We start from the raw sequence: 56330 nt of genomic DNA on the forward strand, positions 1-56330 counted from the left end.
ACGCCCCGCACGCACCGGCTCTTTTGTGGCGATCCCCCTCCACCATGCTTCGCATGGTCCCCCTCCCCGTGCCGGGGAGGATCGGTTTCAATCGTCGGCGGCCGGCACATAGACGCGCGCGGCTTCGGACAGCTTCTCGATCGCTTCGGCGATATGCGCTTCCTCGATTACCAGCGGCGGCAGGATGCGCACGACATTCTCGCCCGCCGCGACCGTCAGCAGCCCGTGATGGTCGCGGCAATGCGCCACGAAGCGGCGGCTGTCGCTCTTGAGCTTGAGGCCCAGCATCAGCCCCATGCCGCGCACGCCCTCGAACAGATGGTCGTGATTGGGGATCATCTGCTCGAGCCCCTGCCGCAGCCGGTCGCCCATCGCCTTCACATGATCGAGAAAGCCCTCGTCGAGCATCACGTCGAGCACCGCGCTCCCCGCTGCCATCGCCAGCGGATTGCCGCCATAGGTGCTGCCGTGCGTGCCGAAGATCATGCCCCGCGCCGCATCGGCGGTGGCAAGGCAGGCGCCCAGCGGAAAGCCGCCACCGATGCCCTTCGCCGCCGCGACGATATCGGGCACCACGCCATATTGCTCGTGCGCGAAGAGCGTGCCGGTGCGGCCATAGCCGCACTGCACCTCGTCGAGCACCAGGAGCAGGCCATGCTCGTCGCATGCCTTGCGGAGGCCTTGCAGGAATTCGGGCGTCGCGGCGCGGATGCCGCCCTCGCCCTGGATCGGCTCGACGAGGAAGCCCGCCGTCTCGCCGTCGATCAGCGCAAGCGCGCTGTCGAGGTCGTTGAAGGTCGCATAGGCGAAGCCGGGCAGCAGCGGCTCGAAGCCGTCGCGCATCTTTTCCTGATTGGTCGCCGAGATCGCACCCAGCGTGCGGCCGTGGAACGCCATGTTGAACGTGATGAGCCTGTGGCGCTCGGGCTGGCCGTTGGCGAAATGATAGCGCCGCGCCGTCTTGATCGCGCATTCCACCGCCTCGGCACCCGAATTGGTGAAGAACACCGTGTCGGCGAAGCTGTTGGCGACGATGCGCTCGGCCAGCGCCTCGCCCTGCGGGCTGCCATAGAGGTTGGAGACGTGCATCAGCGTCGCCGCCTGATCGGCGATCGCACGCGTAAGGTGCGGGTGGCCATGTCCCAGACAGTTGACCGCGATGCCACTGGCGAAATCGAGATAGCGCTCGCCATTCTCGCCGATCAGATAGCATCCCTCGCCGCGCACCGGGCGCACCTCGCACCGCGGATAGACGGGCATGAGCGCGGGCATCGACATCGGCGGAACTCCTGAAACGGGCGGAAACAAACTCCGGGAAATGGCAAAGGGCGGCTCGCAGGCCGCCCCGTGCCGCTTCCTACGCGCGGCGGCGGCGGGGGGTCAAGCACCGCCGATTGACAGGCCCGCCCGCTGCGGCATAGCCATGCGATGCACTCGCTTCGCCGCACCGCCGCCGCCCTCGCGCTCCTCGCGCTTCCCGCTCCTGCGACCATGGCGCAGCAGGCGCCGCCCGCTGCCGCCGGCGTAGCGCCGATCGCCTATACCGAACGGACGCTGGCGAACGGCCTCAGGGTCTATGCCATCCGCGATACCGGCACGCCCAATGTCGCGGTGCAGGTCTGGTACGATGTCGGCGGACGCGACGATCCGCGCGACCGATCGGGCTTCGCGCATCTGTTCGAGCATCTGATGTTCAAGGCGACGCGCAACCTCGCCGACGAGCAGATCGACCGGCTGACCGAGGATGTGGGCGGTACCAACAACGCATCGACCGGCCCCGACTTCACCAACTATTTCGAGGTCGTGCCCGCCAACCATCTCGAGCGCATCCTGTTCGCCGAGGCCGACCGGATGGCGAGCCTCGTCGTCGATCCCAAGGTGTTCGCTTCCGAGCGCGACGTGGTGAAGGAGGAACTGCGCAGCGCCATCGCCGCGCCCTATGGCAAGCTGTTCTCGATCCACCGGCCGATCGCCAGCTATAACGTCGATCCCTATGCCCGCCCGACGATCGGCAGCATTGCCGATCTAGACGCCGCGACGATCGACGAGGTACGCGCCTTCCACGCCACCTATTACCGGCCCGACAATGCCGTGCTGGTGGTGGCGGGCAATTTCGATCCGGCGCAGCTCGACCGGTGGGTGGACCGCTATTTCGGCGCCGTCGCCCGCCCCGCCCGCCCCATCCCCCGCGTAACCGCGCGTGAACCCGAACCGACGCGTGCGCGGGCCTTCACGGTATACGAGCCCAACACGCCGCTACCTGCGGTGATGACCAGCTATCCGCTGCCGCCCGCCTCGCATCCCGATGCCGCAGCGCTGACGATGCTCGACGCCATCCTTTCGGGCGGGCGCAATTCGCGCCTCTATCGCAGCCTCGTCTATCGCGACCGGCTGGCGCAGGATGCATCGAGCTTCCTCGATCTGCGCCGCGGCACCGGCCTGCTCAGCGTCTATGCGATCGCTGCCGGCGGGCGCGAGGGCGCGGAGAACGAAGCCGCGATCGCGCGCGAGGTAGCGGCGCTGCGCGAAACGCCCGTGACCGACGCCGAACTCGCCGAAGCGCGCAACGAATTGCTGACCGACGCGATCGAGGCACGCGAGACTGCCGAGGGCAAGGCGTTCGCGCTGGGCGAAGCGGCACTCGTGCAGGGCGATCCGCGTGCGGCCGATACGCGCATCGCCGCGCTCGCTGCCGTCACCGCCGCCGACGTGCAGCGCGTCGCGCGCCGCTATCTCACGCCCGCGCGCGCCACGACGATCCGCTATGAATCCGCCGAGGCAGCCGGCGGCAAGGCCGGCGACACGATCGCGCTTGCAGCCGGCGTGCAGGCCGCGCCGCTCGCCACGCCGCCGGGCATCCGGCAGCATGCGCGCGCATCCGATGCCGAACACGTGGCCGTGCCCGCGCCCGCCGCGCCGATCGCCACCGCGCTGCCGCAGCCGATCGAACAGCGCCTGCCAAACGGCATGCGGCTGCTGGTGGTCGAACGCCGCGAACTGCCGCTCGTCACGGCGTCGGTGGTGGTCGAGGGCGGCGGCGCGCTCGACGCGGCCGAGCGCGCGGGGCTTGCCAGCATGACCGCCGGACTCCTGACACGCGGCACGACGACGCGCAGCGCCACCGAAATTGCCGAAGCGGTCGAATCGCTTGGCGGCAGCATCGCGAGCGGGGCCGGGTGGGACGGCGCTACGCTCAGCGTGACGGTGAAGTCCGATCAGGTCGACCCCGCGTTCGCGATCCTCGCCGATGTCGCGCGCAACCCCGCCTTTGCCGACGATGAGATCGACCGCGCGCGCACCGAAGCAACAGACGCCGTGGCGTTGCAGCTCGACAATCCGGGTGCACTCGCGCGCCTCGCGGCGCAGCGCGCAGTGTTTGGCGCCAGCCCCTATGGCCACCGGCTGGGCGGCACGCCCGCGAGCTTGAAGGCAATCACGCGCGACGAGATCGCCGCGGCCTATGCCGCGAGCTGGCGGCCCGAGCGCGCCACGCTGATCGTCGCGGGCGACATCGATGCGGCGCGTGCGCGCGCGCTGGCCGAGCAGCTGTTCGGCGACTGGCGCGCTCCCGCCGCGCCCGCCGCCGCCGCACCGGCGATCGCACAGGCGCCGGCCATCGCGCCGCGTGTCATCGTCATCGACCTGCCCGATGCACCGCAGGCCGGCGTCGTCGTCGCGCGGCCCGGCATCGCGCGCGCCGATCCCGATTTCCATGCCGCCAGCGTCGCCAACGCCACGCTCGGCGGCGACTTCAGCTCGCGGCTCAGCCAGGAGATTCGCATCCGTCGTGGGCTGGCCTATGGCGCTGGCAGCCAGCTCGACGCGCGGCGCGGCGTCGGGCCGCTCACCGCAAGCACGCAAACCAAGAACGAAAGCGTGCCCGAGGTGATCGAGATCATCGTCGCCGAGATGCGCAGACTGGGTGCCGAGCCCGTGGCGGCGGCCGAACTCGCATCGCGCAAGGCAGTGCTCACCGGCGGCTTCGGGCGCGCGACCGAGACGGTGAGCGGCCTTGCCGATTCGCTCGGCGGGCATGTGCTCGATGGTGCGGCGATCGGCGAATGGCCGCGTTTCGTTAGCGGTATCGAAGGTGTCGATGCGGCGGCGGTGCAGCGCGCGGCGGCGCGGCTCATCGATCCGACGGCAGCGAGCATCGTCGTCGTCGGCGACGCCGATCGCTTCATCGAGGCGCTGCGTGCCCGCTATCCGCAGGTCGAGCGGATCGACCGCGATGCGCTCGACCTCGACAGCGCGAAGTTGCACCAGGCCCGGTAGGTCAAATCCTGCGTTAACCAAACAGCGTATCTGCCCGGGACAGCACGATTCTTCCCCCTGCCGGCAAGCGGTGAATCGGGGTATTGGCCGCGCGATGCACAGGCTACGCCTTCAAATCCTCGCAGCGGGCGCGACGCTGATCGCGCTGGCGGGCTTCGCCGCACACGCCGCGATCGAGCCGCGCGTACCCTTCGACGTCGCGCGAGAAGCCGCGCCGAACGTGCCTGCTTCGCTCGCCACCGACTTCGACGCCGCGCCGGCACAGGGAACGACGGGCAGTGTTGCCCTGCCGGCGATGCCCGAGGGCTCCGACGCGCCGCTGCCGATGCCGGCGGCGTTCGATCGATCGACGGTGCCCGCCGCACCGCCGTTCCGCCTGCGCGGCAGCTATGTCGACCAGTCGCGCGCGCTCCAGTGCCTGACCACCGCCATCTATTACGAGGCGGCCAGCGAGCCCGAGGACGGTCAGCGCGCCGTCGCGCAGGTGGTGCTCAACCGCGTACGGCACCGCGCCTTTCCCGCGACGGTGTGCGGCGTCGTCTTCCAGGGGTCGGATCGCAAGGGCTGCCAGTTCAGCTTCGCGTGTGACGGAGCGATGGCGCGGCGGCCGATGCAATCGGCATGGAACCGTGCGCAGCGCGTGGCGGCGGCGGCGCTCAACGGCGACGTGTTCGCCCCCGTCGGCTTCGCGACCCATTATCACACCTATGCGGTCACGCCGTCGTGGAACCGCAGCCTGGTGATGACCGGCGTGCACGGCGCGCATTTCTTTCACCGCTGGAAAGGCTGGTGGGGCACCGCAGCGGCTTTTGCCGACCGCCATATGGGCAACGAGCCCTTGCCGGGGCCGCTCGCGCCCGCGCAGCCGCCGGCCGCCGGCACGCCGCCGATCGAGCCGACGGCGCTGCCGCAAGTGACGCTTGCCGCCACCGCCCCGCAGCCGCGCGCGCCCGTACCGCCGGCTGCGGTACAGCCTGCTTATGCCGACGCCGGCACGCCGCTCGCGGTAGCGACCGCCGTGAGCGAAGAAAGCCAGATCCTCGATCGCTGGAAAGACGCGGGCAAGCCGATCCGTTGATCTTCGAGGTCGCTACGCGATGCGCCCCCGCCGGGCTGGATCGGCGGGGGCGCTCGCCGCATCAGCGGCGAACCTGGCGATCGTTCTTCTGGACGCGCACACGCTGCGACAGCAGGTCGAAGCGCCGGTCGAGATCGCGACGCTCAGCCTGGTTGAGTCCGCCGCCGGTGCGGCGATAGCGCGCCTCCAGCCCGGCAAGCTGATTTAACTGCGTGCGCAGCCGTACCGCTTCCGGGCGCGTCAATGCACCATTGCGCATGCCCTGCGTGATCCGCGCCTCAATGCGCGCCTGACGCTGGTTGATGCTCTGCCAATTCTGCGCACTGGCGGTAGCGGGCAGCGCGGCGATCGCGACGGCAAGGCCGGCAAGACCGATCGAAAGCTTCTTCATCTCGTGTCTCCTCGTGGCGACCCGCGGCGGGTCGATGCCCTATCTGGGACCGGCGTGTCGCAAGCCTTTGTCGACAGCAGCGCAGAACTATGTCGAATTGTCGCGATCCGCGTGCAGCGTCGGGGATCGGCCGATCGGAACCCTCGCGCGCCGCTCGCGTTGCATCGCCGGCGGCGAAGCTCCGTAACCAGAAGGGGCGTGATGCCGTACCAGCCTTGACCGATCCGGCCGCGCGTTATCACCAGCCGCTAGGTGCGCCGCGTCGCACGATCGGCAGCTTCGACGTGCTTGCGCTCACCATCGGCATCGTCATCGGCGCCGGCATCTTTCGTACGCCCGCGCTGGTGGCGGGCGCGGCGCCGAGCGAGGCCGCGCTGATCGCGATCTGGGCATTGGGTGGCCTGCTCTCGATCGTCGGCGCGCTCTGCTATGCCGAACTGGCCGCCGCCTTCCCCAATGTGGGCGGCGACTATCATTTTCTTGGCCGCGCCTATGGCGAGCGCGTCGCATTTCTCTACGCCTGGGCGCGCCTTGCGGTGATCCAGACGGGTTCGCTGGCGCTGCTCGCCTATATCTGCGCCGACTATCTCCAGACGATCGTACCGCTGGGTGCGCTTGGCAGCACCTGGTGGGCGGCGGTCGCGGTGATCCTGATATCGGCGATCAACTGGCTGGGCGTACGCGAGGGCGTAGCCGCGCAGCGCTGGCTGACGATCGCCGAAGTCGCCGGCCTGTGCCTGCTCGTCGTCGCGGGCTTCATGGTGGCGCCCGCCGGCGACGTGCCGCGCCCCGTGGGCGACGGCGAGGGTGCGCTGGGGCTGATGCTGGTCTTCGTGCTGCTCACCTATGGCGGCTGGAGCGAAGCGGTGTACGTGTCGGCCGAGATGAAGGACGCGCCGCGCCGGATCGCGCCGATCATGGCGGCGGGGCTCGGCATCGTCACTCTGCTCTATATCCTCGCCAATCTCGCTTTCCTCAACGCGCTGGGGTTGGGCGGCATGGCCGCTGCCGATGCCGTCGCCGCCGAGGTAGCGCGCCTTGCCTTCGGCGATGCCGGTGCGGCGATCATCGCGTTGGCTGTCGCGATCGCAGCGCTCACCTCGGCCAATGCGACCGCAATCACCGGCGCACGCACGACCTGCGCGATCGGCCGGCGCTTTCCAGCACTCGGCTGGCTCGGCCGCTGGGATGAACGCCGCGACACGCCGGGTAACGCGCTGATCGCGCAAGGCATCGTCGCACTCTTGCTGGTCGGCGCAGGCGCCTTCGCGCTCGACGGCTTCCGGCTGATCGTCGACTATACCGCGCCGGTATTCTGGCTGTTCCTGCTGCTGGTGGGCATCGCGCTGTTCGTGCTGCGCATCCGCCTGCCCGATCTCGATCGTCCCTATCGCGTACCGCTCTATCCCGTTCTGCCGGCAATCTTCTGCGCCACCACTGCCTATCTGCTCTGGTCGAGCCTAGCCTATACCGGCTGGGGCGCGCTTGCGGGATGCGGCGTGCTTGCGGTGGGCGGCGTGCTGCTGCTGTTCCTCAAACCCCTGCCCGACGATCCCGACCACCCACTGGAGGAGATGTTGCGATGAAATTGCTGCTAGCCGCCACCGCCGCGCTGATGGGCGCGACCAGCCTGGGCGCCGCGCGGCCGCAGACCGCGCCAGCGCCGCAGACGCCCACGCTGCGCACGCCCGACGTGATCTTCGTTCCCACCCCGCCCGAAGTCGTCGATGCGATGCTCGACATCGCCGAGGTGAAAGATGGCGACGTGCTCTACGATCTCGGCTCGGGCGACGGGCGCATCCCCATCGCCGCGGTCAAGCGCGCCAAGGTCAAGGCCACCGGCATCGACATCGACCCCGAGCGCATCGCCGAGGCGAAGGCGAATGCGCAACAGCAGGGCGTCGCCGATCGCGTGACCTTCAGGAATGCCGACCTGTTCGCCGAGGACTTCTCCGACGCCACGGTCATCACGCTCTATCTGCTCGAATCGCTAAACGAGAAGCTCAAGCCCAAACTGCTGGCGCTGAAGCCCGGTACGCGCATCGTCAGCCACGCCTTCACCATGGGCGACTGGGAGCCCGAGGAGACGCGCGAGATTGATGGCCGCCGCATCTATTTCTGGCGGGTGCCCGCGCGCGACTGAAGGCTACGCTGCCAGCAGCCGCTCGGCCTGCGCGCGTGCCTCGGGCGTCACTTCGGCGCCGGAGAGCATCCGCGCGATCTCCTCGCGGCGCTCACCGGCGTCTAGCGCCGCGACGCCGGTGCGCGTCACCACCCCATCATGCCGCTTGGCGATGCGGTAATGGCGTGCGCCGCGCGCCGCCACCTGCGGGCTGTGCGTGACGACGAGCACCTGCTTGGCGCCGGCAAGCCGCGCCAGCCGCTCGCCGATCGCGCTCGCCACCGCGCCGCCGACGCCGCGATCGATCTCGTCGAACACCATCGTCCCCGCCCCGCCCTCATCGGCGAGCGCGACCTTGAGCGCGAGGATGAAGCGCGAGAGCTCGCCGCCGCTGGCGATCTTGACGAGCGGTGCGAACGGCGCGCCGGGGTTGGTCGATACCTCGAACTCCACACGGTCGCGCCCGGCTGCACCCCATTGGGCCTCGTCGAGCGGCGCGACGACGGTACGCAGCCGCGCCGCATCGAGCTTGAGCGGGCTCAGCTCGGCCGCCACCGCCTTGTCGAGCCGGGCAGCCGCAGCACTGCGTGCTGCAGACAGCTCGGCGGCAGCCTCGGCATAGGCACCGGCGGTGCGTGCCGTCTCAGCCTCAAGCGCGGCGATCCCGGCTTCGCCCCCCGTCAACAGCGCAAGCCGCGACGACAGCTCGTCGGCAAGCGCCGCCAAATCATCGGGCTGGACGCGATGCTTGCGTGCCAGCGCGCGCAGGTCGAACAACCGCGCTTCGTCGGCCTCGAGCGCGGCAGGATCATAGGCCAGCGCCTCGGCCGCGACATCGACCTGATCCTGCGCGGCGCCCGCCTCGACAATCGCGCGGTCGATCGCGGCCAGCGCTTCGCCGAGTGCCGCGTGATCGTCTGCAACGCGATCGAGGATGCGCGCCGCCTGCCGCAATCGCGACAGCGCGCCATCCGATCCGTCGAGCAGTTCGGCTATGCCTGCCATCTCGCCCGCCAGCCGTTCGCCGCGCTGCATCGTCGCGCGTCGCTCGGCGAGCACGGCCTCCTCGCCGGGCTCGGGCGCGAACGCCGCGAGTTCGGCCACCGCATGTTCGAGCCACTCACGGTCGCGCTCGGCATCCTGCTGCTCCGCACGCGCGGCTTCCAGTCGCGCTTGCGCAGCACGCCATGTACGATGCGCATCGGCGACGGCTGTGATGTCCAGCCGGCCGAACCCGTCGAGCAGGTCACGATGCCCGCGTGGGTTCAGCAGACCGCGATCGTCATGCTGGCCGTGGATTTCGACCAGATGCGGCGCGAGTTCACGCAGCAGCCCGGCCGACACCGCCGCGTCGTTGACGAAGGCGCGGCTGCCGCCATCGGCCTTGACGATGCGGCGCAGGATCAGCGGCTCGCCCGTTTCTACCTCGAGCGCATTGTCGGCGAGCAGCGCTGCCAGTGCGCCGGCGGAAGCGGGACCGTCGAAACTGGCGGTGACGACGGCCTGCTGCGCGCCATGCCGCACCAGCCCGCTGTCGCCACGTGCGCCAAGCACCAGCCCTAGCGCGTCGAGCAGGATCGACTTGCCGGCACCCGTCTCGCCGGTCAGCACGCCGAGCCCGGCGGTGAAATCGAGGTCGAGCGCCTCGATCAGCACCACGTCACGGATCGAGAGCGCCGTCAGCATGGCCGCGCCGCGCGCGCCATCGGCGCTCAACTGGTCGTGGCTTGCGCGGTCTGCGCGGGCATCGGCGGGTTCTCGTTCACCAGCTCGTAGGCACGTTCATACCATTCGGTGCCGGGATAGTTGGCGCCGAGTACCGCGGCCGACTTCTTCGCTTCTTCGCGCAGACCGAGATTGAGATAGGCCTCGACGAGGCGCATCAGCGCTTCGGGCGCATGCGTCGTCGTCTGATATTCCTCGATGACCTTGCGATAGCGCATCGATGCCGACAGCCATTGACCGCGCCGGCCGTAGAAGCGGCCGATCTCCATGTCCTTGCCCGCCAGATGGTCGCGCACCAGGTCCATCTTCAGCCGCGCGTCGGCGGCATAGCGCGTCTCGGGATAGCGCCGCGCAAGTTCGCCCAGCGCGTCCATCGCCTGGCTGGTGATGCGCTGGTCGCGCGTCACGTCGGTGATCTGCTCGTAATAGCCGAGCGCGATCAGATAATAGGCATAGGGCGCATCGCGATTGCCCGGATGCACCGCGAGGAAGCGCTGCGCCGACTGGATTGATTCGGCATAGTCCTTGTTCAGATAATAGCTGAACGAGCCCATCAGCTGCGCGCGGCGCGCCCAGATCGAATAGGGATGCTGGCGCTCGACCTCGTCGAACAGCGCGGCTGCCTGCTTGTACTGCCCGCGATCGAGCCGTGTCTTGGCCGCGGTGTAGAGCGTGCCGACGTCGCGCGCGACATAGGGGGTATCGACCTGGGCCGAATTGTTCGCGCAACCGGCAAGGCCGGCGGCGCCGAGCAGCGCCGCGCCGAACGCGAGCGGGCGGGACATGGGGATACGCATCGCGCCTCTCTACCCGAGCGAACGGGGGGCGAACAATCGCTTTTTGCAGTTGGCCGGGCACGATGCGCGCGATGGCGCGTTTGCGCGGCATCCAACCCTTTTCCCGATGCGGAGATGCCCCTTGCCCGCCACCAAGCTTGCCATGCACCGTGTCGAGAAGCCTTGGGGCCGCCACACGCTGTGGCCCGGCTTTGCCGATCCGACGCCCGATGGCGAGCCGATCGGCGAGATCTGGTATCAGCAGCCCGGCGACACGACGCCCGATCTGCTGGTCAAATATCTGTTCACCAGCGAGAAGCTGTCGGTGCAGGTCCACCCCAATGACGAGCAGGCGCAGGCGCGCGGGCTGCCGCGCGGCAAGGACGAATGCTGGCTGATCCTCGATGCCGAACCCGATTCAACGATCGCGCTCGGCACGCGTGAGCCCGTTGACCGCGAGAAGCTGCGTGCCGCCGCGCTCGACGGATCGATCGTCGATCTGCTCGACTGGAAGCCGGTGAAGGCGGGCGACTTCTTCTATTCGGGCTCGAACACCATCCACGCCATCGGCGCCGGCATCACGCTGATCGAGGTGCAGCAGAACTCCGAGACGACCTACCGCCTGTTCGATTACGGCCGCCCGCGCGAACTGCACCTCGACGACGGCATCGCGGTGAGCGATCCGGTGCCGTACCAGCCTCATCCTCTTCCCGGCCAAGTCGCGCCGGGGCGCACGATATTGGTCGAGGGGCCGAAATTCGTGCTCGAACGCTGGCAGGGCGGCGACCGGCATGTCGAGGTGCCCGGCGGCGGCAATGGCTGGCTGGTGCCCGTGCGAGGATCGGGCGAGGCCGACGGCGTCGGGTGGCAGGCCGGCGACTGCATCGTGATCGACGGCGAAGCGATACTCACCGCGTCCGACGACGCCGATCTCCTGTTCGCCTATCCGGGAGAAACGCGCGCCGATGTCTGACACTGCCATGAACGTGAAGTAGTTTGCAGTTCACGCAACCGCGTGCCCGCATCGTCGTTCTGTCCGGGTCCTCAACGACGAAGGATTTGGTGATGCGTACTACCGTTCTTGCAGCACTTGCCGCTGCCGTTGCGCTGCCCGCCGTACCGGCCATGGCGCAGACGCCGGGTCAGGCGAACCGCGAATATAATCGCGAGGTCCGCGAAGCCCAGCGCGAGTACGACCGCGACCTGCGTCGCGCCGATTCGCGCCGCGACGTGCGCGAGGCGCGCCGCGAATATCGCGAGGATGTGCGCGACGCGCGGCAGGACCGCCGCGAGGATCTGCGCGATTGGCGCCGCTATCGCGATTACGACTATAACCGCCTGCCGCCGGGCCAGCAGCGTTATTATGCCGATAATTTCTATCGCGACGGCCGCTATTATCAGCCGCGCCGGCTGGGCCGCAACGATCGCATCTATGTCGGTCAGAACGGGCGCTATTACTGCCGCCGCAACGACGGGACGACGGGCCTCATCATCGGCGGGCTTGCCGGCGGCGTGCTGGGCAACGTGCTGGCGCCGGGCGGATCGGGCCTGATCGGCACGCTGATCGGCGCGGGCGGTGGCGGCCTGCTCGGCCGGTCGATCGATCGCGGCCAGGTACAGTGCCGCTGATCTGACGGCTTGATGCCAACCCAAGCGGCCCGGCGAGCGATCGCCGGGCCGTTTTGCGTATCAGAAGATGCCGCCGCCCAGGAACAGGCGGAAGCCCGCGAACACCATCAGGATGAGGTTGAAGTTGCGCCCGCTAGTGCGGTCGGACAGTGCGCCGAGCCCCGCGCCCAAGAGCAGGAACAGCAGCACGATCCACAACGACCAGCCCAGAAGCGGGATGGTGCCGATAATGAGGAAGGGGATGGTCGAAAGACCGACAAGGATCGACAGGATGTTCATGGCTTCTCCGTGCTAGCAATGTAATACACCGCCTGTCGTCACGCAAGCGGGAGCCAAAGCTCGTTGCGGCGTAGCGGTGCGGGTATGAACGGGGCGTCGTAATAGGCATGTTCGGCAGCGCCCGCCGCGCGGTGCCCGTTGGCGTCGAGCCAGCCTCGCAGCTCGGCTTCGCGTGCCGCGAGCATCGCATCGTCGGGCGCGCCCGGAAACCGGATCGCCGCGATCCGCCGCGCCGGCAGCGTCTCGATCGCGATGCCGTGCTCGGGTGCGGGCAGCGTCTAGGCGCTTTCGCCACGCGGTATGAAGAAGCGCGTGCGCCACCCCGCCTCGCCCGCACCGTCGGACAGCACCGGCGCGGTCATCGCGATCCGCTCGCCCATGCGCGACCGTGCGAAGATATAGTCGGCCAGCCGCTCGAACCCCTTCGACAGCGCGGTCTGGCGCAGTCCCGACTGCACCGTCTGCGCCACCAGCGCGGCGGGATAGTCGCGCACCTCGACCGCGCCGTCGCGCTGGATGAGCGTGTGGCGCGGCTGCTCGCTGCGATTGAACCACCAGGCGGCGACGCCCGCCGCCGCCACTGCCGCCACGGCGCCACCGCCGATCCACCGCGCCCGCTTGTCCATCTGCCGCTCCCGTCGTTGCGCAATCCGAACGAGAGCCGCGCAACGCGGTTCCGCCCGGAAGGCCCGCGTTGACGGACAATTTACCGTGATGCGCCAAGCAGCTTCGTCAAACAGGAGCTTGTTCCCGATGGCCTCCGCCCCCCGCCCGCGCTATCTGCTGGCAATATCGTTGCTGCTTGCCGGCTGCGCCGACCAGCCCGTGGCAGACGAGCTTGCCGGCCTCGACGCCGCGCTCATCGCCGGTGCCGACGCGAATGCCGCCGATCCCGCCGCGATGGCGGCACTCAACGACCCGATCATGGTCGATCCCTATCTGTCGACGCGGTCGAACGCCGATGCGCTGCGTCCGCCGACACTGCCCTATACCGGCGCGGTGCCGCATCCCGGCATCGCGGGCATCGAGGGCGATCTCGAAAGCGCCGGTCCGCCGGCGGCGATCGAGCAGGCCGGCGCGGCCCGCCCCGACGCGATCACCTTTGCCGCGCTTGCCGGCGCGCTGCCCGGCGGCGCCGGCCCGTGCGCGGCGCGGCTCGCCTATTCGGCCGCCTATGCCAATCGCCTGCCCGCTGGGCTTGCCCTCCCCGCCCCCGCACGCGTCATCGAGGCGGCGGGCGTCGATGACGCCGGCTGCGCGCTGCGTGCCGTTGGCTTCTACATCGCGCAGCCCGCCGATCGCGTGGCGGGCTGGTATGCCGCTCGGACCAAGGGTGCGGGCTACACCGTCGAGCACCGCCGCGACGGTGATACGCAGGTGCTGAACGGTGCGCGCGCGCGCGACGATGCGGCCTATGCGCTGTTCCTCACGCCGCGCGCCGATGGCGGCACCGACGTCGAGATGGTGGCGCGAAACGGCGCCTGACGCGGCGACGGTTTCCAAGGCCGCGCATCCGCGCTAGGCGCGGGCAATGTCCTTCCTGTTCGTCATGGCGGGCGGCGCGATCGGCGCCGCGGCGCGATACGCCGTCAACCTCGCGGCGCTCGCCTGGTTCGGCGCGGGCTATCCCTGGGCGACGTTGCTCGTCAACGTCGCCGGCGGGCTGGCGATGGGCGTGCTCGCGGGGCTGCTAGCGTGCGTGGGCGCCGGCGGCGAGACGCTGCGACTCTTCATCGGCGTCGGCGTGCTTGGCGGATTCACGACCTTCTCGGCCTTTTCGCTCGAACTCGTGACGCTGGCCGAGCGCGGCTTGTGGATCGCGGCGGCGGGCTATGCGCTGGCATCGGTACTCGGTGCCGCGCTCGCGCTCGCGGCGGGTCTCGCGCTTGCCCGGAGTGTCGCATGACGGCGCCCAAGCCCGCCGGCCGCGATCCCGCAGGGGACGTCCGCCAGTTCACCGTCGATGCCGAGGATGACGGCATCCGGCTCGACCGCTGGTGCAAGCGCCATCTGCCCGATACCAGCTTCAACATCGTCTCGCGCTGGGCGCGGACCGGGCAGATGCGCGTCGACGGCAAGCGCGCGCTGCCGGGCGATCGCGTCGAGGCCGGGCAGCAGATCCGCGTACCGCCCGCCGACTCGGCGCTCCCGGCCTCGACGCGCCCGCGCGCCGAGCGTGCGCCGCTCAGCGATGCGCAGATCGCCTATGCGCAGGCGATGGTCATCCATCGCGATGCGCAGGCGATCGTCCTCAACAAGCCGCCCGGTCTCGCCACGCAGGGTGGTACGGCCACCAGGGAGCATGTCGACGGGCTGCTCGATGCGCTGTCGTTCGATCGCGACGACCGGCCCAAGCTCGTCCACCGGCTCGACAAGGATACGTCGGGCGCGCTGCTCATCGCGCGCAGCCCGCGCGCGGCGGCGTTCTTCTCGCGGCATTTCTCGGGCCGCTCGGCGCGCAAGGTCTATTGGGCGCTGGTGGTTGGCGTGCCCGACATCGCCGACGGGCTCATCGACCTGCCACTTGCCAAGCAGCCCGGATCGGGCGGCGAGAAGATGCATGTCGACGAGGAGAAGGGACAGCCCGCGCGCAGCCGCTACCGTGTGATCGAACGCGCGGGCAACCGCGCCGCCTGGGTCGAGCTGCAACCGCAGACGGGCCGCACGCATCAGCTGCGCGTGCACATGGCCGCGATCGGCCACCCGATCGTCGGCGACGGCAAATATGGCGGGCAGGAAGCGTTCCTGACCGGCGGCATCAGCCGCAAGATGCACCTGCACGCGCGCCGCATCCGCATCGACCATCCCGATGGCGGCAAGCTCGACGTGACGGCCGAACTGCCGGCGCACATCGCCGAATCGATCGAGATGCTGGGGTTCGACATCGCCAAGGGCGACATGCCGTTCGATGCAGGCCCGCCGCCCGCCACGCGCGAGCAGAAGAAGGCCAAGGCGCGCGCACACGCCAAACAGTTCCGCAAGGAGCGGCGCGGCGAACGGCGCGGACGCGGCGAGAAATGACGACGCGGCTGGCGGTGTTCGACTGCGACGGCACGCTGGTCGACAGCCAGGCCAATATCTGCCTTGCGATGGAGCATTGCTTCGATGCGCATCGCCTGCCCCCGCCCGATCGCCATGCGATCCGCCGGATCGTGGGCTTGAGCCTCGTCGAGGCGGTCGCGCGGCTGCATCCGCTGGGCGAGGCGCGGCAGCACGAGGCGATGGCGCAGGACTACAAGCTCGCCTTCCAGAAGCTGCGCGGCAATGGCGGGCTGGCCGACGAGCCGCTGTTCGATGGCATCGTCGACGTGCTCGACGCATTCGAGGATGCCGGCTGGCAGCTCGGCGTGGCGACGGGCAAGTCCGATCGCGGCCTGGCGATGATCCTCGCGCATCACCGCATCGATCGCCGCTTCGTGACGTTGCAGACCGCCGACCGCCACCCTTCCAAGCCGCATCCCGCGATGCTCGAAGCCGCGATCGCCAAGGGGGGCGCCAAGCCCGCGACGACGCTGATGATCGGCGACACGAGCTTCGACATGGCGATGGGCGTCGCGGCGGGTGCGCGGCCGATCGGCGTCGGCTGGGGCTATCATCCGCCGGCCGAACTGCATGCCGCCGGCGCCGCGAGCGTCGCGATGGACGCGCGCGAACTGGCGCGCCACGCCGCACTGGTGTAGCGCTCAGGCATGACACCGCCGCGCGACCCGGCCATGGCCCGCTATTTCCTGATCGTCGCCGCGCGGATGCTGCCCGTGGCGGGCGCGCTGTTCGGGCTGGTGATCCTGGGCCGCGCGGTCGCGCTCGCCGATCGCATCCTCGGCGTCGCGATCGTCGTGGCGGCGCTGGCGGTGATGGCGACACTGCCGCGCGCGCTGGCGCGCCGCTGGCGTACGCCCCCGGCACCATGAAGCGGTTCTGGCGCGAGGTAGCCGTCGCACACGATGCCGGCGGCTGGGGCATCACGCTCGATGCGCGGCCGGTGCGCACGCCCGGCCGCGCCGCGCTCGCGATTCCGACGCAATCGCTCGCCGAGGCGATCGCCAGCGAATGGCGCGAGGTCGGCGACACGATCGATCCGCGCGCGATGCCGCTCACCGGCCTCGCCAACGCAGCGATTGACCGGATCGCGCCCGACGGCGCAGGCTTTGCCGCCGGGCTCGCGCGCTATGCCGAGAGCGATCTGCTCTGCTATCGCGCGGTCGATCCGCCGCCGCTGGTCGCGCGGCAGGCAGCCGCATGGCAGCCGCTGCTCGACTGGGCGCAGGCGCGCTACGACGTGCATTTCGCGGTGACCGCAGGCGTGCTGCCCGTGGCGCAGCCCCCCACGACAATCGCGCGACTGGGCGAGGCGATCGCCGCGCAACCGCCCTTCGCGCTGGCGCCGCTCTCGATCGTGACCACGCTTGCGGGCTCGCTCGTGATCGCGCTGGCGCTCGCCGAGCAGGCATTTCCTGCCGATGTCCTCTGTGGCGCGGCAACGCTCGACGAGACGTGGCAGGCCGAACTTTGGGGCGATGATTCCGAAGCCGCCGCCTCGCGTGCGGTCCGCACGCGCGAATATGCCGACGCGGTGCGGTTTCTCGAGGCCTTGCGCGACGCCTGAAGCGCAGCAAGCAAAAGGGGGCCGGCATTTCTGCCAGCCCCCATGTCGCCTTCGAGCATATCGCCGGCCTTTCGGCACGACGCACGCATCGGCGGCGGCAGCACCTGCCGGGTTCGTCGCGATGCTTGCGCATCGCAACCTCGCCGGTGGTGGTTCGGTCGCCGTGGCCGGGTGAGCATATCGAAGCGCGAACGCCTCGCCATGCCACGCACCGGTCGCAGCGGCCTGTCCGCACGATACCGCAGCGGTATCCTACGGTTCGGACCAACCCTCCACACGCAGGTCTGGGCCCAAAGGCTCCCTACCCCCGTATGGGCGGCTCGATCCGGCGATCACGATCCTGCGACCGTCATCGCCTTTTGTGCCGCTATCCGCCGCTTCCCAAGCATCGCGTCGAAACGCGATCCTCGTTCGCCGGGTTCGGCGCCACCCGATCGTCAGCTTGCGGTTTCCCGAAGGCACCAGCGTGCTGCCGATCGTGCAAGCGGTTCGGATCCTTGCGGTTTCCCGGTCGTCACCGTTCCGTCTGCCCCATGAGAATGACACGCACGCCGAGTCGCTCCAAGCGTCGATCGCGCGCTCGGGCCTGTGGATAACGTGGATTGCGGGGACGAATCGGCGGCTGCCGGTCGATCCGCTCGGATAGCCGCGTCGCCACCATCTGCCAACCCTGTCGTTTCGTTCATGCAACCTCACCGCCGAGGCTGCGTTAATTGATCGAGTTTAGGGAAAGCCAAGGAGTGTATCATGCGTATCCTGATTATTGCCGCCGCCGCCGGTCTTGCGATGCCCGTCGCCATGGCGGTGCCTGCCACCAAGGTCGAGGCGAAGGCGGCCTATGGCGCGGCGGCCTCGCTCGATCAGCGGCGTGACCGGCGCTATCGCGAGTGGCGCGGCCGCGACGGTCGCCGCTATTGCCGCAAGCCCGACGGCACGACCGGCCTTGTCGTCGGCGGCGTCGCGGGTGCGCTCGTCGGCCGCACGATCGACACGCGCGGCGACCGTACGCTCGGCACGGTGCTGGGCGCCGCGGGCGGCGCAGTGGCCGGTCGCGCGATTGAGCGCGGCGGCAGCCGCTGCCGCTAAAAGCAGCAGCGATTTCGGAAATAGGGCGGGCGGCGACGTCCGCCCTTTTTCGTGGCCGCTGACGCACCGTTAAGCCACGCGCGATAGGGTTAGGTCCGTGCTACGCGTGCTCACCCTCTCGACATTGTTCCCCGATGCGACCCGCCCCAATTTCGGCGTATTCGTCGAGCGGCAGGCGCAGGCGCTTGCCGCGCGCGACGGTGTCGCGGTCCGCGTCGTGGCGCCGCTCGGCATCGCGCCCTTTCCGCTGTCGCTGCACCCGCGATATCGCGCGCTCGCGCGGCTACCGATGCGCGAGCAGCGCAACGGCCTTGAAGTTCTTCGGCCACGCTTTCGCAATCTGCCGGGGCTGGCGGGGCGCCTCCATGCCGCGATGCTCGCGCGTGCGCTCTATCCGGTACTGCGCGACCTGCGTGGCGACTTCGCCTTCGACGTCATCGACGCATCGTTCTTCTTTCCCGACGGCCCTGCCGCGATCGCGCTCGGCGAGCGCTTCGGCGTGCCCGTGTCGATCAAGGCGCGCGGCGCCGATGTGCATCATTGGGGCCGTGCGCCTGCCACCGCCGGGCAGGTCACACGCGCCGCCCGACGCGCCGATGGACTGCTCGCGGTCAGCGCAGCGATGGCGGACGATGTCGCCGCGCTTGGCGTGCCACGCGAGCGCGTGCGCGTGCATCACACCGGCGTCGACCAGACTCGCTTCACGCTCGCCGATCGCGACGCGGCGAAAGCGGTGCTCGGCTTCGCGGGACCGCTCGTCGTCGCGGTCGGCGCGCTCATCGCGCGCAAGGGGCATGACGTGCTGATCGAGGCGATCGCGCAATTGCCCGGCGTCACGCTCGCGATCGCCGGCCACGGTCCCGAGCGCGGGGCGCTCGAGGCACTGGCCCGCCGCCTGGGCATAAGCGAGCGCGTGCGCCTGCTGGGCAGCGTCGCGCATGCCGATCTGCCCCCGCTCTATGCTGCCGCCGACGTGTCGGCGCTCGCCTCGTCATCCGAAGGGCTTGCCAATGCCTGGGTCGAGGCACTGGCCTGTGGCACGCCGATCGTCATTACCGATGCGGGCGGCGCCGCCGAGGTGATCGACCGCCCCGAAGCCGGCCGCATCGTCGCGCGCGACGCCGCCGCCTTCGCGCGAGGCATCGGCGAGATGCTGGCGCTCGCACCCGATCGGGCACGTGTACGCGAAGCCGCGGCGCGCTTCACCTGGGAGCGCAATGCCGAGGCGTTGCACGCGCACCTCGCCGCGCTGGTCGCCACGCGCGAACTATAGCGCGGCGGCGGCGGCGCAGAAGCGGTCGATATCGCGCTCGTCATGATAGAGGCCAAGCCCGATGCGCAGTACGTCGCCGCGCACGTCGGTCACGATATCCTGCATCAGCAAAGCTGCCTGCCAGTCGGCCGCGCGCGGGCTGGCGAGCGCGATGAAGCGGTTGCTGTGCCCCTCGCCCGGCGGATTGCGAAGCTCGGCATCGCCGAGCGGCGTCCGCTCGATCCCGGCAAGCAGTTGCGCGACGAGCGGCGCGACATGCGCGCTGATGCGCGCGGTCGACAGCCCCTCGCGCGCCAGCATGTCGCGCACCGCGACGAAGCGGTAGAGCCCGGCAGGATCGAAGGTCGCACCCATGAAGCGCCGGGCATCGACGTGGTGCGCGACGGGCGCAGGCAAGGGCGGATCGGCATCGGTGGCGAACCACCCCGTCACCACCGGCTCGGGCGCGAAGCCCGGCGGCGCGTGCAGCAGCGCCACCCCCTCGCCCGCCATCGCATATTTGTACCCGCCGGCCGTGTAGAAGGCGCGATCGGCGATGGCCGACCAGTCGGTCTCGACCGCCATGAACGCGTGATAGCCGTCGACGAGCAGCCATGGCCCTTCGGGGCGCGCGAGCGCCGCCAGCGGCTCGATCGCCCTGCACGCGCGCCCGCTCGCATAGCCCACCTGACTGACGACGATCAGGTCATGCTCGCCGACGCGCGCGCGCGCCACAAGTGCCTCGGCATCGTCGAACGCCACACGCTCGATCACGGCGTGCCCGGCCTCCTCCCAACGCCGCGCCTGCCGCTCGAAGCTCGCGAACTCGCCATCGGTCGCGAGGATGCGCAACGGGCGACGCGGGAGTGCCGAGGCGATGCGCAGCAGAAAGTCATGCGTATTACCGGCAAAGCAGATGCTCGCGGCATCGGGCAGGCGCAGTTCGTGCGCGACATGCGCCTGCGCGGCGGGCCATATCTCGTCGAGCACGCGCCGCCATTTGGCGCCGCCCCACCGCGCGGCATCGTCCCACGCCGCCTGATGACCGAGAAAGCTCGCATCGGGCCACAGCCCGTGGCCGTGCGCGACCATGTTCAGCCGCTCGGGCGCGGCGGCCAGCGATCGCTGGAACAGATGCTTGTAGCTCGTCACCCGCGCGTTCTGCCGCGTGCCGCCGGTGCGCGCAACGATACCAACGGCGGATCAGGAAGCCGCCACGAACGGCGGCGCCTCGGGCGGCACCGCGGCGTTGCGCCAGCGCGCGACGGGCACCGTTTCGATACTGCCGTCAGCCAGCCGCCGTCGCTGGATCAGCGCCGCGCCCGACTGCACCGTATTGCCGATCGCCGCACGCGTGCGCACCCAGAAGGTGTCGGAGGAAAAGCGCGTGCCCGGCGGGACGCTCAGGTTGAGCTCGCCGAGCGTTTCGGACGTGATCGCGCCCTCGCGCTCGCGGATCGCGAGCAGCTGGTCGGCCACGGACTCGTCGCGAAACAGGAAGGCGAGCATCTCGCGCGGCGCGGCGTTCAAATTGATCTGCGTCGTGCCGGGTAGCGCCGTCACCAGCGCCTGTACGCGATCGGCCACCTCGGGCTCGATCCCCGCCAGCCGGATCGGGCGCAGGTCGGTGATCGGCCCGAAGCCGCGGACATAGGCGATGGCGGCGAGCGTCTGCTCCTCGTCGAACCCCGCCTCGCGCGCGATCGCGGCGAACTGGATGACGGGCGCCGCCTCGCCGGTACGCAGGTTGTTGATGTTGAACCGCCCCTCGGCATCGGCGATCACGAGGTCGAAGCTGCCGCCCTCGATCGCGATGCCGCTTTCAGCCAGCGCCGCCCATGGCTCGCCGCGATGATCGGTGTCGGGTGCCTCGGCGGCATCGCGGCGCAGCGCCACCACCGCCGAGACCTCGCCGCCGCGCACGATCGCCAGCGCGCGCGCCGCCTCGCGCATTCGCAGGCTCGACCCGAGCGCCAGCTCCTCGCGGTTGACCATCAGCAGCACCATCGCGCTGGCGATGGCGACGAACAGCAGCACGTTGACGAGGATCATGCCCTGCTCGCGGGCCGGAACTTCGCTGCGGCTCACGGTCCGCCGACCGCGCCTGCGGGAAGTGCCACCACCCGGCGCAGCACGCCGCGCCCCTCGATATCGGCCTGCATCTCGATCGCGTCGGGCCAGTCCTCGGCGGCTTCGGCATCGAGCGGCCACGCGCCTGCCCAATTGCCGCCCTGCGCGAAGCGGAATCGCAACGCGCGCACATCGGGGATCACCTGCTGCGCCGCACCGCCCAGCCGCCGGACCAGCGCGCCATCGGCAAGCGTGTAACGCAGTTCGACCGGCGGCCCGCCGAAACCCGGTGCGACGCGCGTGAACACCAGCTCGCTGCCGTCGCTCACCACGCGCCCGCGCGCGATCTGCTCGACGTCGCTCGAGAACACGAATGCGCCGCGCTGCACCGCCGCCAGCGCATCGAGCCGCGTGGCGGTGCGCGTCTGCACGCCGATGATTGAATCAACGAGACCGAGCCCCGCCACCGCGATCAGCGCGAACAGCGCGAGCGAGATCATCAGCTCGATCAGCGTGAAACCGGCTTCGCGCTCGCGGCGCGGCGGGACGAAAGGGTTCATGCGCGCAGAGGCGCAGAGGACGCAGAGTATTTGAGAAAGCGCTTCGCGCCCTCTGCGCCTCTGCGCGAAAATCTTCACCCCGCGCGCCCGCTCAGGCACCGCGGCTCATCGCCACCTTGCGATAGCCGTCGGGCCCGGCGACGACGATCGCCATGTCGCGCGCGACGCTGCCGTCCTCACGGAAGCGCAAAGGGCCGGTGGCGCCGGGCCATTCGGGTTCGGCGAGCAGGCCCGCGCGGCTCAGCGCATCGCGCTCGCGCAGCGCGACGGTGATGGCGGCGGCATCGTGCGCCAGCGCCGCGATCGCGCCCGGTGCGCCGCCCATCCGCCCTTCATAGGCGCTGGCGAAGGTGCCGAACGCCTCGGGATCGGGGCTGGCAAGCCAGCTTCCCGCGAGCGTCTCGAGTGCCTGCGGACGGTGGTCGAGCGCCTGCACCGTGCCCAGCAGCTGAATCCCCGAGTCGCGCAGGTTGCGCGCCGCCGCCAGCATCGTCTCGCCACCGCCGGGGATCATCACCGCATCGGGCGCCTCGCCCGCGGCGGGCAGCGGCTGCCCCGCCGCCACGTCGATGCGGCGCACCTCGAGATTGAGCTCGCCCTGCAACTGCTCGGCGGCGATGCCCGCAGCGACCGCCCACGGCGCGCCATCGCCCACCACCGCCACGCGGCGGACGCCGCGCGAGCGCGCATAGCGCAGCACCGCGCCCGTCACCTGCCGCGCGGTAACGCCCATCACAAAGGCACCCGTGCCGCGCGCCAGCGGATCGTTCGAGAAGGATAGCACCGGTACGCGGCCGGCAACCGCGTTCGCGACCGCAGCCGTCTCGCTCGACAAGAGCGGACCCAGAATCATCGCGCACCCGCGCTTCACCGCGTGCGACGCCGCCTGCGCCGCGCCGGCGGGCGTGCCGCCGGTATCGATCGCGAGCAGCCGCTCGGGCGTCGTTTCGGCGAGCATCGCCGCGCGCTGCATGCTAAGCCCCAGCGCGGCGTGTGTGCCCGTCAACGGCACCAGCAGCGCCACCGGCCGTTTATCGGCCTTCTTCGCCGCAAACAGGGGAGACGCGGCCCATGTCGCCGACGATACGACGAGGGTGGATCGCAGAAACGACAATGCAGCCCGCCGGTTCATCGGCGCCACTCCCTGATCCCAAGCTACAGGCACGCAGGCGTCTTATCGTGTTCGCGGGGGTGGGGATAGCCGCCTATGTGCTGGCGATGCTGGCGACGATGCCGGTCGGCGTGTTCCTCAAGAACCGGCCCTGGCGCACGGGCGTGGCGGGCACGGTGTGGAACGGCGAGGTCGGCGTGGCGGGCGGCAGCGTCGTCGCGTGGCAATGGGCGCCGCTGCGCTCGATCGCCAATCTGGGCTTCGCGGTCGACTGGACGGCGAAGGGCCCCGATACCGACCTTGGCGGCCAAGCGATCCTGTGGCCGGGCGGCGCAAGGCTCGACAATGTGAGCGGATCGGCCGATTCGTCGCTGCTCGCGGCACTCGCCCCCAATCTGCCCTTCCGCTGCGACGTGACGATGCAGGTCGAGCTGCCGCGCCTCGTGCTCGGCGCATCGCCGATGGCGGCAGGCAATGTGACGATCGATCCGGGCAGTTGCGCCGCCGTCACCGCCGCCGGTCCGGGCCTCGCGACGCCCGGCGCGCCCGTGCCCACGCCCGCGATGATCCTCGTCGCCGAGCATATCGGCACCGAAAGCCGCATCCGCCTTGCGCCAATGGGGCAGCGCCGCCGCACGCTCATCGACGCCGCGCTCGCCGAGGATGGCGGCTACCGCGTGACGCTGACGCAGGATGGCGCGGCGATGCTGCCGTTCACTGGACTGCCCGCCGGCGTGACGGTGGAAAGCGAACTATAGGCGCGGTTCAGCGGAAATTGTCGGCATAGGCCTGGAGCTTGAGCTTGCGCTCGGGCGCCGGGATCACATGCGCCTCGATGCCTTCGCGCTCGGCATAGGCAAGGGCTGCTTCGGCGCTCGGAAACTCGAGCTTCACCTGCTGGCGCGTGTCGCCCGAGCCGGCCCAGCCCGTGAGCGGATCGGCGCGCTTGGCCTCGACGGGCTCGAACTCGAGCACCCAGTTCTGCGTGTTGGCACGGCCCGAGGACATGGCGTTCTTGGGGCGGCGATAGATGCGTGCGGTCGGCATGGCTCGCTCCTTATCGCGATTGCCCGCGCCGCGCATCCGCCTTTTTGGTGCGCAGCGTGGGATCGGCGGCGGCGGGATTGTCGGGCCAGGGGTGGCGCGGATAGCGACCGCGCATCTCCCGCGCCACTGCGGCCCAGCTGCCCGCCCAGAAGCCGGGCAGATCGCGCGTCGTCTGGATCGGGCGGCCCGCCGGCGAGGTGAGGCTCAGCACCAGCGGCACTCGCGCCGTGCCGATCCGCGGATGCTCGGTCACCCCGTAAAGCGCCTGCACGCGCAGCTCGACGCGCGGACCGCCTTCGGCGCCATAATCGATCGCGTGGCTCGATCCGGCGGGCGATTCGAAGCGTGCCGGGGCCAACCGGTCGATCTCGCGCATCGCGTCCCAGCCGAGCAGGCCGCGCAGTGCATCGACGAGCGAAGCGGGCGAAATCGCCTCCAGCCGGCGTCGACCAGCAAGCAACGGCGGCAGCCATTCGTCGATCCGCGCGAGCAGCGTCGCATCGTCAAGCGCGTGGCCCGCGAATGCCGCGCGCGCGCGCAGTGCCGCGGCACCTTCGTCCCATGGCAGGAGATCGAGCCCGTGCGTGCGCAGGCCATCGAGCAGCGCCGCCTCGATCTCGGCGGCCGAGGCGTCCGGATCGGCACCGCCCGAAAGCCGGATCGCCCCCAGTCGCCGCGTGCGTTCGGCGATGACGCCGCCCGTCGCGCGATCGAAGCAAACTTCGCGCCGCACTTCGATGCGATCCGCGAACAGCGCTTCGACATCGGCGGCGTCGATCGCGGCCGCCGACAGGATGCGCGCGCCCGCTGCCGATCCTTGCGTTTCAGCGACCGCAAGCCATTCGGACCCCGCCAGGCTCGATGCCGGGTCGAGGCGAAAGCCGCGCCCGCCTGCGGATGCCCAATGCTCGCCCATCGCATCGCGCCGCCGCGCCACCCGATCGGGGAAGGCGAGCGCGATGCAGCGCGCCTCACGATGCGATGCGCCGCCATCATGCGCATCGCCACCGCGCGATCCCACCAGCTGCGCCCAGCGACGTGCCAGCGCGCGCGCGGCCTCGGCGCGCTTGCCGCGCTCGGCACGCCACCGCCGTCGCCGCACCTCGAGATCAACGTCGTTGCCGCCCAGCCCGCGCTCGCCAAGCAGCACGGCTATCTCGGCGGCGACCTCGGCAAACCCCAGGCCCGCGGCGCGCAGCAGCATGTGCGCGAGGCGCGGCGGCAGCGGCAGATCGGCGATGGCGCGGCCGTGCGGCGTGGGACGATCATCGCCGTCGATCGCGCACAGCGCCGCCAGCCGCCGCCGCGCTTCGTCCACGGCTGCGGCAGGCGGCGGGTCGAGCCAGCGCAGTGCGCGCGGATCGGCGACGCCCCAGATCGCGCAGGCAAGCACCAGCGCCGACAGATCGGCCTCGGCGATTTCGGGTGGGTCGAAGCGCGGCAGGCCGGCGGTGGCGGCAGCCTCCCACAGCCGATAGGCGGCACCCGGCCCCTGCCGCGCGGCGCGGCCGGCACGCTGCGTTGCTGCGGCCTGGCTGACGCGCTCGGTCACCAGCCGCGTCATGCCCGCCGCGCGGTCGTAGCGCGGCCGGCGCGCCAGCCCGCTGTCGACGACGATGCGGATGCCGTCGAGCGTCAGCGAAGTCTCGGCGATGGCGGTAGCGAGCACCAGCTTGCGCGCGCCATCGGGCTCGGGCGCGATGGCCGCGCGCTGCGCCGCTGGATCGAGGCTGCCATGCAAGCGGTGCAACACGATGCCCGGGCCAGGATCGCCCAACCGTTCGGCGACGCGTTCGATCTCGGCGACGCCGGGCAGGAAGGCGAGCACCCCTCCCTCGCGTTCGCGCAGCGCCTGGCGCACGGCACGCGCCATGGCATCCTCGATCCGCGCGGCATCGCGACCGAGATGGACGAGCTCGAGTGGGTGGCTGCGGCCTTCGCTCTCGATCACCGGCGCGTCGCCCATCAGCGCGGCGAAGCGCGTCCCATCGAGCGTGGCCGACATCGCGACGAGGCGCAGGTGGGGCCGTAGCGCCGCCTGCGCATCGAGCGCGAGCGCAAGGCCGAAATCGCTGTCGAGGCTGCGTTCGTGCACCTCGTCGAACAGGATCGCCGACACGCCGGCGAGCTCGGGATCGGCCTGAATGCGCGCGACGAAAATGCCCTCGGTCATCACCGTCACGCGCGTCGCCGCCGAGCGGCGACTGTCCATGCGCGTGGCATAGCCGAAGGTCCGGCCAACCGGCTCGCCGGCGAGTGCCGCCATGCGTTCGGCGGCGGCGCGCGCGGCGATGCGGCGCGGCGACAGCAGCAGTATCTCGCCGGTGCACCACGGCTCGCCGAGCAGCGCGGGCGCGACCGCAGTCGTCTTGCCCGCGCCCGGCGGCGCGACCAGCACCGCGCCGGCACGCGCGCGCAACGCGTCGAGCAGCGCGGGCAGTACCGCGTGGATCGGCAAACCGTTCATCGCACTCGCGCTAGCCGCACGGGAGCCAAGGCACAATTCGTGCGTATCGGCTCGGCGCAACGATGGAGAACGATATGGCAAAGGCACTGGCAAGCCTCGCGATCAGCCCGACCGGCGACGGCTATCTGCTGATGATCGAGGACGAGGACGGCGAGACGATCGAGCTGACAGCAACGTTCGAGCAGCTCGACCTGATCGCCGAGGCGGTCGACACGCAGCTCAACGGCGATGAGGAAGACGCACTGAGCGTCGACGACGAGGATTGACCGAGTGGCCGGGGCGGACGCTGCCGCCCCGGCCCTATCGTCAGCGGCGGCCGCGGCGATAATCGCGGCGGTCGTCGCGCCGCTCGCGGCGGAAATCGCGTCGGTCATCGCGCCGCTCGAAGCGGAAGTCGCGCCGATCACCGCGACGCTCGCGCAGGAACTCGCGGCGGCTCACCTCGCCGCGGCGGAAATCGCGCCGGTCACCGCGGCGGTCCCGACGGAAATCACGGCGATCGCCACGCCGATCCGCGCGGAAGTCCCGTCGATCGTCGCGCCGGTCACGCCGGAAGTCCCGCCGGTCGTCGCGTCGGTCGTCGTTCCAGCCCCAGCGCTGCTGTGCCTCGGCGGGCTGCGCCGCGACCACCGGCGACATGAGTGCGGCGAGGCCGGCCAGCATCAACTTGATACGCATATACTCTCTCCCGATACTTAGCACGATCGGCTGGCCGACCGGGCTGGTGCATCAGCGTGCGAACATGCGCTGGGTTGCATGAACGCTGCGCGACGCGCCGTTCATCGCGCGTATCGGATCCAAGAATAGCGCGTACTTTCAGGTGCCTGCGCCGATTCGACGTGATTTGGGCACGACGAGGCGCACTTCCGATCCGACGAACGCCTCAAAATTCGTAGACGAGTGATGCCCGGCTGGTGGTGTCGGTGTTGACGCGACCGGCAGGCGGCATGCTTTCATACAGTACGACATAGGAGAATTGCGCAGACACCGGCCCCAATACGCGCGCTTGCAGGGCAGTAGTGCTGGCAACCGTGCTGTTGGCATCCTGCACATAGGCCGACGCATCCTGCCGCAGCGTGATCGACGGCGAAAGCTTCCAGTCGAAATCGATGGATCCACGCGCGGCGAAGTTGCGCTCGACGGTGAAGTCGGTGAACTCGGTCGATCGGAAGGCGGGACCAAGCTCGAGATCAAGCGTCATGCCGGTGCGGCGGATCGCACTGTAGCCGACGCCGCTCGACGCCGAATAGCGATCCCGATAGCCGAGAAACCGGTCGCTCTCATATTGCAACGCGCCGTAAGCATAGAGCCGGTCGTGGAACTTGTAGTTGGGTTCGTAGGCGGCGACATAGCGTTCGCGCGCGGTGATGCCGAAGCTCTCCTGATAATCGGCCTGCAACGCCAGCTTGTGCCGCCAGCGCAGCCCCTCGCGCCGCAAGTCGAGCTTGCCGCTCAGCCCGATATTCTGCGTGTTCCCGGTCGTCTCGAACGCCGCGAGTTCGGCGCGCCCCTTCACCAACGAGAGGAAATCGGCTTCCTTCAGGCGCCGCTGCGCGCTGACGGTGCGTTCCTGCCGCCATGCCGCGGCCTTGCGCGCCATCGCGTCCGACGCGGGCACTTTTGCCGATCGGGCATATTTGAGCAGCGTGTTCACTTCGCCCTCGGCGCCTGCCGCCATCGCTGCGTCGAGCATCGCCTCGAGCTCGACCGGGATCGGCGGCGGGGGCGGCGGGGGCGGCGGCGCCGGTGCTTCGACCACTTCGATCCGCGACAGCGGAGCGATCGGCGCATCGGTATCGACGAGAGCGATCGCGACGAGAGGAAGGTGCGGAATCACGGCGGCGGGGATTGTCCGATGATTGCGGCCACAGGATGACGCTTGCGGCCTTTACCCTAGGGCAATGGGGAGTCGTCAGCCAGCCGGCCGGCCGCGCGCGGCGATCGGTTCGGCGAACAGTTCGAGCAATCGCGCATAGAGATCGCGCTTGAACGGCACGATGATGTGCGGAAGCTCGGCGGGCTCGACCCAGCGCCACGCGCGGAACTCGGGCTCGGCTGTGGCGATGTTGACGTCGCCGTCATCGCCTAGGAAGGCGAACAGGAACCAGCGCTGGCGCTGGCCGCGCCATTTGCCCTTCCATACCTTGCCGACCAGATCGGCGGGCAAATCGTATTCGAGTTCCTCGGGCGCCTCGGCGACTAGCTCGACCAGATGCGGTGCTATCCCTGCCTCTTCGCCGAGCTCGCGGATCGCGGCGTCGAGCGGCGCTTCGCCGGGGTCGATGCCGCCCTGGGGCATCTGCCATGCCTCGAGCACCGAATCGAGCCGCTGCCCCACGAACACGCGGCCGTCGCGGTTGAGCAACATCACGCCGGCACAGGGGCGGTAGGGCAACGTATCGATCGGGGGCGACGTGTCGGGGTAAGTCATCGGGCGTCCGGGCTATTGGGAGCGGCGTTGCGTGCGCCTACCTATGGGGCCGTGATCGCGGTTGTCCACCACCCCGCCTATGTCGCACCCGCGCCGTCGCGCAGCGGCTATCAGTGGAACAAGAACGGGCTGGTGCGCGACCTTCTGCTTCAGTCGACTGCCGTGCTGACGTGGCACGAGCCCGAGCCGATGCCGCGCCACTGGATCGAGGCGGTGCACTGCCCCGATTATGTCGCCGAAGTGATCGAGGCACGCGTGCCGGCGCAGAAGGAACGGCGCATCGGTTTCGCGGTGACGCCCGCGGTAGCCGAGCGCGCGCTGGCGGTGCCCGGCGGCACGCACGCCGCGGCAATGCTGGCGCTGCACCACGGCTTTGCCGCCAACACCGCCGGCGGCAGCCATCATGCCCTCGCCGAGAGCGGCGCGGGCTATTGCGTGTTCAACGACCTCGCCATCGCCGCGCACCGGCTGGTTGCCGAGCGCGATGCCGGGCGCGTCCTAATCGTCGATTGCGACGTGCATCAGGGCGACGGCACCGCAGCGCTCACTGCCGGCCATCCCTCCATCGCCACCTACTCGATCCACGCCGAGAAGAACTTTCCCGCACGCAAGGCGCGTTCGACGCTCGACGTCCCGCTTCGCGACGGCGTCGGTGACGACGAGTATCTCGCCATACTCGCCGCAACGCTGCTGCCGCTGATCGACGATTTCGCGCCCGACCTGCTGCTGTATCAGGCCGGCGTCGATCCGTTTGCGGGCGACCGGCTGGGGCGACTGGCGCTGACCCATGACGGGCTGGCGCGGCGCGATGGCTGGATCGCGCGCATAGCCGCCGAACGCGGGCTGCCGCTCGCGAGCGCGCTGGGCGGCGGCTATGGCCATGATGCGGGCGAGGTTGCCGCGCGGCACGTCGCCTCGATCCTTGCGCTCGGCACCGGCTATGCGCGAGCGTGCGCCGGAACCGCGGCCGGCGCCGGGGGTTCGCGCACGATGCAGCCACCGTCAGCCCAACCATGAGCCGCGCCGCATGGCTATGGCGCCTGCTGTCGCGCCGGCTATGGTTCCGCGCCGCCGGCTTCTCGGTCGCCGCCGTGCTGCTCGCGCTGTTCGCCGCGGTGATCGCGCCCTGGGTGCCCTATGACCTTAGCGCCAAGATCGGCGCCGATGCGGTCGACAACATCCTCCAGATCATCGCGTCGAGCATGCTGGCGGTAACGACCTTCTCGCTCACCGCGATGGTATCGGCCTATTCGGCCGCCACTTCGACCGTCACGCCGCGCGCGGTGAAGCTGCTGCTTGAGGACACGACCTCGCAGAATGCGCTGTCGACCTTTCTCGGCGGCTTCCTGTTCGCGATCGTCGGCATCTGCGCGCTGTCGACGGGGCTGTATGGCGAGCAAGGTCGCGTGATCCTGTTCGCGGGCACGATCGTGGTGATCCTGCTGATCGTGCTGACGCTGTTGCGCTGGATCGAGCATATCGCGCGCTTCGGTCGCGTGCACGAGACGATTGCCCGCATCGAGCAGGTCGCGATCAAGGCGGCGCACCGCCTGCCGCGCGATCCGGTGCCGGCCGCGCTGGCGACGGGACCGGCGCCCGTCGGCGCGCGAGCGGTCTGCTGCGACGGCTTCGGATATGTCACGCATATCGACCTCGACGAACTCGAGGGTTGCGCAGCCGCTTGCGGCGGCGAGATCCGGCTGGCGGTGCTGCCGGGCGCGTTCGTCGATCCCGAACGGCCGGTGGCGTGGCTGGCAAGCGATGACGAGGCGATAGCTGCACGCGTGCGCAAGGCGATTACGATCGCGCACGACCGCAGCTACGACAATGATCCGCGCTTCGGGCTGATAGTGCTTTCCGAAATCGCCTCGCGCGCGCTGTCGCCCGCGGTCAACGATCCGGGCACCGCGCTCGCGGCGCTCGGCGCGCAACTGCGCGTCATCGCCGCGCTCTTCGATCGCGAAGCACGCGATCCCTCAAATGTGCCGTTGAACGTGACGATCCCGGCGCTCACCTTCGAGGATATCGTAACCGACGCCTTCCGCCCGATCGCCCGCGACGGCGCGGCGATGGTCGAGGTCGCGGTCAAGCTGCAAAAGACGCTGGCGAGCGCCGCGCACATCGCTCCGGCGATGCGCGACATTCTGGGAGCAGCCGCGCGCGAGGCCCGCGAGCGTGCCGATGCCGCACTCGACCACCCGGCCGACCGCGAGGCGGTGGCACAGGCGCACCGCGCGATCGGCGGCTGACACCTCAGCGTGCGTGGTAGAAGTCGTACACCTGCTGCGCAGTGCCGCGGCTGACGCCGGGGGCCTTCGCCAGATCCTCGAGGCTCGCGCCACGCACGGCCTTGGCGGTGCCGAAATGCATCAGCAGCGCCTTCTTGCGCGCGGGGCCGATGCCCGGCACCTCGTCGAGCGGGCTGGCGCCCATCGCCTTGGCGCGCTTGGCGCGGTGCGCGCCGATGGCGAAGCGATGCACCTCGTCGCGCAGCCGCTGGAGGAAGAACAGCACGGGCGAATTGACCGGCAGCGTCAGCTCGCGCCCGTCCATCAGGTGGAACACCTCGCGCCCCTCGCGCCCGTGATGCGGCCCCTTGGCGACCCCGACCACGGGCACATCCTCGATCCCCAGATCCTCGAGCACGCCGAGCACCGCGTTCAGCTGCCCGCGCCCGCCGTCGACCAGCACCAGATCGGGCCATTCGCCCTTGTCGCGATCGGGGTCCTCGTCCTGCGCACGCGCGAAGCGGCGTGAAAACACCTCGCGCATCATGCCGAAATCGTCGCCGGCGATCGTCTCGGGCCGCTTGATGTTGAACTTGCGATACTGGCCCTTGCGAAAGCCTTCGGGGCCGGCGACCACCATCGCTCCCAGCGCATTGGTGCCCTGAATATGGCTGTTGTCGTACACCTCGATGCGATCGGGGCTGTCGGGCAGGCCGAACAGCTCGGCGACATCGGCAAGGAGGCGCGCCTGCGTTGTGCTTTCGGCGAGCCGCCGGTCGAGCGCCTCGACGGCGTTGCGGCAGGCCTGGTCGAGCAGTTTCTTGCGGTTGCCGCGCTGCGGCACGCTAAGCGCCACCCTGAACCCCGCACGCTCGCTGAGTGCCTCGGCAAGCAATTCGGCCTCGGGCAGCTCGCGGTCGACGAGCACATGCCCCGCCGGCGGCACTTCCTCGTAGAATTGCATCAGGAACTGGCTGAGCACCTCGTCGGCAGGCACGTCCTGCACATGCGTGGGGAAGAAAGCGCGATGGCCCCAGTTCTGGCCACCGCGGATGAAGAAGGCCTGGATGCCGACATGACCTTCCTTCGCCGCCAGCGCGAACACGTCGGCGTCGCCCACGCCCTCGGCGTTGATCGACTGCGTGCCCTGGATGAAGGTGAGCGCCTTCAGCCGGTCGCGCAGCACCGCCGCCAGCTCGAAATCCATTTTCTCGGCGGCGTCCTGCATCTGCGTGCCGAGCTTGGCCTGCACTTCGGTCGACTTGCCCGCGAGGAAGCGCTTGGCGTCGGCGACGAGCTCGGCATAGTCGGCGGGGCTGATGCGATCGACGCAGGGCGCCGAGCAGCGGCGGATCTGGTAGAGCAGGCACGGCCGGTCGCGCGTGTTGAAGAAGCCATCGGTGCAGCTGCGCAACAGGAACAGTTTCTGAAGCGCATTGAGCGTCTTGCGCACCTGTCCCGCCCCCGCGAACGGCCCGTAATAGTCGCCCTTCGCGCGCCGCGCGCCGCGGTGGAGCTGCACGCGCGGAAAGGCGTGGTCGCCACGCAGCAGGATGAAGGGGAAGCTCTTGTCGTCGCGCAGCAGCACATTGTACGCCGGCCGATAGCGCTTGATGAGCTGCGCCTCGAGCAGCAGCGCCTCGGCCTCGTTGCGCGTGGTCACGATCGTCATGCTGCGCGTTTGCGCCACCATGCGCTGCAACCGCTTGGTAAGCCGCGTGACCTGCATGTAGTTCGACACGCGATTCCTGAGCGCGCGCGCCTTGCCGACATACAGCACGTCGCCGCGCGCGTCGTGCATCCGGTATACGCCGGGACGCGTAGGCAGCGTCTGCACGACGTTGCGGATGGCCGCCACCCCCGCCTCGATATCGGGCGCGTCGGCGCCCTTCACGGCGAAGGTGGCGGTTTCCTCGTTGAAGCGGTCGGCGGGCGGCATCGGCTGTGATCTAGGGGCTGCGAGGCCCGACTTCCACGGCTTACGCCATGCGTTCGCGCGCGATGCGTTCGAGCACCGTCAGCGGCATAGCGCCCAGCGTCAGCACGCGGTGGAATGCCTTGGGATCCCAGTTGGCACCGGCCTTGGCGCGCGCCTCGTCGCGCAGCCGGACCCATACGGTATGGCCGATCTTGTAGCTGCACGCCTGCCCCGGCCACACGCAATAGCGATCGATCTCGCCCTGCCCGCGCCCGCGCGCGATGCCGGTGGTGGCAAGGAAATAGTCGGTCGCCTTCTCGCGGCTCCAGCGCTTGGCGTGGATGCCGCTGTCGACCACCAGACGCGTCGCGCGGAACAGCAAGGATTGGAGATAGCCCACCTGCCCCAGCGGATCGCCCTCGTACATGCCCATCTCGTCGGCGAGTTGCTCGGAATAGAGCGCCCAGCCTTCGGTATAGCCCGAATATCCGCCGCGGCGGCGGATGAGCGGAATGTCGTCGCTCTCGAGCGCCGACATGACTTGCAGATGATGTCCCGGCACGCCTTCGTGATAGCTGAGCGTCGCCAGCCCGAACTTCGGCCGGTCGAAGGTGTCGCGCAGGTTGATGAAGTAGATGGCCGGGCGCGATCCGTCGAGCGAGGCGGCCTGATAATAGCCGCCCGGCGCGCCGGCCTGGATCGCCTCGGGCACGCGTCGCACCTCGACCGGCGCGTTGGGCAGCACCGCGAACTGCTCGGGCAGCCGCGCTTCCATCGCCTTGACTTGCGCACGCAAGCTTTCGAGCAGCGCCTCGCGGCCGGCATCGGTATTGGGAAAGAGCTGGTCGGGCCGCTGGTTGAGCGCGACCAGCCGCGTGCCGACGGCGCCCTGCGACAGGCCTTGACCCTTGAGGATTGTGTCAATCCGCCCCTCGATCTCCGCCACCTGCTCAAGGCCCAACCGGTGGATCTCGTCGCCGGTTAGCTCGGTGGTCGTCGCGGCGCTCGCGGCGGCGGCGTAGAAGGCCTCGCCATCGGGGAGGCGCCAGACGCCGGCATCGTGCGGCGCGCGGCCACGCAATTCGGTGACCAGCGCGCGCTGACGGTCGAGCGCGGGGAAAGCGCGCTCGGCCATCAGCTTCTCGACCGCGGCGGCGCGCTCGGGCGGCAGGTTGGCGGCCTTGAGCTTGGCCGCGAGATCGGTGACGGGGCGCGTCTGGCCGGCAGGCAGATCGCGTGCCTGGCCCAACTGCTTCAGCGTGGTGTCGAGGATGAAGTCGGGCGCGAACACGCCCTTGGCGGCATCGGCGCGCTGGCGCTCGGTCTCCTGGTCGATCGCGGTCGCATAGGCTTCGACGCGCGCGACATAGGCGTCGGCATCGGCCGCGTCGCGCACGCGGTGCGTGTTGGCGAGGAAATCGGGCACGTCGCGATAGGCGCCCGAAAGCTGCGACAGCTCATAAGGCGCATAGCGGCCCATCGTCGCGCCATAATCGAACCGCTCGCCGGCGATGCCGCGCTCAAGGCCATATTCGACGATCTCGACATCGAGCCGCGCGGGCTCGGACAGCGCGGCGCGATCGATCGTGCGCAGCTGCGCGAGCTCGGCCTTGGCGCGCGCGAGCTGGCGCTCGGCACCGGCGCGCGAGCGATCGGAAAGCTTGCCGCGCAGATCGGCGCGCGGCCCCGTATCGAGCCCCAGCGAGGTAGCGCCTTCGGGATTATCCTCGAGCCGCGCATAGAAGAACGCGTCGAGCATGGCACGCAGCTTCGCGTCCTCCCCCGACGCCGTCTGCGCGCGCAGGGTAACGGGCAATGCGGCGACGATCCCCGCCGTTGCGGCGGAGGACAGGAAATGACGGCGATGCATGGCCTTACTCCGTGGATTTACGCTTTGCTGGGAGTGTAGCCTTCCCGCAGCGCATGTCCAACCCGGCAGGCGGCGGCAGGAGGAGTTGCGCGTGGCGCGAACCCCTCCACCCCGCGCCTTCGGCGCGCGGTTCCCCTCCCCGTTCCGGGGAGATGCTTACGCCTGTGCCGTCAGCTTGGTGCCCACCACGCCGATGACGATCAGCGCCATGAAGATCGCCTGCACACCCGAGATGCGCTCGCCGAACAGGATCGTGCCGCCAATGATGACGCCGACGGCACCCAGCCCCGTCCAAACCGCATAGGCGGTGCCCGCCGAAATGCCGCGCATCGCGAGCGCGAGCAGGCCCATGTTGACGAACGAGAGGACGATCGGGACCGACGCCGCCATCAGCGTCGCCTTGCCGGCAGCCCATTTGAGGCTCAGCGCCCAGATGATCTCGGTGACGACGGCAACGCCCAGGATGACCCACGCCATGACGGTTTCCTCACGTCACGGGCTCGATCAGAAAGCGCAGCGCCGGAAACCCGGAAAGAGACGCTGCGGGAGCATGGGGTCGGCGGCACACGCCGCGCGACTCTGCTGGAACTCAGTTCGGCCGGTTGAGGCCCGCGATCGTGCGATCGACGAGCGCGCGATCGGCCTCGGCGCCATGCTTGTCGGCGATGATCGCGGCGGCAGCCTTGGCGGCGGCATCGGCCGCACGGATGCGCACGTCGGCGATCGCCTGGCGTTCGGCCGCGGCGATCTTGTCCTCGGCCATGCGCGTCCGGCGCTCGACGAGTTCGGCGGCGTCGGCCTCGGCCTTGGCGCGGATCGCGCGGGCATCGTCCTCGGCATGCAGCACCATCGCCGCCGCGTCGCTCTCGACGCCGGCGAGGCGCGCGGCATATTCGGCGCGCAGCGCCTCGGCCTCGGCGCGAAGCTGCTTGGCTTCGTCGAGCCGCGAGCGGATCGCAGCGATCTGCCCGTCGAGCATCCGTCCGACCAACCTGGGCACGCCCTTCCACAGCAGCAGCGCGATGAACACCGCCATTGCCAGCGACACCCAGCCAGTGGGATCGAGGAACAGCGCAGTGGGGTCGGCGTGCGGGACTTCCTCGCCCTGGCTGACGATCGCTGCCTCGCCCGTTTCGGGCATCACCATCATGTTGGCGGCCTCGCCGAGCGATTCGGGCGCGGGCGTGTTGTCGATGCCCGTCTGCACGGTGGGATTAGCCATGGAGCACTGCCCTTACGGCGCCCTGCGCCTCGCTTTCGGAAACCGGCGCACCCGAGAGACGTGCGACGATGTCGCGCGCCGCATCGGCAGCGACGGTCTCAATCTCGCCGGCTGCTGCGCGCGAAGCCTCGGCGATTTGCGCTTCGGCCGCCGCGACGCGGGCGGCGTGCTGCGCATCGGCGGCGGCGAGCGTCGCTTCGCTCGCCTTGGCCGCTTCGGCCTGCGCCGCCGCGAGCTTGCGCCGCGCGGTCTCACGCGCGGCATTTTCCTTGATGCGCCACGCCTCTTCCGAAGCATCGGCTTCGGCGCGCGCCTTTTCGGCAGCCGTCAGATCGCCCGCGACCTGATCGTCGCGCGCGTCCATCGTCGATTGGATGCGCGGCACCATGCCGCGCCCGATGATGAAGAAGGCAAGCCCGAACGTCAGCAGCACCCAAAAAAGCTGGGATGCGAACGTTGCGGTTACCTGTTCGATCTGAGGCATGTTGGTTCCTCACGGCCGCACCCCGCCCCCGGGGCGGGGAACGGCGTGTTGTCAGGCGACGAAGATCAGCAGCACGGCGACGACGAACGCCAGCAGGCCGAGAAGCTCGGCGGCCGCGAAGCCGATGAACATGTTGCCCTGCTGGCCGGCAGCGGCCGACGGATTGCGCAGCGCACCTTCGAGGAACGCGGCGAAGACGTTGCCCACGCCGAGCGCGGCGAGACCCGCACCGATTGCGGCGAGACCGGCACCCAGCAGCTTGATTGCGTCAGCTTCCATTGTTCAACTCCCAGAGAAATAGTGGTTCGAGAAAAAAGGGATCGGCTCTACCCGATCAGTGGTGATCGTGCAGATGCTCGGCATCGTTGATGTAGAGCGACGTGAGCAGCGCGAAGACATAGGCCTGCACGCCCGCCACCAGCACTTCGAGCGCCGACACGCCGACCATCAGCGCGAAGCTGGGGATGCCGACGCCCAGCCCGGTCACGGCACCGGCATTGGCGGCGTTGACGACGAAGCTGGCCAGCACCTTCAAGAGGATGTGGCCCGCGGTCATCGCGACGAACAGCCGCAGCGCCAGGCTGAACGGGCGCACCATGAACGACACGAACTCGATGGGCGCGACGAGCAGCAGCACCGGGATCGGCGTGCCCTTGGGCGCGAACAGGCTGAAGAATCTGAGACCATGCTTGGCGAAGCCGACGATCAGCACGATCGAGAAGCTCATGATCGCCAGCACGCCCGTCACGGTGAAGTGGCTGGTGAAGGTGAATGGATGCAGCCCGACAAGACCGAGCGGAAGCAGCCCGAGAAGGTTGGCGAACAGGATGAACATGAAAAGCGTGAACACATAGGGCACATATTTACGCCCCGCCTTGCCGATGTTCTGCGCCAGCAGCTTGTCGATGAAGCCGACGAATCCCTCGACCATCATCTGGCCGCGCGTGGGCACCAACTGGCGCTTCATGCCCATCAGCATGAACGCCCACAGCCCCACCAGCGCGGCGACCATGAACATCGCCGAGTTGGTGAAGGCGATCGTCTGGCCACCGATGGTGAACATGTCGGCGATCGACTGCACCTCGAACTGGTGCATCGGATCGATGGAGCCCTGTTCCTGCGTCGCCACTGCCGTTCCCATTTGACCAAAGCGCCCGAAGACTACTTCGGGCGCTTGCCTGAAATCCGAATGATGTTCCTGAACGCGCTGACGATGCCCAGGGCAAGCAGCACGAGCAGGAGCCATGGCGAGGTGCCGAGAAAATAATCGAGCGTTCCCCCGATCACCGCACCGCCGACCATTCCCCCGATGAGTTCCGCCAGCACGCGATTGCCCAGACGATAGCCATCCCCTTGCGGGGCGCTCTCGCCTGATCGCCGTGCCTCCTCCGATTTCGCACGCGCGAGCCGCTCGTTCAGCGACTCGATTCGTGCGTCCTCGGGCAAGGGGTCCGGTCCGGGCTGGTTCTCGGTCATTCCTTCGTTCCCCCTGCCTCATGCGGGCGGGTCGAACGCCGGGTGCCGAGGGCCAGCCCCGCCAAGGCACGCGCCGCTTAGGATGGGGGGCCGATCAAGTCAACTATGTGGCAAGTCGGCCATATGGCAGGCCGGCTTTGTGGCCACCGCGCCGCGGCCGCGTTTAGTTACCGATGCCCCAGCGCGCCATCATCGCGCGCGTGACGCCGTTGGTCCAGCCGAAGCCGTCCTGCAACGGATATTCGCCGCCCCCGCCCTCGCGGCTGTCCTCGACGTCGTATTTCTCGACCAGTTTTCCGCTCGCGGCATAGCCGCGCTGCACCGTGCCGACCCAGGCGACCGCGATGCGGCGCGCCGGCGCGTCATGGCCATAGGCCAGCAGGCCATCGGCCGCGATCCATTGCAGCGGTGCCCAGCCATTGGGCGAATCCCATTGCTGGCCGGTCCGCACGAGCGTGGTGCGCAGTCCGCCGGGCGCGATCAACCGCGCGTCGATCGTCGCCGCGACGCGCGCGGCTCGCGCCGGCGATGCCAGCCGGGTGAAAAGCGGATAGGCGGTCGCCGCGCTCAAGCCGTCGCGCTGGCGGCGCGTGGGCAGATGCCAGTCGCCATAGCGGCCGCCCGCCTCGTCCCAGAGCCAGCGCTCGACCGCGGCGCGGCGGCGATCGGCCCGCGCATCGAACGCCGCCTCGCAATCGCGCGCCAGCGCGGCGCAGCGATCGGCGATATCGCGTTCCATCCCATAGAGCAGCGCATTGAGATCGACGGGCACCAGCTCGGTCGTGTCGATGCTCGCCAGATCGCGCCCGTTCGCAAGCCAGCGCGACGAGAAGTCCCAGCCGCTTTCGGCGCCTGCGCGAAGGTGGCGATAGACCCGTGCGGCCGGACGTCCGCTCGCGCGCGCCGTCTCCACGTCCTCGCGAAAGCTCTCGTCGCGCGGGGTATCGCGGTCATCCCACCAGCGGTTGAGCAGGGCACCGTCGGGCATCCGCACCACGCGCCCGCCCTGCATACAGAAACGATGCTCGGCGATCAGCGCATCGAGCCGGCGCGCGAGTATGTCGCGGTCCGTCGCGCGCGAAAGCCCCATCATCAGATACAGGAAAGGCGGCTGCGAGCGGCTGAGATAATAGGTGCGCGCGCCATTGGGGACGCGGCCATGCGCCTCGACCAGCCCGACAAACCCGTCGATCATGCCTTCGATCAGGTCGTGGCGCCCGTCCTCGGCGAGGCCGAGCATGGTGAAATAGCTGTCCCAGTAATAGATTTCGCGAAAGCGACCGCCAGGCACGACGTGACGGCCAGCAAAAGCGAGTGCCGACTCACCCTCGACCGCGACGACGGGCGGCCGCGCGAGTTCGTCCCACAAGGCGCGGATATGCGCGAGAATTGGCCGGCGCGGACGCGCCGGCTGGTCGGCCACAGGAGCGGGCTCGGCGGGCAGATCGAAATTGGCGCGCACGAACGCGCGCAGCGCGTCGTCGCTCCATGTCGCTCGCGCGCGATAGTCGGCGAGGATCGCCGCCGGGGCGCGGCGCGGCACCGCATCGACGAAGGTCTTGCCGTCGGCAAACAGCCGCCGCATCTGAACCGCCTCGAACAGCGGGCCATAGAGATCGGCAGGCGTCGCAAGCTTTGCGGCGGGCGGCGAAGATGCGGGCGGCGTGGCGCAGCCGGCAAGCGCCGCCAGCGCAAGACCCGCCGCCGCCCGCCGCATGTCAGGCCGCCTCGACGGTCTGCTCGATCGTGCCGAAGATCGGATGGTGGCGATCGTCCTCGGCCCAGATACGCACGGTATCGCCCGCCTTGAGGAACGGCGTTTCGGCCTTGCCGCCGTTGATCGTCTCGACGGTGCGCAATTCGGCGAGGCACGAATAGCCCACGCCGCCCTCGGCGATCGGCTTGCCCGGACCGCCATCGGCGTCGCGGTTGGAAACGGTGCCCGAGCCGATGATCGTGCCGGCACCCAGCGCGCGCGTCTTCGCCGCATGAGCGATCAGCGTGCCGAAGTCGAAGGTCATGTCCTCGCCCGCTTCGGCGCGGCCGAACGGCTTGCCGTTGAGGTTGACCATCAGCTTGCGGTGCAGCTTGCCGCCCTGCCACCAGTCACCCAGCGCGTCGGGCGTGACGAACACGGGCGAGAAGGCGCTGGCGGGCTTCGATTGGAAGAAGCCGAAGCCCTTGGCGAGCTCGCCGGGAATGAGGTTGCGCAGCGACACGTCGTTGGTGAGCCCGACCAGCCGGACGCTGGCGAGCGCGTCGGCGGCGCCGGTGCCCTGTGCGACATCACCCGTCACCACCACCACCTCGGCCTCGAGATCGCAGCCCCAGCTCTCGTCGGCAAGCGGGATCGGGTCGCGCGGGCCGAGAAAACCGTCCGAGCCGCCCTGGTACATCAGCGGATCGTGCCAGAAGCTCTCGGGCATCTCGGCGCCGCGCGCCTGCCGCACCAGCGCTACGTGGTTCACATAGGCCGATCCGTCGGCCCATTGATAGGCGCGCGGCAGCGGCGCGGCGGCATGGCGCTCGTGAAAGCGCATCATCGGAATGACTTCATGCTCCAGATCGGTGGCAAGATTGCGCAGATCGGCCTCGACCCGGTCCCAATCGTCGAGCGCGGCCTGCATCGTCGGCGCGATATGCGCGGCGTCGGCGCACCAGGCGAGATCGTTGGACACCACCACCAGCCGCCCGTCGCGACCATGTTTGAGGCTCGCCAGTTTCATCGTGTCGCTCTCCAATGCTGTTGCGGCATCCATAACCCCCGGCCGCGCGAAGTCGAGCCGCGCGGCGGCCATTGACAGCAACGCACGCTCCCCGCATCGCAGCGCATATGTTCTCCGGCCTGAAATTCCTGGACCATCCGGGCGAAATGGCCGGCCGAATCCGCGACATGAACTGGACGGGCCATCCGCTAGGACCACCCGAAGGCTGGCCACAGGCGCTGCGCTTCGCGCTCAACCTCGCGCTCGCATCGAGCTTTCCGATGGCGGTCTATTGGGGGCCGCAGCTCCACCTTTTCTACAACGATGCGTGGCGCTTCATTCCCGCCGATCGCCACCCCTGGGCGCTGGGGCGGCCCGGCCGCGAGGTGTGGGCCGATATCTGGGACGTGGTGGGGCCGCAGTTCGACGCCGCGATGCGCGACGGCACGCCGTTCGCGAGCTTCGACCAGTTGCTGATGATGGAGCGCGACGGCACGCCCACCGAAACCTACTGGAATTATTCGGGCACGCCGATCCGCGATGAATATGGAACGGTCGTCGGCATCCTCAATCAGGGCAACGAGACGACGCGGCTGGTGCTTGCAGAGCGCGACCGGCGCGCCGAGAGCGAGCGGCTGCGCGAACTGTTCCAGCAGTCGCCGGGCGCGGTAGCGCTGCTCACCGGCCCCGAGCACGTGCTCGAGCTGGCCAACGACACCTATCTGCAACTAGTGGGGCGGCGCGACATCGTCGGCCAGCCGATCGCCGTGGCGCTGCCCGAAGTCGTGGCGCAGGGCTTTGTCGATCTGCTCGACAATGTCCGTTCCACCGGCAAGACCTATCGCGCCTGGGCCGCGCCGATCATGCTCGCGCGCGCGGGCGACGGCGTGCTCGAGGAGCGGCTGCTCGATTACGTCTACCAACCGATCCGTGACGCCTCGGGCGCGGTACAGTCGATCTTCGTCGAAGCCAATGACGTCACCGAGCAGGCGGTTGCCGAGCGGGCGCTGCGCGAAAGCGAGGCGCGGCTGCAACTGGCGCTCCAGGCGTCGCAGGGCGTCGGCATCTGGGACTGGGACGTGGTGAACGACCGCGTCACCGCCGATGCGGGCTTCGCGCGGCTCTACGGCACGCCCGAGGATGCCGCCGTGCAGGGCGCGCCGATCACGAACTTCTTCAACGCCATCCATCCCGACGACGCCGAGCGCGTACGTGCGGCGATCGACCACACACTGCTGACGGGCGATGCATTTGCTGAGGAATATCGGCTGGTGCAGCCCGACGGATCGGTACGCTGGGTTGCGGCACAGGGCCGCGCGATGCGCGACGAACATGGCGCGATGGCGCGCTTCCCCGGCGTGACCTTCGACATCACCAACCGCAAGCAGGCCGAGGACGCGGCGCGCGCGGCGGCCGAGGAACTGCGCGCCGCCACCGAGACGCAGGCGTTTGTCTATTCGCTCGCCGAGCGTCAGCGCGCGCTCGAGACGCCGCAGGCGATCATGCGCTTCACTGCCGCTGCGCTCGGACGCCGGCTCGATGTCGATCGCGTCGGCTTCTACCGCGTATCGGGCGACCGCGTCGAATATGGTCCTTGCTGGACGGGCGGCGCATTGCCGCCGATGCGCGGATCGCGTGCGGTGGACGAGATCGGCGAGGCGCATGTGGCGCGCTACCGCAGCGGACGCACGCTGGTATTTGCCGATGCCCGGCGCGACCCGACATTCGCGGGATCGTCGATTGCGACCGTCACGACTTCGGGCATCGGCGTACCGCTGCTGCGCGGCGGCGAATGGGTCGCGTCGATGTACGTCAATCACGGCACTGCGCGCGACTGGTCGGACGAGGAAGTCTCGTTCGTCGAGGCGGTGGCCGAAATCTCGTGGGACGCCGTCGAGCGCGTGGTCGCGACTGCGGCGCTGCGCGAAAGCGAGGCCAAGTTCCGCGCGATCGCCAACTCGATCGACCATATGGTCTGGTCGGCGCGCGCCGATGGGCGGTTCGACTATTTCAACGATCGCTGGATGACCTTCGTCGGCCCGCTCGACCTGCCGCGCGAGGGCGATGGCTGGCTGGGCGCGCTGCACCCCGACGATCGCGACGCTGCGCGCGCGGCGTGGCACGCATCGCTCACGACGGGCGCATCGTTCCGCTGCGAATATCGGCTCACCCACGCGCCCAGCCACGGCTATCGCTGGGTGCTCGCACAGGCAAAGGCGGTGCGCGAGCCCGATGGCAGCATCAGCCGCTGGTTCGGCACCTGCACCGACATTCAGGAGATCGTCGACGCGCGCGAAGTGCTGACGCGATCGCGCGAGGAGCTCGAACGCGCCGTCGAGGAGCGGACCGCGCAGCTGATGGCTGCCGAAGAACAGTTGCGCCAAGCGCAGAAGATGGAAGCCGTCGGCCAGCTGACGGGCGGCATCGCGCATGACTTCAACAACATGCTCGCGGTCGTCATCGGCGCGCTCGACCTGCTCGAGCGGCGGCTGAAGGCGGGATCGCACGATGTCGACCGCTATGTGCTTGCCGCGCGCGACGGGGCGACGCGTGCCGCGGGGCTTACCCAACGGCTGCTGTCCTTCGCGCGGCAGACGCCACTGGCGCCACGCCCTGTCGATGCCGACCAGATGGTGCTCGGCATGCTCGATCTGCTCAACCGCACGATCGGCGACCACATCACCGTAAGTACCGAGCTGCGCGGCGGCGGCGCCAGCGCGATCGCCGACCCATCGCAGCTAGAGAATGTCGTGCTCAACCTCGCAGTCAACGCGCGCGATGCAATGCCGGGCGGCGGCACGCTGACGATCCGCACCGCGCGGATCGGCCTCGACGCTCCCGCCGCGGCGCGCTTCGGCATCACGCCCGGCGACTATGTGCGGCTGTCGGTGACCGATACGGGTGCGGGCATGTCGCCCGAAGTCGCCGCGCGGGCGTTCGAGCCGTTCTTCACCACCAAGGGCGTCGGCAAGGGGACCGGGCTTGGGCTCAGTCAGGTTTTCGGCTTCGTGCGCCAGTCGGGCGGACATGTCGAAATCGCCTCGCGACCCGATGAGGGCACCAGCGTGCATGTCTATCTGCCCGCCGGCGGCGATCCCGCCATCGCCGATCGCGCAACGCTCGAAGCGGCCGAAGCGCCGCGCGCGCGCGCGGGCGAGACGATCCTCGTGGTCGAGGACGAGGAGCGGCTGCGCAACTTCTCGGTCGAGGCGCTGCGCGACCTCGGCTATGTCGTGTCGCATGCCGCTACCGGCCGCGCGGCGCTCGAGCTGATCGACGCGGGCCAGCGGCCGACGCTGCTGTTCACCGATGTGGTCATGCCTGAGATGGCGGGTACGCAGCTGGCGGCCGAGGCGCGCCGCCGCATGCCCGATCTGCCGGTGCTGTTCACCAGCGGCTATACGCGCGACGTGGCGCCTGCCGACGTCGCCGAGCTGCACGAGGCGCTGCTGCCCAAGCCCTTCGACCTCAATCAGCTGGCCGAGCGCGTGCGCGCCGCGATCGATGGCGCGGCACATGCGGTGGACGCGGGGCACGGCGCGCGATAGGACGCGCGCGGTTTTCAAACGCGCAGCGAAGGACGCATCGGCTTGGGCAATGTGGCGGTAATCGGCGCACAATGGGGCGACGAAGGCAAGGGCAAGATCGTCGACTGGCTCGCCGAGCGCGCCGATATCGTCGTGCGCTTCCAGGGCGGCCACAATGCTGGCCACACGCTGGTGGTGGGCGATGCGGTGTACAAGCTGTCGCTGCTGCCCTCGGGCATCGTGCGTGGCACGCCGAGCGTCATCAGCAACGGCGTGGTGCTCGATCCGTGGGCGCTGCGCGACGAGGTCGAGCGGCTGCGCACGCAGGGCGTGCAGGTCACGCCCGATACGCTGATGATCGCCGATACCTGTGCGCTCATCTTGCCGTTCCACCGCGATCTCGACGCGCTGCGCGAGGATGCTTCGGGCGCGGGCAAGATCGGCACGACGCGCCGCGGCATCGGTCCGGCCTATGAGGACAAGGTGGGCCGCCGCGCGCTGCGCGTATGCGACCTTGCGCATCTCGACGATCTGGGTCCGCAGCTCGATCGCGTCGCGGCACATCACGACGCACTGCGCGCGGGCTTCGGCGAAGCGCCCGTCGACCGCTCCGCGCTGATCGACGCATTGCGCGAGATCGCCGGGTTCGTGCTGCCCTTCGCGCAGCCCGTCTGGCGCATGCTTGGTGAAGCGCGCGCGCGCGGCCGGCGCATCCTGTTCGAGGGCGCGCAGGGCGTGCTGCTCGACATCGATCACGGCACCTACCCCTTCGTCACCTCGTCGAACACGATCGCCGGCACTGCGGCGGGCGGATCGGGGTTGGGGCCGGGTGCGGTCGGCTTCGTGCTGGGCATCGCCAAGGCCTATACGACGCGCGTCGGCTCGGGCCCCTTCCCCACCGAGCTCGACAACGAGACGGGCGAGCGGCTGGGGACGCGCGGTCGCGAGTTCGGCACCGTCACGGGGCGCAAGCGCCGCTGCGGCTGGTTCGATGCGGTGCTCGTGCGCCAGTCGGCGGCGGTGAGCGGCATCACCGGCATCGCGCTCACCAAGCTCGACGTGCTCGACGGCTTCGACGAGGTGCGCATCTGCACCGGCTATCGGCTGGGTGACACGATGCTCGACCATTTCCCCGCGCATGCCGCCGATCAGGCGCGCGTCGAGCCGGTGTACGAGACGATCGAGGGCTGGCACGAGACGACTGCCGGCGCCCGCAGCTGGGCCGAGCTCCCGGCGCAGGCGATCAAATATATCCGCCGGATCGAGGAGCTGATCCAGTGCCCTGTGGCGCTGGTGTCGACCAGCCCCGAGCGCGAGGATACGATCCTCGTGCGCGATCCCTTCGTCGATTGACAAAAAAAGGGGCCCGACGTTTCGGTCGGACCCGCTTTTGCGAGCCTGATGATATCAGGCGTCGGGGGTCGGTGTCGGCTCGGGTTCGGGCGACGTCTCGGTATTGGTCGTGTCGGTCGTCGTGTCATCGGGCGTCGGTGCAGTCGAATCCTGCATGCTGTCGGGCGTCGTCTCGGCCGGCACCTGCTGATTGTCCATCGCCTGGTTGACCGGCGTCTGCTGCGTCGGCGTGGTCGTGTCCTGTGCGGGCGGAACTTCCTGCGCAATCGCGATAGTCGAGCCGGCGATGGCGATAAGTCCTGCAATGATCTTGGTACGCATTTTGGCGTTCTCCGGTAGTTGCGACATTGTGTCCGGTGAACGTCTAGTTGGGTATTCGGCCGCAAACGGCAAATCGGTTCGTCGCGCGATTCGAACGGCTACGTGTTCAACTGTGCCGCATTGCCGCCACATTGCGCGCGGTGGAGCAGTTTCTGGTCGGCCAGCACGAGCGCAACCATCGCCTCGACCACCGGCACGCCGCGAATCCCCACACAGGGATCGTGACGGCCCTTGGTAGTGATCTCGGCAGCCTCGCCTTCGCGCGTGATCGTTTCGACGGGCGTCAGGATCGAACTTGTCGGCTTGAAGGCGCAACGCAGGCGAACGGACTGGCCCGTGGCGATACCGCCCGCGATGCCGCCGGCGTGATTGGCCAGAAAGCTCGGCCCGTCAGTGCCGGGGCGCATCGGATCGGCATTGGCCTCGCCGCTCAGCGCCGCGGCGGCGAAACCGTCGCCGATCTCGACGCCCTTGACCGCGTTGATCGACATCACCGCCGCCGCCAGCTCGCTATCGAGCTTGGCGTAAAGCGGCGCCCCCCACCCTGCGGGCACGCCTGTCGCCTCGCACGCTACCACCGCGCCGAGCGACGAGCCCGCCTTGCGCGCATCGTCGACCAGCCTCTCCCAGCGCTGCGCGGCGGCGGCGTCGGGGCAGAAGAACGGATTGCGGTCGATCTCGCCGGCATCGAACGCGGCATGGTCGATCGTGTCGCCGCCAATCGCCTCGACCCAGGCAGTGATCGTCACTTCGGGGATGACCAGCCGCGCCACCGCGCCTGCCGCCACGCGACTGGCCGTCTCGCGCGCCGACGAACGCCCGCCGCCGCGATAGTCGCGAAAGCCATATTTGGCGTCATAAGCATAATCGGCATGGCCGGGGCGATAGGCCACGGCGACTTCGGAATAATCCTTCGATCGCTGGTCGACATTCTCGATCATCAGGCTGATCGGCGTGCCCGTGGTCCGCCCTTCGAAAACGCCCGAGAGGATGCGCACCGCATCGGGCTCGCGGCGCTGCGTGGTGAAGCGCGAAGTGCCGGGGCGCCGCCGGTCGAGCCAGGGCTGGATGTCGGCCTCGGCAAGCGCTATTCCCGGCGGGCACCCGTCAACGACGGCACCGATCGCGGGGCCGTGGCTCTCGCCCCAGGTGGTGAAGCGGAACACCCGGCCGAAGCTGTTCCAGCTCATGCGCCCTCCCCCGCTCCCGCCAGCGCCGCGAACGCCCGCGCATGGGCCGCATGGCCGCGTACGCCGCATGGCATACCTGCCGATTGCAGCGGCAGCACCATCAGATGCTCGCCGGCATAAGGACTGTCGAACCCCTTGGCCCAGTCGGCGTCATAGCCGAAGCGCCGGTAATAGCCGCGATCGCCCAGCACGAATGCCAGCACATAGCCCGCGCGCTCGAGCATATCGTGCCCCGCCGCGATCAGCATCTCGGCGATTCCCTGCCGTCGCCAGCCGGGCAGCGTGGCGACCGGCGCCAGCGCCACGGCGGCGACCGCGCGACCGTTCACCGCCACGTCCATGCGGCTGAACGCCGCCATGCCGACGACACCGCTCTCGGCTTCGTCATGCGCGACCATCGTCAGCACCATGTCGCCATCGATGCACAGCCGTTGCACCAGCATCGCCTCGTCGGCAGCGGGGAAGCTCGCGCGCAGCAGCGCATCGATGCCGGGCACGTCGTCCGGCTGGGCGGGCCGGATTTCCATTCAGGCCAGCGCGATGTCGGGCGCGTCCTCGGCCTTCATGCCGATGACGTTGTAGCCGGCATCGACATGGTGGATCTCGCCCGTCACGCCGCTCGCCAGATCGCTCAGCAAATATAGGCCCGCGCCGCCGACATCGTCGATCGTCACGTTTCGCCGCAGCGGCGAATTGAGCTCGTTCCACTTGAGGATGTAGCGGAAGTCGCCGATCCCCGATGCCGCCAGCGTCTTGATCGGCCCGGCCGAAATGGCGTTCACGCGGATATTCTCCGGCCCCATGTCCATCGCCAGATACTTCACCGATGTATCGAGCGCCGACTTCGCCACGCCCATCACATTGTAGTGCGGCACGACCTTTTCGGAGCCGTAATAGGTGAGTGTCAGGAGCGCCCCGCCATCGGGCATCATCGCGCGCGCGCGCTGTGCCACGGCGGTGAACGAATAGACGCTGATGTTCATCGTCATCAGGAAATTGTCGAGGCTGGTGTCGTAATATTTGCCGCGCAGCTCGTTCTTGTCCGAAAAGCCAATCGCGTGGACAACGAAATCGATCGTCTCCCACCGCTCCCTGAGCGTCGCGAAGGCGGCATCGAGCGACGCCATGTCGCTCACGTCGCATTCGAACAGGAAGTCCTGCCCCAGCTGCTCGGCCAGCGGCTTGACGCGGCGTCCCAGCGCCTCGCCCTGATAGCTGAACGCCAGTTCGGCGCCGTGTTCGGCGAGCTTCTGCGCTATGCCCCAGGCAAGCGACCGATCATTGGCGAGCCCCATGATGAGCCCGCGCTTGCCCTGCATCAATCCCGTCACGACGCCTTGTCCTCCGTCTGGTCGTGGGGCGCCTCTAGCCCGTTTTCAGGAACTTCCGCCAGTGCCGCGTTCAACTCGGCCCCGATCACCACCCCCAGGCCAATGATGAAGAAGAAGATGAGCGCGATCATCACGCCGGCAAGGCTGCCATAGGTGAGATCATAGTTGCCGAGTGACCCGAGCGCCACGGGCAGCAGCGCGGTCGTGCCCATCCACCAGATCGTCACCAAAGCGGGGCCGGGCCATTTGGGGCATTTCGACCAGCGCCACCGCGCCGGCGTGAGCGAATAGAACAGCATGTAGAGCGCGCCGAACAGCGCCAGCGCCGGCGCAATGCGCGTCAGCGAGACGATCTGCGCGACATCGCCGGCAAAGGGCAGCAGGCGCACGATGAACGCCTCGACGCCCGCCAGCACGACCGAGAAGCTGAACGCCACCATCACCAGGATGACCGAGGCGATGATGAGCCCGATCGAGCCCAGCCGATATTCCCAAAACGGCCGCGACATGGTGACGCCGTACGCCTGGCGCAGGATCAGCCGCACCGTCTCGATAAAGCTCGCCGTGGTCCACAGGCCGACGATCACGCCGAACCAGAGCAGCGAGCCCGAGCGCGCCGCAAGCACATCGGTGATCGGCTTCTGGAGCAGTTCGGCAACGTCGGGCGGCACCGTCTGCAAAAAGGCGTTGAGCGCCTGCAATCCGTCGCCGGTGCGGCCGAACAGCCGCGCGATCGAGGCCGCGACGATGAAGAACGGGAACAGCGTCAGCAGCGAGAGATAGGCGAGGTTTCCAGCATGCGTGAAGCCGTCATTATAGGTGCCGATCGCCACGCGCTTGAGCACCTCGAGCGCGCGATCGCCGATGCCGAGCTGCGCCAGGCGCCGCCGCATGGGGCTGCGCGCGCGCGCCTCGGGCGTGTGATCCGCCGGCGGCACTGCATCGGGTTCGTCCACGCCGTTGCGCTATACGCCGAGACGCGCGCGCGGATTGGCCTCGCGGCCCGCGGCCCAGCTCTCGACGAAGGCGGCAAGCGCGGGATCGTTCGCGGGCACGTCGACGATCAGTGTCACCAGTTCGTCGCCGCGTCCGCCATCCTTGCGGTGGAAGCCGCGCCCGCGCACGCGCAGCGTCTTGCCCGAGGTCGAACCGGCGGGCACCTTCAGCTTCACCGGCCCGTCGGGCGTGGGTACGCGCACCTCGCCACCCTCGACCGCCTCGACCAGCGTGATCGGCAGGTCGAGGCGGATATCGTCACCGTCGCGCGTGTAGAAACGGTGCGGCTGAATCTCGATCGTCACGATCGCATCGCCCGCGCCGCCGGGGCCGGGCTGGCCCTTGCCCGCCAGCCGCATCTGCGTGCCGTGCTCGACACCGGCGGGCAGCTTGAGGTCGATCGTCTTGCCGTCGCCAAGCGTGATGCGCTGGGGACTGAGCGTCGCTGCATCGGGCAGGCTGACCGCCAGGCGATAAGCGATGTTCGCGCCCTTGGGCGGCGGCTGGCGACGACCGAAGCCGCCGGCAAAGCCACCGCCGCCGCCACGCGCGCCGAACAGCCCTTCGAAGATGTCGCCGATATCGCCCTGATCGCCGAAGTCGGGACGGAAGCCACCTGGCCCGCCGCCGCCCCCGGCACCCGCGCCCGGCCCCGCGCCATAGCCGAACGGCGCGCGCGGATTGCCGTCGCCGTCGATCTCGCCGCGGTCGTAGCGTGCGCGCTTGTTCTTGTCGTTGAGCAGGTCGTAGGCCTGCGTCACCTGGCTGAAGCGCTCGGCGGCCTTCGGATTGTCCTTGTTGCGATCGGGGTGCAGCTCCTTGGCGAGCTTGCGATACGCCTTCTTGATCTCGTCCTCGCCGGCACCGCGCGCGACGCCCAGCGTCTGATAAGGATCGGCCACGTAGTTCCCCGTCGATTGATCGGCCGCCTAGATGGGCGAAGTGCGGTGGTTTCGCAAACGCTCAGCCCGCTTGCGCACGCTTTTCCACCGCGCGGATCATCGCCTCGCTCTCCGCCGCGCGCGTGATCGGCAGCATGTGGCCGGCATCTAGCATGCGAAGATCGGCGCCGGGGATCGTCGCGGCGGTGGCGCGGCCGTGCAGTTCGGCATCGAGCAGCCGGTCCTGCCGCCCATAGAGGATGCCCACGGGCAGCGCGAGGTCGCGATAGCGCGGCGCCAGCGCCGTCATCGCGCCGCGCGCGTCGCGCAGGTCTGCCGAGCCCGCACGATAGGCGACGGGACGCATCGACAGCAGCCCGCCGCCGCGCACGCCGAAATCGGCCGGCACCGGATCGGGACCGAACACTTCGCCCAGCGCACGGTCGCGGCCGAGCATTCCCATCGGCACCGCCAGCGTCCACGAAAGCGCGGCGCTGACGGGTGGCGGCACCGCGAGCGCTGCGAATACCGCAGGCGGCGTCTCGACCGGCTGCGTCAGCGGCGCGAGCAGCGCTAGCCCCGCAAAGCGGCCCGGATGATCGAGCGCCGCCGCCAGCGCCACCGCGCCGCCCAGCGAATGGCCGACGAGCAACGGCCGCTCGATCGCCAGCCGATCGGCGAACTTCGCGACGAGCCTGCCCTGCTCGACGATGCCGGGATGCATGCCGGGCGCACTCTCCGACCAGCCCGACCCCGGCCGGTCGATCGCGATGACGCGGTGGTCCTTCGCCAGCCGCTCGATCAGCGAGTGCGCGAAATGGTGCAGGTTGCCGAGCAGGCCGTGCACCATCAGGATCGGCGCGCCCGCGCCCTTTTCGACATAGTGGATGCGATGGCCGTCGATATCGACGAACGCGCCCGCCGCGGGCACCGCGCGTTCGGCGGCGCGCGCCGCCCAGCCGCTCCACAGCGCCAGCCCCGCGCCCGTGGCGCCCGCGAGCGCCATCGCGCCCAGCGGCCAGCGGCGGGTCTCGGTGCGGTCGGATTGGTCGGTCATGCTCGCTATCCCCTCATTCGGCGGCTGCCAGCGCATCCTCGCGCTCGGCGGCCTGGCGGTTCCACATTTCGGCATAGAGGCCATCGCGGCGCAACAGTTCGGCATGGCTGCCCTGCTCGGCGATGCGCCCGGCGTCGAGCACGACGATGCGATCGGCGTTGACCACCGTCGACAGCCGATGCGCGATGACGATCGAGGTACGGCCACGCTCGATCCGTTCGATCGTCGCCTGGATTTCGGCTTCGGTACGGCTGTCGAGCGCCGAGGTCGCCTCGTCGAGGATGAGGATCGGCGGATCCTTGAGCAGCGTGCGCGCGATCGCCACGCGCTGCTTCTCGCCGCCCGAGAGCTTGAGGCCGCGCTCGCCGACACGCGTCTCGTAACCGTCCGGCATTGATTCGATGAAGTCGGCGATCGCCGCGCCCTTCGCCGCCTCGCCGATCGCCTCGGCGGTCGCGCCTTCGCGGCCATAGGCGATGTTGTAGCCGATCGTCTCGTTGAACAGCACGGTGTCCTGCGGCACGATGCCGATCGCAGCGCGCAGGCTTGCCTGCTGCACCTGCGCGATATCCTGCCCGTCGATGAGGATGCGGCCGCCCGATACGTCGTAGAAGCGGAACAGCAGCCGCGCGAGCGTCGACTTGCCCGCGCCCGATGGTCCCACCACCGCCACGGTCGCGCCGGCGGGGATATCGAGGTCGATGCCCTTCAGGATCGGGCGTTCGGGATCATAGCCGAAGCGCACATTCTCGAACCGCACCGCGCCGCTTCGCACCACCAGCGGCGCGGCGCCGGGCGCGTCGGTCACTTCGGCGGGCGTATCGACCAGATCGAACATCGCGCCCATGTCGAGCACGCCCTGGCGGATCGTGCGATAGACCCAGCCGAGCATGTCGAGCGGGCGGAACAGCTGGCTCAATAGCGTCGAGACGAGCACCACGTCGCCCGGCGTGAACTCGCCCGTCGACCAGCCCCACGCCACCAGCGCCATGCCGCCGCCCAGCATCGCGTTGGTGATTGCCGCCTGCCCGATGTTGAGCCAGGCAAGACTGTTCTCGCTCTTGGTCGCGGCATTGGCATAGGCATGGATCGCGCGGTCGTAGCGCTGCGCCTCGCGCGCCTCGGCGTTGAAATATTTCACCGTCTCGAAGTTGAGCAGCGAATCGACCGCGTGCGCGACCGCGCCGGTATCGAGATCGTTCATCGCCTCGCGCAGCTTCTGCCGCCAGTCGGTGACGACGCGCGTAAACCAGATATAGACGACCACCATCGCCAGCGTGCCCGCCACCAGCCACATGCCGAAGCGCGTGCCGAAGATGTGCAGCACCAGCGCGAGCTCGAGGATCGTCGGCGCGATGTTGAACAGCAGGAAGTAGAGCATCGTATCGATGCTCTTGGTGCCGCGCTCGACTACCTTGGTGACGGCGCCAGTTCGCCGCTCCAGATGAAAACGCAGCGACAATTGGTGGAGATGGCGGAACACCGTGGCCGCCAGCCGCCGCGTCGCTTCCTGCCCGACACGCTCGAACACCGCGTTGCGCAGATTGTCGAACACCACCGTGCCCAGCCGCGCTGCCGCATAGCCGATGACGAGCAGCAGCACGAGCGTGGCGAGCGAACGGTCGCCCGAGGCCATGCGATCGACCGCGCCCTGCAATGCGAAAGGTGCGCCGTAGACCTGCACCAGCTTGGAGGCGAGCACGAAGCCCATTGCCGCCACGATCCGCGCCTTCAACGCCGGGGCATCGGCAGGCCACAGATAGGGCAGGAAACGCCGCATTGTCGGCCAGACCGGCCGTTCGATACTGTTGCTGGTGAAGTCGGTGGGCGGCATGTGCTCAGCAGATGGGGGACGCGGGCGATCGATGCAACGCGAACGTTTCGTCGCAAATCCGGAACCTGACTCACGGTTCGTCGATTTAACCCTTGACCGGGAGAAATCGAATGGAACCGCTTTTCTACGTCATCGCGATCATGGGCTGCGGCGATTCGGCCGTGGCATGCCAGGAAGCGCGCGTGGAGCCTGTCCGCTACGAAAGCGCGGCACAGTGCCAGGCAGCGATGCTGCCGGCGCTCGAGCGCAACGCCGATCTTTCGTTCCCGGTCATTACCGCGGCCTGCCAGTCGCGCAACCAGTTCATGGCGCGCGCCGACAAGGCTAGCCCCGCCGGCTGACGTCAGCCCTCGGGCGCGACCGCGAGTGGTGCGGACCAGTTGAGCGCCACGCCACCGGCGTTTCCGCCCGCCTCGACACGCGCGGGCACACCGGCATCGGACAATGCGGCGACGACCGCCTCGGCGGCAGCCGACGCGCCGGTGGCGACCACTGGCGTGCCCGTCCGCTGTGCCGCCCATGCGGCCAACGACAATGCCTCGCGACCCGCGGGCGTCGGCGCGTCACCCTCGAACGCGATCGTCGGCAGCGGCGCAGCAGGCGGAATGAGTTCCACCCGCCATCCCGCTATCTGCGCGCTCACGCGCTGTTCGAGGACGCGATAGGCAGCGAGGCCCGCACCCGGAAGCGGTTGCGCACGCACAACGGCGCGGCGTTCGTCGCGATCGATTGCGATCGCGCTGCGCGGTACTCCCGCCACGAGCGCCAATTGCTCGGCCAGACGGGTAGCGGCGCGATCGGCGGCGTTGGGGCCGGCCTGGGCGTTGGCGATCTGCGCGGCCTCGGCCTGCGATCCGGCCTCGACGCGATACTGTTCGATCGCGACATCGACAGCCCGATCGGTGCGCTCGCGCAGGATCTGGCTGGTGACCGTCTCGGCATCGGGATGGAAGCTGGGCGTCAGCACCGTCGCGGTAACGCGGATGGGATCGCGCTCATAGTCGATCTCAAGCTGGCTGACGCGTGCTTCGTCGCCGAATTCGGCGGCCATCACCTCGCGCGCCTGGCGCGAGAAGATCGATTCCCACGCGATCTGGCGCAGCGCCACCGCCAGCGGCGCGGCGAGCGCCACGAGCACGCCGATCACGACGATCGTCTGATAGAGCGTATGCTGCGGCGACAGGTGCGATCCGAAACCATAGAGCCGCGCGACGACGGCGGCGGCGACGGCGATCGTCATGAGGTTGGTGAAGAACAACAGCAGCGATCCGCCGAAGACTGTCCAGTTGGCGGTCGCGAGGCCGAAGCCCACAACCGCGAGCGGCGGCATCAGCGCGGTGGCGATGGCGACGCCCACCACGGTGCCCTCGCGGCCACGCACCATCGCATAGGCGCCCGCCAGCGCCGAGAACAATGCGACCATCAGGTCGAACAGATTGGGGCGCGTGCGCGCGGCGATCTCGGTCGTCACGTTCTGGATCGGCGACAACAGCACGATCGCGCCGGTGAAGCCGACGGCGAGCAGCACGCCAAGCGCCAGCGCGAGCGACGCCGCGCGGATCTCGGGCCAGTCGAATGTCGCAAGACCGAAGCCCAAGCCGATGATCGGCCCCATCAGCGGCGAGATGAGCATCGCGCCGATCACCACCGCCGGCGACGACAGGAGCAGGCCCAGCACCGCGATGCCCGCCGACATGAGCGTCATGAAGGCGTAGCGCCCGCTCCACGGCGTCTCGGCGCGCACGCGATCGACGACGCGGACGTGATCGACGCTGGCGACCACCTGGTCGCGCCACCAGACGGCAATGGGGTTGGTGGCGCCGATGCCGAGCGTTGGCTGGTTCATGCGCTTCGGGTAGGGCGTTTTGCGATGGCGCGCAAACCACGGCGCGCCTAGTCTCGTCGCCATGCACCAACGCGCGCTGGAACTGTTGCGGGCGGGCCGCGCCGATGCCGCCGAGGCTGTCCTCGCCGCAATGCCCGACGATGCCGATACGCTGCACCTGCGCGGCCTCGCCGCACGTCAGCGGGGCGATGCGCCGGCAGCGATCGCCTTCTACCGCCGGTCGCTCGCACTGGCGCCGGCGCAGCCGCATGTGCGCGGCAATCTGGCGAACGTGCTGCTCGCCGATGGTCAGCACGGTGCCGCCATCGCCGAATATCGCGCCGCACTCGCGCTAGCGCCCGATCACGGCGACGCGCGCGTCAATCTGGGACTGGCGCTGCTTGCCGATGACGATCCGGCAACGGCACTCATCGAGCTAGAAGCCGCGACCGCCGCACTGCCGCAGGATGCGCGCGCTTGGGCCGGCCTGGGGCGTGCTCTGCGCGCGGTTGATCGGCTCGACGAGGCCATCGCCGCCTTCGCGCGCTCGCTCGCGATCCGGCCCGATCATGTCGCGACGCTGCACAATCTGGCCGCGGCGCTGCGCATGTCAGGCGATCCGACGCGCGCCGCCGCGCTGCTCGAACGCTGCATCGCACTCGATGGCGCGGCGGCGGACAGCCACTATCTGCTTGGCAATTGCCGCCAGGATCTGGGCGCGGTCGACGACGCAGCCGCTGCCTATCGTGCCGCCATTCGCGCGCACCCCACCCACCGCGCGGCGCATGATTCGCTCAATCGGCTGCTGTGGGACCACGGGCGCACAAGCGAATATCTCGCAAGCTATGGCGCGGCGCTGGCGCGCGACCCCAATGATGCAGGGTTGCTCGCCGATCTCGGCCAGCGCCTCAATCTCGGCGGGCGCACGGCGGATACGATCGCGCTGCTTGGCGACGCGGTGGCGCGGGGAATCTCCGACAGCGAGGTGCGCCACCGGCTCGGCCAGGCGTTGTGCGCCGAGGGACGCACCGCCGAAGGGCTGGCGCAGCTCGATGCCGCCGCCATCCACCCTGCCCGCCTCGATGCGGCGCGCGCACGCATCGCTGCCGGCGACGGTAAGGGCGCGCTGGCAAGCCTCGAACCGGTACTGGCCGCCTGCCCCGACGACAGCCAAGCGATCGGCTATGCGATGCTTGGCTGGCGCCTG

55 protein-coding genes and 1 pseudogene (1 of these 56 running past the window's edge) are annotated in these 56330 nt (G+C 69.3%); 23 read left to right on the forward strand and 33 right to left on the reverse strand.

All coding sequences use genetic code 11. The features are described 5' to 3' along the window. Positions 1–87: 87 nt before the first annotated feature. A complete protein-coding gene (locus FBR43_RS11320) occupies positions 88–1278 on the reverse strand; it encodes an aspartate aminotransferase family protein (RefSeq protein WP_136943224.1) in 1191 nt (396 codons plus the stop codon). A gap of 150 nt (positions 1279–1428) precedes the next feature. On the opposite strand from FBR43_RS11320, the gene FBR43_RS11325 reads away from it, so the two are divergent. Further along, positions 1429–4275: a M16 family metallopeptidase gene (locus tag FBR43_RS11325; RefSeq protein WP_136943225.1), complete on the forward strand. Its 2847-nt coding sequence runs from the start codon at positions 1429–1431 to the stop codon at positions 4273–4275. Positions 4276–4369: 94 nt separating this feature from the next. After that, positions 4370–5353, forward strand: a complete 984-nt coding sequence (locus tag FBR43_RS11330; RefSeq protein WP_136943226.1) for a cell wall hydrolase — start codon at positions 4370–4372, stop codon at positions 5351–5353. A gap of 61 nt (positions 5354–5414) precedes the next feature. Here the strand turns inward: FBR43_RS11330 and FBR43_RS11335 are convergent, their stop codons facing one another. Further along, positions 5415–5744, reverse strand: a complete 330-nt coding sequence (locus FBR43_RS11335; RefSeq protein ID WP_136943227.1) for a hypothetical protein — start codon at positions 5742–5744, stop codon at positions 5415–5417. A 215-nt stretch (positions 5745–5959) separates the two neighbouring features. On the opposite strand from FBR43_RS11335, the gene FBR43_RS11340 reads away from it, so the two are divergent. After that, the gene (locus FBR43_RS11340; protein ID WP_249276554.1) at positions 5960–7330 is read left to right on the forward strand and encodes an APC family permease; all 1371 of its coding nucleotides are present in this window, start codon (positions 5960–5962) and stop codon (positions 7328–7330) included. After that, on the forward strand, positions 7327–7887 hold the full coding sequence (locus FBR43_RS11345) for an SAM-dependent methyltransferase (RefSeq protein ID WP_136943229.1): 561 nt from the start codon (positions 7327–7329) through the stop codon (positions 7885–7887). Before FBR43_RS11340 ends, FBR43_RS11345 begins: the two co-directional genes overlap by 4 nt. Positions 7888–7890: 3 nt before the next feature. On the opposite strand, the gene recN is transcribed toward FBR43_RS11345, so the two are convergent. Next, a complete protein-coding gene (gene recN, locus FBR43_RS11350; RefSeq protein ID WP_136943230.1) occupies positions 7891–9552 on the reverse strand; it encodes a DNA repair protein RecN in 1662 nt (553 codons plus the stop codon). A 26-nt stretch (positions 9553–9578) separates the two neighbouring features. Further along, positions 9579–10388 carry an outer membrane protein assembly factor BamD gene (locus tag FBR43_RS11355; RefSeq protein WP_136943231.1) on the reverse strand — a complete coding sequence of 270 codons (810 nt, stop codon included), beginning with the start codon at positions 10386–10388 and terminating at the stop codon, positions 9579–9581. A 121-nt stretch (positions 10389–10509) separates the two neighbouring features. On the opposite strand from FBR43_RS11355, the gene FBR43_RS11360 reads away from it, so the two are divergent. Next, positions 10510–11340 (forward strand): class I mannose-6-phosphate isomerase, encoded by an 831-nt coding sequence (locus FBR43_RS11360; protein ID WP_136943232.1) that lies wholly within the window; start codon positions 10510–10512, stop codon positions 11338–11340. Between the two features lie 92 nt (positions 11341–11432). Further along, on the forward strand, positions 11433–11996 hold the full coding sequence (locus FBR43_RS11365) for a hypothetical protein (protein WP_136943233.1): 564 nt from the start codon (positions 11433–11435) through the stop codon (positions 11994–11996). Between the two features lie 60 nt (positions 11997–12056). On the opposite strand, the gene FBR43_RS11370 is transcribed toward FBR43_RS11365, so the two are convergent. Next, complete coding sequence (locus FBR43_RS11370) at positions 12057–12275, reverse strand: hypothetical protein (RefSeq protein ID WP_136943234.1); 219 nt, start codon at positions 12273–12275, stop codon at positions 12057–12059. 38 nt (positions 12276–12313) lie between these two features. Continuing rightward, positions 12314–12901 (reverse strand): annotated as a pseudogene (locus FBR43_RS16485) (SOUL family heme-binding protein). Positions 12902–13028: 127 nt separating this feature from the next. Between FBR43_RS16485 and FBR43_RS11385 the strand changes: the two are divergent. The 8 genes from FBR43_RS11385 to FBR43_RS11420 all read left to right on the forward strand — a co-directional run bounded on the left by FBR43_RS11385 (position 13029) and on the right by FBR43_RS11420 (position 19240). Further along, entirely contained in the window at positions 13029–13760 is a 732-nt protein-coding gene (locus tag FBR43_RS11385; protein WP_136943237.1) for a hypothetical protein, read from the forward strand. A 46-nt stretch (positions 13761–13806) separates the two neighbouring features. Then, the gene (locus tag FBR43_RS11390; protein ID WP_136943238.1) at positions 13807–14181 is read left to right on the forward strand and encodes a fluoride efflux transporter FluC; all 375 of its coding nucleotides are present in this window, start codon (positions 13807–13809) and stop codon (positions 14179–14181) included. Continuing rightward, entirely contained in the window at positions 14178–15296 is a 1119-nt protein-coding gene (locus tag FBR43_RS11395) for an RluA family pseudouridine synthase (RefSeq protein ID WP_136943239.1), read from the forward strand. The genes FBR43_RS11390 and FBR43_RS11395 overlap by 4 nt, the downstream gene beginning before the upstream one ends. Next, positions 15293–15955, forward strand: a complete 663-nt coding sequence (locus FBR43_RS11400) for an HAD-IA family hydrolase (protein WP_136943240.1) — start codon at positions 15293–15295, stop codon at positions 15953–15955. Before FBR43_RS11395 ends, FBR43_RS11400 begins: the two co-directional genes overlap by 4 nt. A 33-nt stretch (positions 15956–15988) precedes the next feature. Then, positions 15989–16186 (forward strand): hypothetical protein, encoded by a 198-nt coding sequence (locus FBR43_RS11405; protein WP_249276555.1) that lies wholly within the window; start codon positions 15989–15991, stop codon positions 16184–16186. Then, positions 16183–16881, forward strand: coding sequence for an ATP12 family chaperone protein (locus FBR43_RS11410; RefSeq protein ID WP_136943242.1), 699 nt, complete (start codon positions 16183–16185; stop codon positions 16879–16881). The genes FBR43_RS11405 and FBR43_RS11410 overlap by 4 nt, the downstream gene beginning before the upstream one ends. A 747-nt stretch (positions 16882–17628) precedes the next feature. After that, positions 17629–17967, forward strand: a complete 339-nt coding sequence (locus FBR43_RS11415; RefSeq protein WP_169542583.1) for a glycine zipper 2TM domain-containing protein — start codon at positions 17629–17631, stop codon at positions 17965–17967. 97 nt (positions 17968–18064) lie between these two features. Next, positions 18065–19240, forward strand: a complete 1176-nt coding sequence (locus FBR43_RS11420; protein WP_136943243.1) for a glycosyltransferase — start codon at positions 18065–18067, stop codon at positions 19238–19240. Here the strand turns inward: FBR43_RS11420 and FBR43_RS11425 are convergent. The 4 genes from FBR43_RS11425 to FBR43_RS11440 all read right to left on the reverse strand — a co-directional run bounded on the left by FBR43_RS11425 (position 19235) and on the right by FBR43_RS11440 (position 22981). Continuing rightward, a complete protein-coding gene (locus FBR43_RS11425; protein ID WP_136943244.1) occupies positions 19235–20371 on the reverse strand; it encodes an aminotransferase class V-fold PLP-dependent enzyme in 1137 nt (378 codons plus the stop codon). The genes FBR43_RS11420 and FBR43_RS11425 overlap by 6 nt on opposite strands. 51 nt (positions 20372–20422) lie before the next feature. Further along, the gene (locus tag FBR43_RS11430; protein WP_249276556.1) at positions 20423–21307 is read right to left on the reverse strand and encodes a type II secretion system minor pseudopilin; all 885 of its coding nucleotides are present in this window, start codon (positions 21305–21307) and stop codon (positions 20423–20425) included. Continuing rightward, positions 21304–21849 (reverse strand): type II secretion system protein GspJ, encoded by a 546-nt coding sequence (locus FBR43_RS11435; protein WP_136943245.1) that lies wholly within the window; start codon positions 21847–21849, stop codon positions 21304–21306. The genes FBR43_RS11430 and FBR43_RS11435 overlap by 4 nt, the downstream gene beginning before the upstream one ends. 91 nt (positions 21850–21940) lie before the next feature. Further along, positions 21941–22981 (reverse strand): ABC transporter substrate-binding protein, encoded by a 1041-nt coding sequence (locus FBR43_RS11440; protein WP_136943246.1) that lies wholly within the window; start codon positions 22979–22981, stop codon positions 21941–21943. A 47-nt stretch (positions 22982–23028) separates the two neighbouring features. On the opposite strand from FBR43_RS11440, the gene FBR43_RS11445 reads away from it, so the two are divergent. After that, positions 23029–23718: a type II secretion system protein N gene (locus tag FBR43_RS11445; protein WP_249276557.1), complete on the forward strand. Its 690-nt coding sequence runs from the start codon at positions 23029–23031 to the stop codon at positions 23716–23718. A 7-nt stretch (positions 23719–23725) separates the two neighbouring features. Here the strand turns inward: FBR43_RS11445 and FBR43_RS11450 are convergent, their stop codons facing one another. Together FBR43_RS11450 and hrpB are read right to left on the reverse strand one after the other, a co-directional pair. Next, a complete protein-coding gene (locus FBR43_RS11450) occupies positions 23726–24007 on the reverse strand; it encodes an ETC complex I subunit (RefSeq protein WP_136943247.1) in 282 nt (93 codons plus the stop codon). Positions 24008–24017: 10 nt separating this feature from the next. Beyond that, positions 24018–26474 carry an ATP-dependent helicase HrpB gene (gene hrpB / locus FBR43_RS11455; protein ID WP_136943248.1) on the reverse strand — a complete coding sequence of 819 codons (2457 nt, stop codon included), beginning with the start codon at positions 26472–26474 and terminating at the stop codon, positions 24018–24020. Positions 26475–26548: 74 nt separating this feature from the next. On the opposite strand from hrpB, the gene FBR43_RS11460 reads away from it, so the two are divergent. Then, entirely contained in the window at positions 26549–26740 is a 192-nt protein-coding gene (locus FBR43_RS11460; RefSeq protein ID WP_136943249.1) for a hypothetical protein, read from the forward strand. A 4-nt stretch (positions 26741–26744) separates the two neighbouring features. Next, positions 26745–27173, forward strand: coding sequence for a hypothetical protein (locus FBR43_RS16180; protein ID WP_169542584.1), 429 nt, complete (start codon positions 26745–26747; stop codon positions 27171–27173). 184 nt (positions 27174–27357) lie between these two features. Here FBR43_RS16180 and FBR43_RS11470 read toward each other — a convergent pair whose 3' ends face one another. Both FBR43_RS11470 and FBR43_RS11475 read right to left on the reverse strand, forming a co-directional pair. Further along, positions 27358–28311: a DUF481 domain-containing protein gene (locus FBR43_RS11470; protein ID WP_249276558.1), complete on the reverse strand. Its 954-nt coding sequence runs from the start codon at positions 28309–28311 to the stop codon at positions 27358–27360. Positions 28312–28386: 75 nt separating this feature from the next. Next, the gene (locus tag FBR43_RS11475; RefSeq protein ID WP_136943250.1) at positions 28387–28905 is read right to left on the reverse strand and encodes an RNA pyrophosphohydrolase; all 519 of its coding nucleotides are present in this window, start codon (positions 28903–28905) and stop codon (positions 28387–28389) included. Between the two features lie 51 nt (positions 28906–28956). On the opposite strand from FBR43_RS11475, the gene FBR43_RS11480 reads away from it, so the two are divergent. Beyond that, positions 28957–29922, forward strand: coding sequence for a histone deacetylase family protein (locus FBR43_RS11480; RefSeq protein WP_136943251.1), 966 nt, complete (start codon positions 28957–28959; stop codon positions 29920–29922). Next, complete coding sequence (locus tag FBR43_RS11485; RefSeq protein WP_136943252.1) at positions 29919–31154, forward strand: DUF2254 domain-containing protein; 1236 nt, start codon at positions 29919–29921, stop codon at positions 31152–31154. Before FBR43_RS11480 ends, FBR43_RS11485 begins: the two co-directional genes overlap by 4 nt. Before the next feature lie 4 nt (positions 31155–31158). Here FBR43_RS11485 and uvrC read toward each other — a convergent pair whose 3' ends face one another. The 10 genes from uvrC to FBR43_RS11535 all read right to left on the reverse strand — a co-directional run bounded on the left by uvrC (position 31159) and on the right by FBR43_RS11535 (position 40829). Next, positions 31159–33072 carry an excinuclease ABC subunit UvrC gene (gene uvrC, locus FBR43_RS11490; RefSeq protein ID WP_136943253.1) on the reverse strand — a complete coding sequence of 638 codons (1914 nt, stop codon included), beginning with the start codon at positions 33070–33072 and terminating at the stop codon, positions 31159–31161. 40 nt (positions 33073–33112) lie between these two features. Further along, positions 33113–34921 carry a DUF885 domain-containing protein gene (locus tag FBR43_RS11495; RefSeq protein WP_136943254.1) on the reverse strand — a complete coding sequence of 603 codons (1809 nt, stop codon included), beginning with the start codon at positions 34919–34921 and terminating at the stop codon, positions 33113–33115. A 156-nt stretch (positions 34922–35077) separates the two neighbouring features. Then, positions 35078–35398: a DMT family transporter gene (locus FBR43_RS11500; protein ID WP_136943255.1), complete on the reverse strand. Its 321-nt coding sequence runs from the start codon at positions 35396–35398 to the stop codon at positions 35078–35080. Positions 35399–35510: 112 nt separating this feature from the next. Next, a complete protein-coding gene (locus FBR43_RS11505; protein ID WP_169542585.1) occupies positions 35511–36143 on the reverse strand; it encodes a F0F1 ATP synthase subunit B family protein in 633 nt (210 codons plus the stop codon). Continuing rightward, positions 36136–36627, reverse strand: a complete 492-nt coding sequence (locus FBR43_RS11510) for a F0F1 ATP synthase subunit B family protein (RefSeq protein WP_136943256.1) — start codon at positions 36625–36627, stop codon at positions 36136–36138. The genes FBR43_RS11505 and FBR43_RS11510 overlap by 8 nt, the downstream gene beginning before the upstream one ends. Before the next feature lie 51 nt (positions 36628–36678). After that, the gene (locus FBR43_RS11515) at positions 36679–36906 is read right to left on the reverse strand and encodes a F0F1 ATP synthase subunit C (RefSeq protein ID WP_096343951.1); all 228 of its coding nucleotides are present in this window, start codon (positions 36904–36906) and stop codon (positions 36679–36681) included. 55 nt (positions 36907–36961) lie between these two features. Next, positions 36962–37768, reverse strand: coding sequence for a F0F1 ATP synthase subunit A (locus FBR43_RS11520; protein ID WP_249276559.1), 807 nt, complete (start codon positions 37766–37768; stop codon positions 36962–36964). A 20-nt stretch (positions 37769–37788) separates the two neighbouring features. Further along, on the reverse strand, positions 37789–38103 hold the full coding sequence (locus FBR43_RS11525; protein ID WP_136943257.1) for an AtpZ/AtpI family protein: 315 nt from the start codon (positions 38101–38103) through the stop codon (positions 37789–37791). 163 nt (positions 38104–38266) lie between these two features. Further along, the gene (gene treF, locus FBR43_RS11530; RefSeq protein WP_136943258.1) at positions 38267–39820 is read right to left on the reverse strand and encodes an alpha,alpha-trehalase TreF; all 1554 of its coding nucleotides are present in this window, start codon (positions 39818–39820) and stop codon (positions 38267–38269) included. A gap of 1 nt (position 39821) precedes the next feature. Then, positions 39822–40829: a fumarylacetoacetate hydrolase family protein gene (locus tag FBR43_RS11535; RefSeq protein WP_136944183.1), complete on the reverse strand. Its 1008-nt coding sequence runs from the start codon at positions 40827–40829 to the stop codon at positions 39822–39824. Between the two features lie 146 nt (positions 40830–40975). Between FBR43_RS11535 and FBR43_RS11540 the strand changes: the two genes are divergently transcribed. Together FBR43_RS11540 and FBR43_RS11545 are read left to right on the forward strand one after the other, a co-directional pair. Beyond that, complete coding sequence (locus tag FBR43_RS11540; RefSeq protein WP_136943259.1) at positions 40976–44356, forward strand: PAS domain-containing protein; 3381 nt, start codon at positions 40976–40978, stop codon at positions 44354–44356. A gap of 42 nt (positions 44357–44398) precedes the next feature. After that, complete coding sequence (locus FBR43_RS11545) at positions 44399–45688, forward strand: adenylosuccinate synthase (protein WP_136943260.1); 1290 nt, start codon at positions 44399–44401, stop codon at positions 45686–45688. A 54-nt stretch (positions 45689–45742) separates the two neighbouring features. Here the strand turns inward: FBR43_RS11545 and FBR43_RS11550 are convergent, their stop codons facing one another. The 8 genes from FBR43_RS11550 to FBR43_RS11585 all read right to left on the reverse strand — a co-directional run bounded on the left by FBR43_RS11550 (position 45743) and on the right by FBR43_RS11585 (position 53298). Continuing rightward, a complete protein-coding gene (locus FBR43_RS11550) occupies positions 45743–46009 on the reverse strand; it encodes a hypothetical protein (protein ID WP_136943261.1) in 267 nt (88 codons plus the stop codon). 98 nt (positions 46010–46107) lie between these two features. Next, complete coding sequence (gene aroC, locus FBR43_RS11555; protein WP_136943262.1) at positions 46108–47199, reverse strand: chorismate synthase; 1092 nt, start codon at positions 47197–47199, stop codon at positions 46108–46110. After that, positions 47196–47726, reverse strand: a complete 531-nt coding sequence (locus FBR43_RS11560; RefSeq protein ID WP_136943263.1) for a GNAT family N-acetyltransferase — start codon at positions 47724–47726, stop codon at positions 47196–47198. Before FBR43_RS11560 ends, aroC begins: the two co-directional genes overlap by 4 nt. Beyond that, positions 47727–48530: an enoyl-ACP reductase FabI gene (gene fabI, locus FBR43_RS11565; protein ID WP_136943264.1), complete on the reverse strand. Its 804-nt coding sequence runs from the start codon at positions 48528–48530 to the stop codon at positions 47727–47729. Next, complete coding sequence (locus FBR43_RS11570) at positions 48527–49486, reverse strand: YihY/virulence factor BrkB family protein (protein WP_249276560.1); 960 nt, start codon at positions 49484–49486, stop codon at positions 48527–48529. The genes fabI and FBR43_RS11570 overlap by 4 nt, the downstream gene beginning before the upstream one ends. Positions 49487–49495: 9 nt before the next feature. Further along, positions 49496–50428: a DnaJ C-terminal domain-containing protein gene (locus tag FBR43_RS11575; protein ID WP_136943265.1), complete on the reverse strand. Its 933-nt coding sequence runs from the start codon at positions 50426–50428 to the stop codon at positions 49496–49498. Between the two features lie 61 nt (positions 50429–50489). After that, entirely contained in the window at positions 50490–51464 is a 975-nt protein-coding gene (locus FBR43_RS11580) for an alpha/beta fold hydrolase (RefSeq protein WP_136943266.1), read from the reverse strand. Between the two features lie 13 nt (positions 51465–51477). Further along, positions 51478–53298, reverse strand: a complete 1821-nt coding sequence (locus tag FBR43_RS11585) for an ABCB family ABC transporter ATP-binding protein/permease (protein WP_136943267.1) — start codon at positions 53296–53298, stop codon at positions 51478–51480. Positions 53299–53408: 110 nt separating this feature from the next. On the opposite strand from FBR43_RS11585, the gene FBR43_RS11590 reads away from it, so the two are divergent. After that, on the forward strand, positions 53409–53639 hold the full coding sequence (locus FBR43_RS11590) for a hypothetical protein (protein WP_136943268.1): 231 nt from the start codon (positions 53409–53411) through the stop codon (positions 53637–53639). Positions 53640–53641: 2 nt separating this feature from the next. Here FBR43_RS11590 and FBR43_RS11595 read toward each other — a convergent pair whose 3' ends face one another. Continuing rightward, on the reverse strand, positions 53642–55144 hold the full coding sequence (locus tag FBR43_RS11595; protein WP_136943269.1) for a DUF389 domain-containing protein: 1503 nt from the start codon (positions 55142–55144) through the stop codon (positions 53642–53644). A 61-nt stretch (positions 55145–55205) separates the two neighbouring features. On the opposite strand from FBR43_RS11595, the gene FBR43_RS11600 reads away from it, so the two are divergent. Next, positions 55206–56330, forward strand: the 5' portion of a protein-coding gene (locus FBR43_RS11600; protein ID WP_136943270.1) for a tetratricopeptide repeat protein. The gene runs 639 nt beyond the window's last position; the window shows 1125 of its 1764 coding nt (coding positions 1–1125); the start codon lies at positions 55206–55208; the stop codon falls past the right edge of the window.

Source organism: Sphingomonas baiyangensis (assembly GCF_005144715.1).
GTDB classification, from domain to species: domain Bacteria; phylum Pseudomonadota; class Alphaproteobacteria; order Sphingomonadales; family Sphingomonadaceae; genus Sphingomonas; species Sphingomonas baiyangensis.

Excerpts from the sequence above, each read along its gene's own strand:
- FBR43_RS11320 (WP_136943224.1), bottom strand. The coding sequence starts at position 1,278 with ATGTCGATGCCCGCGCTCATGCCCGTCTATCCGCGGTGCGAGGTGCGC.
- FBR43_RS11325 (WP_136943225.1), top strand. The coding sequence starts at position 1,429 with ATGCACTCGCTTCGCCGCACCGCCGCCGCCCTCGCGCTCCTCGCGCTT.
- FBR43_RS11330 (WP_136943226.1), top strand. The coding sequence starts at position 4,370 with ATGCACAGGCTACGCCTTCAAATCCTCGCAGCGGGCGCGACGCTGATC.
- FBR43_RS11335 (WP_136943227.1), bottom strand. The coding sequence starts at position 5,744 with ATGAAGAAGCTTTCGATCGGTCTTGCCGGCCTTGCCGTCGCGATCGCC.
- FBR43_RS11345 (WP_136943229.1), top strand. The coding sequence starts at position 7,327 with ATGAAATTGCTGCTAGCCGCCACCGCCGCGCTGATGGGCGCGACCAGC.
- recN (WP_136943230.1), bottom strand. The coding sequence starts at position 9,552 with ATGCTGACGGCGCTCTCGATCCGTGACGTGGTGCTGATCGAGGCGCTC.
- FBR43_RS11355 (WP_136943231.1), bottom strand. The coding sequence starts at position 10,388 with ATGCGTATCCCCATGTCCCGCCCGCTCGCGTTCGGCGCGGCGCTGCTC.
- FBR43_RS11365 (WP_136943233.1), top strand. The coding sequence starts at position 11,433 with ATGCGTACTACCGTTCTTGCAGCACTTGCCGCTGCCGTTGCGCTGCCC.
- FBR43_RS11370 (WP_136943234.1), bottom strand. The coding sequence starts at position 12,275 with ATGAACATCCTGTCGATCCTTGTCGGTCTTTCGACCATCCCCTTCCTC.
- FBR43_RS11385 (WP_136943237.1), top strand. The coding sequence starts at position 13,029 with ATGGCCTCCGCCCCCCGCCCGCGCTATCTGCTGGCAATATCGTTGCTG.
- FBR43_RS11390 (WP_136943238.1), top strand. The coding sequence starts at position 13,807 with ATGTCCTTCCTGTTCGTCATGGCGGGCGGCGCGATCGGCGCCGCGGCG.
- FBR43_RS11395 (WP_136943239.1), top strand. The coding sequence starts at position 14,178 with ATGACGGCGCCCAAGCCCGCCGGCCGCGATCCCGCAGGGGACGTCCGC.
- FBR43_RS11400 (WP_136943240.1), top strand. The coding sequence starts at position 15,293 with ATGACGACGCGGCTGGCGGTGTTCGACTGCGACGGCACGCTGGTCGAC.
- FBR43_RS11405 (WP_249276555.1), top strand. The coding sequence starts at position 15,989 with ATGGCCCGCTATTTCCTGATCGTCGCCGCGCGGATGCTGCCCGTGGCG.
- FBR43_RS11410 (WP_136943242.1), top strand. The coding sequence starts at position 16,183 with ATGAAGCGGTTCTGGCGCGAGGTAGCCGTCGCACACGATGCCGGCGGC.
- FBR43_RS11415 (WP_169542583.1), top strand. The coding sequence starts at position 17,629 with ATGCGTATCCTGATTATTGCCGCCGCCGCCGGTCTTGCGATGCCCGTC.
- FBR43_RS11435 (WP_136943245.1), bottom strand. The coding sequence starts at position 21,849 with ATGAACCCTTTCGTCCCGCCGCGCCGCGAGCGCGAAGCCGGTTTCACG.
- FBR43_RS11440 (WP_136943246.1), bottom strand. The coding sequence starts at position 22,981 with ATGAACCGGCGGGCTGCATTGTCGTTTCTGCGATCCACCCTCGTCGTA.
- FBR43_RS11450 (WP_136943247.1), bottom strand. The coding sequence starts at position 24,007 with ATGCCGACCGCACGCATCTATCGCCGCCCCAAGAACGCCATGTCCTCG.
- hrpB (WP_136943248.1), bottom strand. The coding sequence starts at position 26,474 with ATGAACGGTTTGCCGATCCACGCGGTACTGCCCGCGCTGCTCGACGCG.
- FBR43_RS11460 (WP_136943249.1), top strand. The coding sequence starts at position 26,549 with ATGGCAAAGGCACTGGCAAGCCTCGCGATCAGCCCGACCGGCGACGGC.
- FBR43_RS11475 (WP_136943250.1), bottom strand. The coding sequence starts at position 28,905 with ATGACTTACCCCGACACGTCGCCCCCGATCGATACGTTGCCCTACCGC.
- FBR43_RS11485 (WP_136943252.1), top strand. The coding sequence starts at position 29,919 with ATGAGCCGCGCCGCATGGCTATGGCGCCTGCTGTCGCGCCGGCTATGG.
- uvrC (WP_136943253.1), bottom strand. The coding sequence starts at position 33,072 with ATGCCGCCCGCCGACCGCTTCAACGAGGAAACCGCCACCTTCGCCGTG.
- FBR43_RS11495 (WP_136943254.1), bottom strand. The coding sequence starts at position 34,921 with ATGCATCGCCGTCATTTCCTGTCCTCCGCCGCAACGGCGGGGATCGTC.
- FBR43_RS11500 (WP_136943255.1), bottom strand. The coding sequence starts at position 35,398 with ATGGCGTGGGTCATCCTGGGCGTTGCCGTCGTCACCGAGATCATCTGG.
- FBR43_RS11505 (WP_169542585.1), bottom strand. The coding sequence starts at position 36,143 with ATGGCTAATCCCACCGTGCAGACGGGCATCGACAACACGCCCGCGCCC.
- FBR43_RS11510 (WP_136943256.1), bottom strand. The coding sequence starts at position 36,627 with ATGCCTCAGATCGAACAGGTAACCGCAACGTTCGCATCCCAGCTTTTT.
- FBR43_RS11515 (WP_096343951.1), bottom strand. The coding sequence starts at position 36,906 with ATGGAAGCTGACGCAATCAAGCTGCTGGGTGCCGGTCTCGCCGCAATC.
- FBR43_RS11520 (WP_249276559.1), bottom strand. The coding sequence starts at position 37,768 with ATGGGAACGGCAGTGGCGACGCAGGAACAGGGCTCCATCGATCCGATG.
- FBR43_RS11525 (WP_136943257.1), bottom strand. The coding sequence starts at position 38,103 with ATGACCGAGAACCAGCCCGGACCGGACCCCTTGCCCGAGGACGCACGA.
- treF (WP_136943258.1), bottom strand. The coding sequence starts at position 39,820 with ATGCGGCGGGCGGCGGCGGGTCTTGCGCTGGCGGCGCTTGCCGGCTGC.
- FBR43_RS11535 (WP_136944183.1), bottom strand. The coding sequence starts at position 40,829 with ATGAAACTGGCGAGCCTCAAACATGGTCGCGACGGGCGGCTGGTGGTG.
- FBR43_RS11540 (WP_136943259.1), top strand. The coding sequence starts at position 40,976 with ATGGCCGGCCGAATCCGCGACATGAACTGGACGGGCCATCCGCTAGGA.
- FBR43_RS11550 (WP_136943261.1), bottom strand. The coding sequence starts at position 46,009 with ATGCGTACCAAGATCATTGCAGGACTTATCGCCATCGCCGGCTCGACT.
- aroC (WP_136943262.1), bottom strand. The coding sequence starts at position 47,199 with ATGAGCTGGAACAGCTTCGGCCGGGTGTTCCGCTTCACCACCTGGGGC.
- FBR43_RS11560 (WP_136943263.1), bottom strand. The coding sequence starts at position 47,726 with ATGGAAATCCGGCCCGCCCAGCCGGACGACGTGCCCGGCATCGATGCG.
- FBR43_RS11580 (WP_136943266.1), bottom strand. The coding sequence starts at position 51,464 with ATGACCGACCAATCCGACCGCACCGAGACCCGCCGCTGGCCGCTGGGC.
- FBR43_RS11585 (WP_136943267.1), bottom strand. The coding sequence starts at position 53,298 with ATGCCGCCCACCGACTTCACCAGCAACAGTATCGAACGGCCGGTCTGG.
- FBR43_RS11590 (WP_136943268.1), top strand. The coding sequence starts at position 53,409 with ATGGAACCGCTTTTCTACGTCATCGCGATCATGGGCTGCGGCGATTCG.
- FBR43_RS11595 (WP_136943269.1), bottom strand. The coding sequence starts at position 55,144 with ATGAACCAGCCAACGCTCGGCATCGGCGCCACCAACCCCATTGCCGTC.